A 57,671-nucleotide genomic window follows, 5' to 3' on the forward strand; every position below is an offset into this window, starting at 1 on the left:
TGACCTCGCCCGCACCGCACCACGAGAGCCCTCCGACCGTCACCGCCGAAGGGCTATCTCGCCGTACCCGTCTGACCGTTGAGTTTTCCGGTCAGGGTGTCGGGCTCGATGGCTCTCGCGTGGTGTGGGGAGGGCTTGGGGAGCAGGTCGGTTCCCGGACGGCTCCCAGAAGAGGTTCGGGAAGGTGACGGCGGCCGGGTCACCCCGTCACGGCCCAGGGAGGCACGGTGTCAGCGTGTGCCGGCCGCCAGCTCGTAGTCGCCGATGAGGTCTCCGAGCAGGGTACCGGCGAGGATGTCGCTGGGGACGTGACCGGCCATGTAGACGCGGGAGTAGACGACTTCGTCCTGCATCCACTCATAGTCCGCGGTGCGGTGCGGGGCGAAGTCGCTGAGCAGGGTGACCGCGGCGGCGGAGCGTGCGGCGTGCCGGGAGGGGTAGGAATAGGGGCCCTTGGCGCCGGCCTTGAGGTGCTTGTCGGGGCGCAGGGAGGGGTCCAGGACGAACGGCGCGGGCTGCTTGTCCTTGGTGGCCACCTGGTCGCTGACGGTCTTGGCCATCTTCAGGGCGGCCTTGAGCTGTGCCTTCTCCGCGGTGCCCTGGGCGGCGGGGATCAGTTCGCGCTGGTCGTGGAGGTAGAGCTTCCAGATGTCCTTCTTGCCGTAGATCTCCAGCCAGGCGGCGGCCTTCTTCCCGGCGGCGGTACGGGTCTTGGCGAGTTGCTGGACCTGGTGGAGTTCGGCGGTACGGGTCTGCGCGGAGGGCGGCGCGGGGATCTGCCGGGCGGCCCAGGCGGCGAACGCCTTGTCGTCGCGGGTGGTGCCGTGTTGTGCCTTCCACTGGGCGAAGAGCTTGTCCGCCTTGGTGTGCTGGGCCGCGACCTGTTTGCCGAGCGGGGCGATCTCCGCGTCCGGGAAGAGGGCCGGCGGCGGGTTCTGCTTGATGAGGGCGGTCGCTCCGGGCTTCTCGTGCTTGGCGGAGGTAGACGCGGAGGCTGATGCCCCGATCATCTGCGGTCGTAGCACGCCGACGGCGGCGGCCGCGACGGCGACGATCGCGATGAGGGCGTACGGCCACTTGATGCTGCGCAGGACGTTCATGCGGCGTGGGTCCTTTCGAGGTGCGGTGCCGTCACCGGTTGCCGGTCGGTCCGGAAGTGGGTGCGGGCGAGGTGGCGTACGTCGTTGTCGGGCAGGCCGGGGGTGAGCAGGGACTGACCGACGATGTACTTGCTGAGGGAGACGGGCCGGGCGCCGAGGCGCAGCAGCAGCCGGTCGGCAGGTGCGGGCCGTAGACCGCCCTTGGTCTCGACGAGGACGTGACCGGGGTCGAGGCCGGCGGTGCGGTCGCCGCGGTGGCAGGTGAGGATGCCGTCGAGGGTGACGCGGGTGCCGTGGTGGAGGTCGGCGAGGGCGGCGCGGACGTAGCGGATCTCGGCGGCGGGGGACAGGGCGGCGGCCTGGACGGGGATCCCGGCGTGCCGCAGTACGTCGTCGACGAACTCAGCGGCCGGTGCGTCGAGTTGGCCGTACGCGGGGGCCGGGATCGTGAGCGCGTGCTTGACCGTGGCGCCGCGGCCGTCCTTGGTCTTCACCTCCGCCCGGCACAGTCCGTCCTCCGCGTACAGGCGCGTGCGGACCTTCCAGCGGTGGCGGCGCCGCTGGATGTGGGCGCGCCAGGCGCCGAGCTGCGGGGTGTCGAAGTACGTGCTGAGGTAGTTGGTCGTACGCCGTCCGGCGAGGTCGAGGACCCGGTGGCTGTCGGCGAGCCGGTCGACGAAGAGGTGTGCAGCCTCGAGCGGGAGCAGGTACTTGCGGTCGGTGCGGTGCTGGAGAGCGGCTGCCGCGTCGACCTCGGTGAGCGTCGCGCCGCGCAACCCCGGGAGTCCGAGCGCGGTGGCGAGGGAGGCCGCGTCCGTCATGACGCTGCCGCGCTCTCGTGCGCGGTGGGAAGGCCGGTCTCCGTGGCGGCCGGTGGTTCGTCCGGCTGGGCGGGGTAGCGGGCGGAGACCCGGGTGGTCTCGCGTACGTAGTCGACCTCGTCGACCACGACGGACAGGGGGGCCTGGCCGACGCGGAACGCTACGTCCTGGGCGATGAGACCGGGGTCGGGGTAGATCCGGTCGAGGGTGAGCTTGACGACCCGGGTCGGGTTGTACGTCCTGGGGTCGTCGACGACCAGCACCGCCACGAGCACGAGGGCGTCCAGGGCGAGGACGAGCCAGCTCTGGCGCTGCGGCAGCCCGGTGACGAGAGCGATGACCAGGGCTGCGAAGGTGTAGGCGACGTCGCGTAGGGTGAACGCCGCGCTGCGCAGCCGGACCAGGGAGAGGATGCCGAACAGGCCGAAGCCGACCCCGGCCGGGAACTTGCCCCCGCCGATCGCGCCCATCGCGGCGAACAGGCCGATGTTCAGCGCGGTCAGCACGAGTGGCATCTCCGGTGCGCTGGGGCGGCGCCGGTAGAGCCATCCGACCAGGATCAGCAGGGCGACGACGTCGAGGCCGCCGCGCGTGATCAGGTCTCCGGGGGCGATGTGGTCGGTGATGGCCTTCGAGGCGAGCACCGATATCGCTGTGTGCATGGCAGTTCCTTCCCCTGCGGCGTACCAGGCGGCGGACCGGCCCCGGTCCGCGATGCGCCGCGACGTGAAGAACGCTAGGGATGATGCATGAACAGACCATGAAGCCTTCTCGGCCGACCGGGTCGGGTCCTCGCGGTCGGGGCGTCCGCGGTTCCGGTTAGCCTGGCCGTCATGCACTACCTGGTCGTCGACGACGAGACCCGCCTCACCGATCTGGTCGTCCGCTACCTCGGCGAGTCCGGGCACAGTGCGGAGGGCCGCTACGACGGGCCCTCCGGCCTGGCCGCCGCCCGCGATCCCCGCCTTGACGCGGTGGTCCTGGACGTGATGCTCCCCGGGATGGACGGGCTCAAGGTGTGCCGCACCCTGCGCGGCGAGGGCATCGACGTCCCGGTGATCCTGCTCACCGCACGCGGCGCCGTCAGTGAGCGGGTCGCCGGCCTCGACGCCGGGGCCGACGACTACGTCGTCAAACCCTTCGCCATGGAAGAGCTGCTCGCCCGGCTGCGCGCGATCTCCCGGCGCCACCCCGGCCCGTCGGGACGCCTCCAGGTCGGCGACCTCGTGCTGGATCCGGAGCAGCAGCGGGCCTGGCGGGGCGACTGCGAACTCGATCTGCCGCGCCGGGAGTTCGCCGTGCTGCACGTGCTGATGGAAAACGCGGGCCGGGTCGTCTCGCGGCTGCAGCTCCTCGACGAGGTCTGGGACGGTGAGACCGATCTGCGCAGCAACGCCATAGACGTCCACGTCTCCAAGGTGCGCGCCAAGGTCGACCGGGCCTTCGACCGCACCACGATCACGACGCTGCGCGGCCGGGGTTACCGCCTGGAGGCCGCCCCGTGACACGGCCCGGTCGGCTGTCGGCGCGTTTGCGGCGCCTGCCGGTGGTCGCACGGCTGGTGCTGGCCGTCGCCGTCACCATGTCCCTCGTTCTGGCGGGCACTGCAGGCCTGGTCTACTGGCGCGTCGAAACCGCCCTGGACCGTCAATTGGACGGGGACCTGGCCGCGTACCAGCAGAGCCTGGACCGGGCCGTGCGCGCCGGTGACGTACTGCCGCCCGGCCCCGATGGCAGTCTCCATCAGGTCCTCGACGCCGAGGGCCGGGTGCTGCGCTCCAGCGCCGCCCTGCGTGGTCAGCAGCTGCTCACGCCCGCGGAACGCGCCGCCGTCGCTGACGGTGCCACCGTCCGCCGCGATGTCGGCTCCCTGCTGCCCATCACCTCGGACACGCTGCGACTGCAGGCCAAGCGGGTCACCGCCGGCGGGCAGCCGCGCATCGTGGTCGCCGCGGTCCGGCGGGGCCATCGTGACGAGGCGCTGCGCGAGCTCCTGGCCCAGCTGGCCCTGGCATCCGGGCTCACGCTGCTGGCCGCCTCGTACGTCGGCTACCGCACCGCCCGCGCCGCGCTGCGCCCCGTCGAGCGGTACCGCAGTGGCGCCGCCGCTCTCGCCGACAGCACGGGCGGAACCCAGGACCTGCGCCTGGAGGTGCCCACGGACCGCGACGACGAGATCACCCGGCTCGGCCACACCCTCAACCGCATGCTCGACCGGCTGGACGCCTCCGCCGCTCGCGAGCACCAGTTCATCGCGGACGCCAGCCACGAGCTGCGCACGCCGCTCACCCTGATGCGGGCTGAAATCGACGTGGCGTTGCACCGGCCGCGCGACGCCGAGGAGTTGACCGACACGCTGCGTTCCGTCGACACCGAGGTCGGTCGCCTGGTCAGCCTGGCCAACGCTCTCCTCGATCTGGAACAGCTCGACAGCGGTGAAGGCGTGCAGCCCAGCGCCATCGGCCTCGGCCGCCTCCTCGACGACGCCTGCGCCCGCTACCGGACGGCTGCCGCACGCGAGGAACGCACCCTCACCGTTGAGCACGGCGATGCTACGGTGCGGGTCGACCCGCGCTGGCTCGAACCGGCCATCGGCACCCTGCTCGACAACGCTCTGCGCCACGGCGCCGGTACGATCCGGCTGCGTGCCGAGACCCACGGCGGGCGTCTGCGGCTGACGGTCACCGACGAAGGCTCCGGCTTCCCGCCCGACTTTCTCCCGCGTGCCTTCGACCGCTTCTCCCGGGCCGAGACCAGTCGCACCACCCCCGGCACCGGACTCGGTCTGGCTCTGGTCGCCGCGGTCGCCGTCTCGCACGACGGCACCGCCCATGCCGAGAACACCGCATCAGGTGCGACCGTCACCCTCGACATCGCCTGCTGAGCCCGCCGAGCCGGTGTCCCCGCCTCCGGAGCGGCGGCCTACGAGTCCGATCACCGGGCTGATCACGAGCAGGGCGGCGAGCTCATGCCTTTGGCCCGGAAGCCGTCGACCGCTGCTTCCGTGGAGCCGGTTCCGGCCCCCTCGACTGTCGGCCGATGCGCCAAAGGTTGTCCCGTATGTGCGCGGCCTCTTATGCCCTGGGGGTTATGCCCAGCCCTTGTGCGAGTCCCTGGTTCGCTGCCCCACGCTGCAGCGCCCCATTTTCCCCCGTGCCGCCTCTGCGCCGCAGTACGACCAAGCACACCCCGGCCGCGGCCGCGAGCACAACCGCCATGGAAACAGTGAAGATCATGCGTCCCCCGTTGGTCTGGTGGAACCGTCCTGTGGTTTTTTGCTGATCCGTTACTGTCAGTATCCGTGCGATGGCGGAGTTCGTGAATGCAGCTGCGATGACCGGGGCATGCGTCCTGGTGTGGAGCGGCACCTGCTCGAACGTGCTCCGGACAAGAAAGAGGCCCATTCGCAATCAAGCGAATGAGCCTCTGACCCGGTACTTCAGCTGTCGGGGTGGCGGGATTTGAACCCACGACCTCTTCGTCCCGAACGAAGCGCGCTGCCAAGCTGCGCTACACCCCGATCGCCGCCGGTCTCCCGGCGACATCGATTACTTTAGCCCACCCGCGCCCGGAGACGAAATCCGGTTTCTGCCCCGGTGGGCGGGGCGCCCCCAGGTTTCAGTCGCGGGGCGTCAGCGTCAGCAGGGTCGCCTCGGGCGGGCAGGCGAAACGGACCGGGGTGTAGCGGTTGGTACCGCAGCCTGCGGAGACGTGGAGGTAGGCGCGCCGGTCGCCGACCGTGTGGCTGGAGAGCCCCTTGACCCGGTCCGTGTCCAGGTCGCAGTTGGTGACCAGAGCCCCGTAGAAGGGGATGCAGAGCTGGCCGCCATGGGTGTGACCCGCCAGGATCAGCGGGTAGCCGTCGGCGGTGAAGGCGTCGAGGGAGCGCAGATACGGGGCATGGACCACGCCGATGGACAGGTCGGCGCCCGTCTCGGGGCCGCCCGAGACCTCCGCGTACCTGTCGCGCTTGATGTGCGGGTCGTCGAGGCCGGTGAAGGCGAGCTCCAGGCCGTCGAGCTTGAGACGGCCCCGGGTGTTGCTCAGGTTCAGCCAGCCCGCCTCGTCGAACGCATCGCGCATCGGCTCCCACGGGTTGTGGACGACGCCGACCGCGGGGGCGTTGCCGTTGAGGCCGTGCTTGCCCTGGACCTTTTCGAAGAGGTAGCGGGCCGGGTTGCGGAGCTTGGGCCCGTAGTAGTCGTTGGAGCCGAAGACGTACACACCCGGGATCTCCATCAGCGGACCGAGCGCGTCCAGCAGCTCCGGTACGGCCTCCGGGTCGGAGAGATTGTCGCCGGTGTTGACGACGAAGTCCGGGCGCAGGCCGGCCAGCGACTGCAGCCAGCCGCGCTTCTTGCGCTGGCCGCTCACCATGTGGATGTCGGAGACCTGCAGCACGCGCAACGGGCGTGCCCCGTGCGGGAGCACGGGGACGGTGACCCGTCGGAGCCGGTACGAGCGGGCTTCGAAACCTGCCGCGTAAACGAGCCCGGCGGCGCCGACCGCTGCGCCGACTGCCGTGACTTTCAGGGGTACTCCGTAGCGTGCGCGCATGTGCCCATCGTCGCAGACACGATGCGGCGAGAGGAAAACCGGCGGGCGGTGGCCACCCCGCACCTGCCACAATCAGCACATGACCACGCTCAAGTCCAAGCTCAAGGAAGACCTCACCGCGGCCATGAAGGCGCGCGACGAGCTGACCTCGTCGACGCTCCGGCTGACCCTCACCGCGATCACCAAGGAGGAGGTCAGCGGCAAGACGTCGCGTGAGCTCTCCGACGACGAGGTGCAGAAGGTCATCGCCAAGGAGGCGAAGAAGCGCCGCGAGGCGGCCGAGGCCTTCGCCCAGGGCGGCCGGACGGAGCAGGCCGAGCGCGAGAAGGCGGAGGGCGAGCTGCTCGACGCCTATCTGCCGAAGCAGCTCAGTGACGACGAGCTGGGTGCGATCGTCGCGTCGGCGGTCGACGAGGCGAAGGCCGCCGGTGCCGAGGGGCCGCGGGCGATGGGTGCCGTCATGAAGATCGTGAATCCGAAGGTCGCGGGGCGCGCGGACGGTGGCCGGGTGGCCGCCGCGGTGAAGAAGCTCCTCGCGGGCTGAGCGGACCGTACATACGAGGAGGTGGGGTGACCCGGAACATTCCGGGTCACCCCACCTCCTCGTTCATGGGCCGAGCGGCCGGTCAGGGACCCTTCGTGCCGTCGGGACCCGGGCGCTGGGGTCCGTAGTTCCCGCCGGTGTTGTCCGGCGGGACGTCGGGGAACGGGTTGTTGCCGTCGCCCCTGTCCCGTCCCTTGTCCCGTCCTCGTCCCCGTCCCCAGCCCCGGTCCTCGTTCGAGTTGTCCGGCGGGTCCGGGATGTTGACGGTGTTGAACGACGGGGCGGGCAGTCCGTTGAGGGCGTTCGTCATGGCGTCGCGCCAGATCGGTCCGGGGACCTGACCGCCGTACACCTTGTCCTGGTACACGCCACCGATGGTGATGTTCACCATCTCCACGCTCTGGGACGGGCTGCCGACCCAGACCGCGCCGGACATGTTCGGCGTGTAGCCGACGAACCAGGCGTTCTTACGGGCGTCGGTCGTACCCGTCTTGCCCGCGCTGTCGCGGTTCTGCAGGCCGGCCTGTCGACCGGTACCTGAGTCGATCACACCGCGCAGCAGAGTGTTGACGGTGTCCGCCGTCGTCTGGGACATGGCCTGCGAGCAGGTGGTCTTCGGTACCGGGAGCGACTTGCCGTTCGCCGTCGTGACCGCCTCGACGGCGATCGGCGTGCAGTACGTGCCCCGGTTGGCGAAGGCGGCGTACGCGCTGGCCATCGTGAGCGGCGAGAGGCCGTTGGAGCCGAGGGTCAGCGTGGAGGGGTTCTGCGGCAGCTTGGTGCCGTCGCCCTGCACCACGCCGAGCTGGTCGGTCATCTGGGAGACCGGGCACATGCCGATGTCCTGGAGCATCTGGACGAAGTAGGTGTTGACCGACTTCGCCATCGCTTCCGACAGGGCGTACGGCCCCTCCTCGGACTCGCTCTCGTTCTCCAGGTGATAGTTCCCGTCGTTGACCCAGGGCTTTCCGCAGGTCTGAACCGTGGCCGGGTAGTCCATCTCGTACGGCGACGAGTACATCTGCGTCGCAGGCTTGCCACCCTCTATGGCCGCCGCGGCGAGGAACGGCTTGAACGTCGACCCGGTCGGGAAGCCGTAGTTCGAGCCGCCCATCTCCTTGTTGACCGAGTAGTTGTACTGGGTCTCGTCCGGCCCGAAACCGTACGGCTTGGACTGGCCCATGCCCATGATCTTGCCGGTGCCGGGCTGGACCAGCGTCACGGCGGTGGCGACCTTGTCCGTCTTGTAGACGTGACTCCTGATCGAGTCCTGCACGCCCGCCTGCGCCTGCGGGTCGAGCGTCGTGCGGATCGTGAGTCCGCCCTGGTTCCAGACCTTGGCCCGCTCCTCCTTCGTCTTGCCGAAGACCGGGTCGGTGAGGAAGACCTTGCGGACGTAGTCACAGAAGAAGGAGGCACCGTTGACGGCCGTGATGCAGCCGTTCTTCGGCTTGCTGACCCTCAGCTTGATCGGCGTCGCCTGCGCCTTCTTCGCCTCCGTGCGAGTGATGTCCCCGACATCCGCCATCCGCTGGAGCACGGTGTTGCGACGCTTGGTCGCTTCCTCCGCGTCGTTGACCGGGTCGTAGCGGCTCGGCGACTGGACGATGCCGGCCAGCAGGGCGGCCTCCTCCAGCTTCAGGTCCTTCGCCGGCTTGGAGAAGTAGCGCTGGGAGGCCGCCTCGACGCCGTACGCCTGCTGCCCGAAGAACGTGATGTTGAGGTAGTTCTCCAGAATCTTCTTCTTGCCGAGCTCTTCCTCGACCTGGATCGCGTACTTCAGCTCCTGGATCTTGCGGCCCATCGTCTGCTGGGTGGCCTGCGCGACCTTGTCCGGGTCGTCGCCCGCCTCTTCGACGAAGACGTTCTTCACGTACTGCTGGGTGAGGGTCGACGCGCCCTGCGCGGTCCCGCCCGCCTGCACGTTGCGGTTCATCGCGCGCAGGATGCCCTTGAGGTCGATCGCCCCGTGCTGGTAGAAGCGGGCGTCCTCGATCGCGATGATCGCCTTCTGCATGTACGGGGAGATGTCCTTCAGCGGAACGACGGTGCGGTCACGCGAGTAGACCGTCGCGAGCATGTCGCCCTTGCTGTCCAGGATCTTGGTGCGCTGGCTCAGCGGCGGAGTCTTGAGGTTGGCCGGGATTTCGTCGAATCCCTCGACCGTTCCCTTCGCGGCGAGCCCCAGAGCTCCGGCGGCCGGCAGCGCGATGCCTGCGAGCACGACTCCGGAGAGTGCGGCGACACCGAGGAACTTGGCGGCCTGCTGGGTCGCGGTGAGACCCCCGCCCGAGCGGTTCTTTGGCATGGAGGCAGCCTACGTTCTCATTCGCCGGACAGGCGTATATGCGTTGGCCTAAGCTGCTCCCAACTGTCACAGCCGTCCGGTTCCGTATCAACCCCCATGCAGAATTCGGCCGTGACCCGACCACGGTTCGGCCAGCACGTCGGGCGCCCCGAATTCGCCCCATGTGTCATTGAACATCCGTTGTGACTCAGATCAATTGTCCCTATTTTGCGGGGATATTCTTTTATGTCCTTGCCTCACTCCCCTGGGTGATCTGCCGCGTACGCATAGTCCGTTCGGGCCATTCAAGATTGGGCCCGAAGGGGGTGTTGCGCTGTCGCCACCTTCCGTAACGTCCTCAACTGGCAGCGGTGAATATGCCGCTGCCGCCGTGGGGGAGCCTCGATTCGGGAGAGGACGGCGCCGGGATGGGCTGGGTAACCGACTGGAGTGCGCAGGCAGCCTGCCGCACTACCGATCCGGATGAACTGTTCGTACAAGGGGCAGCGCAGAACAGGGCCAAGGCGGTGTGCACCGGTTGCCCGGTGCGGACCGAGTGCCTGGCCGATGCGCTGGACAATCGCGTCGAGTTCGGCGTGTGGGGCGGAATGACGGAACGGGAGCGTCGCGCGCTGCTGCGCAGGCGACCCACCGTCACGTCCTGGCGCCGGCTGCTGGAGACCGCTCGCAGTGAGTACGAGCGGTCCACGGGCATCCTGCCGGTGGCCATCGGTCTGGACGACGAACTCCACGAGAGGTACGCCGCCGTGGGGTAGGCCGCCGGGGGTCCACCCGGCCGTCCGGGTGGGTTACGCAGCTCCGGCCGGAGCGGAATCGGTCGCGAGCCGGTCCCCGACGGCCCGCAGTCCTGCGAGGTCGTGCACATCTCCGGGCAGCGCCGCGACTTCGGTCACGGCGACCTCGGGGTGCAGCGCGATGAAGCGGTCGCGGGTGCGCTGTTCGCGCGCGACCACCTGCATGCGTTCAGCGTGCAGCCGCAGCAGGCCTGCGGTCAGCTCTTCGACGGAGACGGCATCAGCCTCTGGTTCGGTGTCAGCATCCTGGGTGTGCTCGGAACGGGCGGGGGAGGGCGGCGACTCGGGGTCTTCGGGAGAGGTGGCTGCCGAGTCGGCCGGGTCACGAAGTCCAGCCTTCCCGGTGGTCTGATCCACAATGCCGATGTCGTCAAGATTTTCTGCGGCTGCCAGGGCGCGCTCGGCGGAGAGCCGGGCGGCGTCACTGCCGTGGACCCGGTTGAGGACCAGACCGGCCAGGGGCATGTCCTCCGCGGCCAGCCGTTCCACGAAGTAGGCGGCCTCGCGCAGTGCGTCCCGTTCCGGTGTCGCGACGACGAGGAACGCCGTGCCGGGCGCCTGCAGCAGTCTGTACGTGGCATCCGCCCGGGTCCGGAAACCACCGAACATGGTGTCCATCGCCGCGACGAACGTCTGTACGTCGCGCAGGAACTGGCCACCCAGCAGCTTGCCGAGCGTCCCGGTCATCATCGACATGCCGACGTTGAGGAACTTCATCCCGGCCCGGCCGCCCATCTTCGCCGGAGCCATCAGCAGCTTGATGAACTTCCCGTCCAGGAAAGAGCCGAGCCGCTTGGGAGCGTCCAGGAAGTCCAGCGCGGAACGCGACGGCGGGGTGTCGACGACGATCAGGTCCCACTCGTTGCGCGCCCGCAGCTGCCCCAGCTTCTCCATCGCCATGTACTCCTGCGTGCCCGCGAAACCGGCCGACAGGGACTGGTAGAAAGGGTTCTCCAGGATCGCGCGCGCCCGTTCGCCCTCCGCGTGCGCCTCGACGATCTCGTCGAAGGTCCGCTTCATGTCGAGCATCATGGCGTGCAGTTCACCGCCGCCCTCACCGGCGCTCTCGATGCCCGGCACCCGGCGCGGGACGTTGTCCAGGGAGAGAATTCCCATGGACTGGGCGAGCCTGCGGGCCGGGTCGATGGTGAGGACGACGACCTTCCGGCCGCGCTCGGCGGCCCGTACACCCAGCGCCGCCGCGGTCGTGGTCTTGCCGACGCCGCCCGAGCCGCAGCACACGATGATCCGGATGTCCGGATCGTCGAGCAGCGCGTCGGTGTCCAGCGCGGGCGCGGTGGCCGTGGCTGTGTCTGTACCGGCGTCCGTACGCGCATCGGTGCCCGGTTCCGTACCCGCTCTCACGCACCCACCCCTTGGCCCGCCTCTTCGCCCACGCCCTGCTTGCGGAGTTCGACCGCAAGGTCGTACAGACCCGGCAGGTCCACGCCTTCGCCGATCAGCGGAAGTTCGTTGGTCGGCAGCTCCAGATCCGCGAGGGCCGCGCGCTGCTCGCGCTCCAGCTCGACCCGCTGGGCATGCTCGGAGGCCTGCTCGATCAGCGGACGTACCAGCGCCGCCGACCCGGTCACGCCCGCCCGGGTGAGCGCCTTGGCGATCTCCTTGCGGCGGCCCCCGGAGGCGGTACGCAGCGCGTCCTCGTCCAGCAGATGCGGCCGCACCATGTTCACGATGACCTTGCCCACCGGCAGTTCGGCCGCCCGCAGCTCCGCGACGCCGTCCGCGGTCTCCTGGACCGGCATCTCCTCCAGCAGCGTCACCAGGTGGACCGCCGTCTCCGGGGACTTCAGCACCCGCATCACGGCCTGCGCCTGATTGTGTATCGGACCGATCCGGGCCAGCCCCGCCACCTCGTCGTTCACATTGAGGAAGCGCGTGACGCGGCCGGTGGGCGGCGCATCCATGATCACGTAGTCGTAGCTGTACCGGCCCTGCTTGTCCTTGCGGCGTACGGCTTCGCAGGCCTTGCCCGTCAGCAGCACGTCCCGTACACCGGGTGCGATCGTCGTGGCGAAGTCGATCGCACCGAGCTTCTTGAGCGCCCGGCCCGCGCTGCCGAGCTTGTAGAACATCTGGAGGTAGTCGAGGAGTGCGCGCTCCGCATCGATCGCGAGGGCGTACACCTCGCCGCCGCCCGGCGCGACGGCGATCTTGCGCTCCTCGTACGGAAGGGAATCCGCCTCGAAGAGCTGGGCGATGCCCTGCCTGCCCTCGACCTCGACGAGAAGAGTGCGCTTGCCCTCGGTCGCGAGGGCGAGCGCGAGGGCGGCGGCGACCGTGGTCTTACCGGTACCGCCCTTGCCGCTGACGACCTGGAACCTGCTCACGTATTCGAGCCTAACCAGTACGGCCCCGGGCTACGCACGAGCCCGTACGTGCCAGGCATTACAGTCGGCCTATGACCAAGTGGGAATACGCGACCGTGCCGCTCCTCGTGCACGCGACGAAGCAAATTCTGGACACCTGGGGCGAGGACGGCTGGGAGCTGGTCCAGGTCGTTCCCGGCCCGAACAACCCCGAGCAGCTCGTGGCCTACCTGAAGCGGGAGAAGCCGTAGTGGCGGGCGCCGTCGAGGCGAAGCTCGCCGAACTCGGGCTGACGCTGCCGGACGTCGTACCGCCGCTCGCCTCGTATCAGCCGGCCGTCCAGTCCGGTGTGTACGTGTACACGTCGGGCCAGCTGCCCATGGTGGAGGGCAAGCTTCCGGTCACTGGCAAGGTCGGTGCGGAGGTCACGCCGGACGAGGCCAAGGAGCTGGCCAGGACCTGCGCGCTCAACGCGCTGGCCGCCGTGAAGTCGGTCGCGGGCGACCTGGACCGGATCAAGCGGGTCGTGAAGGTAGTGGGCTTCGTCGCCTCGGCCTCCGACTTCACCGGGCAGCCCGCCGTGATCAACGGTGCGAGCGAGCTGTTCGGCGCGGTGCTCGGCGACAAGGGCGTGCACGCGCGCAGCGCCGTGGGCGTCGCGGTGCTGCCGCTGGACGCGCCGGTCGAGGTCGAGGTGCAGGTCGAGCTGGACGGGGCCTGAGCCGCTGTTGCAGTGAGGCGGGTACCCGCGTGATCCGTGATCCCGCCCGGTCCGTGCGACCGGGCGGGATCACGCGTTTCACACCCCCGGGTCCATGCGTGACGCGTGTCTCGTCCCGTGCGCCCCTTGCCGCCTCTCGAACATCGTCGCGGTTCCGGATAGCCTCCGGCCATGTCCAATGGTCAGTGGTACCCACCGGAATGGCCCGACCGGATCCGGGCACTCGCCGCAGGCGAGCTCACGGCCGCGACCCCTCGGCGCGCCGCCACCGTGATGCTGCTCCGGGACCCCGCTGGCACCGAGGGCGGACCCACCGTCCACATGCTGCGCCGCCGCGCCTCCATGGCTTTTGCCGGCGGTGCGTACGCCTATCCGGGTGGCGGCGTAGACCCGCGCGACGACGACCGCCTCGTCGGCTGGGCCGGACCCGCGCTGGAGCTCTGGGCCGAGCGGCTCGGCGTCGGTACGGTCGCCGAGGCGCAGGCCATCGTCTGTGCGGCGGTCCGTGAGACGTACGAGGAGTCAGGCGTCCTCCTCGCCGGGCCGACCGCCGACACCGTCGTCAGCGACACCACGGGCGCCGACTGGGAGGCGGACCGCGAGGCCCTCGTCGCCCGCGAGCTGTCCTTCGCCGAGTTCCTGGACCGGCGCGGGCTCGTACTCCGCTCCGATCTGCTCGGGGCGTGGGCGCGCTGGATCACGCCCGAGTTCGAACCCCGGCGCTATGACACCTGGTTCTTCGTCGCCGCGCTCCCCGAGGGGCAGCGCACCCTCTCCCATGGCCCTCAAGGCATGGGAGGCGCGCCGTCCGCCTCCACCGAGGCCGACCTCGCGCTATGGATCTCCCCGGCGGAAGCCACCGACGGATACGACCGGGGCGAGCTGCTCATGATGCCGCCGACCGTGTCGACGCTGCGTCAGCTGCGCCCGTACGGCACCGCAGCTGAGGCGCTGAAGGCCGCGTCCTCCCAGGACCTCACTCCAGTACTCGCACAGGCCCGTCTGGAGGACGGCGAACTGGTGCTGAGCTGGCCGGGGCACGACGAATTCACCAAGCACATCCCGACCGGAGATGGTTCCGCATGAGCGACGCAGCAGCGCTGCCCGGACAGCCGCGCGGCGGGGTTCTCTCCGGCCCCGCGACCGCCCGTACGGTCAACGTCCTCGCTCCCAACGCCTCGGCGATGACGCTCGACGGCACCAACACCTGGATCGTCGCCGAGCCCGACTCCGACCTCGCGGTCGTCATCGACCCGGGCCCACTGGACGACAGCCATCTGCAGGCCGTCATCGACACCGCCGAGCGCGCCGGCCGGCGGATCGGCCTCACGCTCCTCACCCACGGTCACCCCGACCATGCGGAGGGCGCGGCGCGCTTCGCCGAGCTGACCCGTACGGCGGTGCGCGCGCTGGACCCGGCGCTGCGGCTCGGCGAGGAGGGGCTGACGACGGGCGACGTGATCACCACCGGAGGGCTCGAACTGCGGGTGGTCCCGACCCCCGGGCACACCTCCGACTCGCTCTCCTTCCATCTGCCCGCCGACCGGGCGGTGCTGACCGGCGACACGATCCTCGGGCGCGGCACCACGCTCGTCGCGCACCCGGACGGGAGGCTCGGCGACTACCTCGACTCGCTGCGGCGGCTGCGCTCGCTGGCGGTCGACGACGGGGTGCACACGGTGCTGCCGGGGCACGGTCCGGTCCTGGACGACGCACAGGGCGCGGTCGAGTTCTATCTCGCCCACCGGGCGCACCGGCTCGCCCAGGTGGAGACGGCGGTGGAGGCCGGGCACCGCTCGGCCACGGAGGTGGTGGCGTACGTGTACGCGGACGTGGACCGGTCGCTGTGGCCCGCCGCGGAGCTGTCGGTGCGGGCGCAGCTGGAGTACCTGGGCGAGCACGGGCTGATCTGAGCCGCTGTTACGCCCGTGGCGCTGATATCGGGGCTGCGCGGCGCCGACGCGTGGCCGACGCGTGGCCGAGGCGCCGTGACGCGCGAGAGGCCCCGCCGTCCGGCGGGGCCTCTCGCGTCGTGAGGGGGTGGTGTCCGGCTAGCGCGAACGCTTCGCCAGGCGCTCCACATCCAGCAGGATCACGGCGCGCGCCTCCAGGCGGAGCCAGCCGCGGCCCGCGAAGTCGGCAAGCGCCTTGTTGACCGTCTCGCGGGAGGCGCCGACCAGCTGGGCCAGCTCTTCCTGGGTCAGGTCGTGGACGACATGGATGCCTTCCTCCGACTGGACGCCGAACCGGCGCGACAGGTCGAGGAGGGCGCGGGCGACACGGCCCGGTACGTCGGAGAAGACCAGGTCGGACATCTGGTCGTTGGTCTTGCGCAGTCGCCGGGCGACGGCGCGCAACAGGGCCGTGGCCACCTCGGGGCGGGCGTTCAGCCAGGGCTGGAGGTCGCCGTGACCGAGGCCGAGGAGCTTGACCTCGGTCAGCGCGGTGGCGGTGGCGGTGCGCGGGCCCGGGTCGAAGAGCGACAGCTCACCGATCAGCTCGCCGGGGCCGAGGACGGCCAGCATGTTCTCGCGTCCGTCGGGGGACGTGCGGTGGAGCTTCACCTTGCCCTCGGTGACCACGTACAGGCGGTCACCCTGGTCGCCCTCGTGGAAGAGAGCGTCGCCGCGTGCGAGGGTCACCTCACTCATCGAGGCGCGGAGCTCCGCGGCCTGCTCATCATCGAGCGCCGCGAAAAGCGGGGCGCGCCGCAGAACGTCGTCCACGAGTTCTCTCCTTGTCGGCCTGTTCAGGGAACCGTGGTCCCCATCATGCCGGACGGTAAAACAGTGCGATCAATCACAAACCAGTTTGACGCACGGGCGCGCCCCATCGTGCCGCAGGGGGCCGATTGGGGACGGATCCACAGTGACCGGGGCGGATGTCACTGCCTGGCTCTAGGCTGGCCGAGTGTCCAACAAGCCGGTGAGAGCGCAGGCCAAGGGGGCTGATGGGGTGTCGGAAGACCGTAATTCCGCTGTGGGCGAACAGGCTGCGAGTCGACCGACAAAAGCCGCAAAACGCCCGACTGGGGAGTCAGTGAAGCCGGTGAAGTCCGGCGGTCCCGCGAAGGCGTCCAATGGCTCCGCAAAGCAGGCCGGGGCATCGACGAAGACGTCCGGGGCGCCCGGGAAGGCGGTCGGGACAGCGGTGAAGCCGGGAAAGTCCGGGAAGCCGGAGTCGCACCTCGCGATGGTCCGCCGCGCCCGCCGGATCAACCGCGAGCTCGCCGAGGTCTATCCGTACGCCCACCCGGAGCTGGACTTCCGGAACCCCTTCGAGCTCCTGGTCGCCACCGTCCTCTCCGCCCAGACCACCGATCTGAGAGTCAACCAGACCACCCCTGCGCTGTTCGCCGCCTACCCGACCCCCGAGGACATGGCGGCGGCCGTCCCCGAGGAGCTGGAGGAGATCATCCGGCCGACCGGCTTCTTCCGGGCCAAGGCCAGGTCGCTGATAGGGCTCTCCGCGTCCCTCAGGGACAACTTCGGCGGTGAGGTCCCGGGGCGACTCGCGGACCTGGTCACGCTGCCAGGCGTCGGCCGCAAGACCGCCAATGTCGTCCTCGGCAATGCCTTCGGCGTCCCCGGCATCACGGTCGACACCCACTTCGGCCGGCTGGTCCGCCGCTGGAAGTGGACGGAGCAGGAGGACCCGGAGAAAATCGAGGCTGAGATCGCCGCGATCTTCCCCAAGAGCGAGTGGACGATGCTCTCGCACCGCATCATCTTCCACGGCCGCCGCATCTGCCACGCCCGCAGGCCCGCCTGCGGTGCCTGCCCGATCGCCCCGCTCTGCCCCTCGTACGGCGAGGGCGAGACGGATCCGGAGAAGGCCAGGAAGCTCCTGAAGTACGAGATGGGCGGACAGCCCGGCCAGCGGCTGAGCCCGCCGCCCGACTACCCGGGCAAGGCCGCGCCGGCGCTGGGAGCCGGGTGACGGTGGTGCCCCTTCCGGAACGAAATGCGCGACCACAGGCGTTGTGAGACGAGGGGTGCCTATGAAGACGCACGAACAGAGCCACGTGGAGGATCACTCCGCAGGTGTGGGCCGGGACGACGCGATCTCCGTCTCGACGGACGGGCTGCCCGAGTGGCTCGAGCCCGTCGCCCGCGCCGCACGGACCATCGAGCCCCAGCAGCTCAGCCGCTTCCTGCCGCCCGAGAACGGCGCCGGGCGCCAGTCCGCCGTCCTTGTCCTGTTCGGTGAGGGCGAGCGCGGGCCCGAGCTGCTCCTGATGGAGCGCTCGGGCTCACTGCGTTCCCACCCCGGACAGCCCTCCTTCCCCGGGGGAGCCCTGGACCCCGAGGACGGCGACCAGGCGACCGCAGGGCCGCTCAGGGCGGCTCTGCGGGAGGCCGAGGAGGAGACCGGACTCGATCCGCGCGGCGTCCAGCTCTTCGGCGTGCTGCCCCGGCTCTACATCCCGGTGAGCAGTTTCGTCGTCACGCCCGTACTTGGCTGGTGGCGGGCGCCGAGCCCGGTCGGGGTCGTCGATCCGGCCGAGACTGCCCGGGTCTTCACGGTTCCCGTGGTGGATCTCACTGATCCGGCCAATCGGGTGATGACGGTGCACCCCAGCGGTCACCGGGGCCCGGCATTCCTGGTCGAATCGGCATTGGTCTGGGGTTTCACCGCCGGGGTGATCGACCGCATTCTGCACTTCGCGGGCTGGGAGCGCCCCTGGGACGGGACCAGGCAGGTGCCGCTCGACTGGCGCGCATGACAGGCTGACTTCCATGCTGGGGCCTTCGGGCCTGCCCGGTCCCAGCCGAACGAACGGGTCCGGTGACGAATCTGCGAGGCAATAGACGGTGAACGTGCTGGACATCCTGCTGCTGGCCGGCGCCGTGTGGTTCGCAGTGATCGGCTACCGCCAGGGCTTCGTCGTCGGCATCCTGTCGGTCATCGGCTTCCTGGGCGGCGGCCTGGTGGCCGTCTATCTGCTGCCGGTCCTGTGGGATCAGCTGACGGACGGCTCCGAGGTCTCCTCCACGGCCGCCGTGGTCGCGGTCATCATCGTGATCGTGTGCGCCTCCGTCGGTCAGGCGTTCACCACCCACCTCGGCAACAAACTCCGGCGGCACATCACGTGGTCGCCCGCCCGCGCCCTCGATGCCACCGGTGGCGCACTCGTCAATGTGGTCGCGATGCTGCTGGTGGCGTGGCTGATCGGTTCCGCACTGGCGGGCACGTCGCTGCCGACGCTGGGCAAGGAGGTGCGTAACTCCTCGGTGCTGCTCGGGATCTCCCGGGTGATGCCCGCCCAGGCCTCCAACTGGTTCACGGACTTCTCCTCCGTCCTCGCGCAGAACGGCTTCCCGCAGGTCTTCAGCCCCTTCGCCAACGAGCCGATCACCGAGGTCAAGGCCCCGGATCCGGCCCTGGCCGGCAGCCCGATCGCGGCCCGCGCCAAGCAGTCCATCGTCAAGGTCGTCGGTACGGCCCCGAGCTGCGGCAAGGTCCTCGAAGGCACCGGCTTCGTCTTCTCCGACCGCCGGGTGATGACCAACGCCCATGTCGTCGGCGGCGTCGACGAGCCGACCGTCCAGATCGGCGGCCAGGGGCGGCTGTACGACGCGAAGGTCGTCCTCTACGACTGGCAGCGCGACATCGCCGTACTCGACGTCCCGGACCTCGACGCGAAGCCGCTGAAGTTCACCGATACGGACCACGACGCCACGACGGGGCACGACGCCATCGTCGCGGGCTTCCCGGAGAACGGCTCGTACGACGTACGCTCCGCGCGCGTCCGCGGCCGCATCGACGCCGACGGCCCGGACATCTACCACCGGGGCACCGTCCGCCGCGATGTGTACTCGCTCTTCGCGACGGTCCGCCAGGGTAACTCCGGCGGACCGCTGCTGACCCCCGACGGCAAGGTGTACGGGGTCGTCTTCGCCAAGTCGCTGGACGACCCCGACACGGGTTACGCACTGACCGCCGACGAGGTCCGCCAGGACATCGCCGACGGCCGCACCGCCAACCAGCAGGTCGACAGCCAGGCGTGCGCGCTGTAAGGAAACGGACAGGGGTCGGCCCGGGTCCGGTCGGTGTGATCAGGTCAGGACTGCGTCATCCGCGGGGATGGCGCAGCCGCGCCGAGACCCAACGGGCCCGGCGGCGGAGAATGCGCGGAATGCCCAGCTGGGGATCATGCAGGTCATGCACACCGGGCACCCGGCCCTGAAGGCCGTCCCCCTCATGAATGCTCGGATCCGCCGTAGCGGTCGAGCGACGATTGCGTGCTGTGTCACCGAAGTCGTGCGTCCAGCCCATACCCCGACGTCTGCCCGTGCCTCATGGTCGGTAATCGTGCGGGCGCCAGCCAATTGGCCTATGCGCCAGGCAATTGGCTGTTCGTCGGACAACTGTGCTCTTCCGGCCACGGATTGGTCGCGCCCGGTTACCTGTCCGGCGGCCTCCAGGGCCCGTCCCGGGCTACCGGTCGGGCTCGGGATCCTTGAGCCAGTTGATGAGTTCGGTCGAGAATCCGGCCGGATCCTCCTCGTGCGGGAAGTGCCCCAGACCATCGAAAAGTCGCCAACGGTACGGCGCTTCGACGTACTCGCCGGACCCCGCCGCACTCCGCGTACGGGCCACCGGATCGAGCGAACCGTGCAGATGCAGCGTCGGCACCCGTACCGGGCGCTTCATCCGGCGGTTGAACTGGATGCCGTCCGGGCGCGCCATGGAGCGCACCATCCAGCGGTACGGCTCGATCGAGCAGTGAGCCGTCGACGGGATGCACATCGCACGCCGGTAGACGTCCACCGTCGCGTCGTTGGGGAACTCGGGCGTCCGCGGACCCGACCAGTCGCGGATCAGCCGGCCCACCAAGGCCCCGTCGTCCGCGACGAGCTGACGCTCCGGCACCCAGGGGCGCTGGAAGCCCCAGATGTATGAGCCCGCCCGGGACTGCGCGAAGTCGGAGAGCATCGAGGACCGCCAGCGGCGCGGATGCGGCATCGAGGAGACCACCAGCCGGCGCACCAGCTTGGGCCGCATCACCGCGGCCGTCCAGGCGAGGTATCCGCCCATGTCGTGGCCGACCAGCGCCGCGTCCGGCTCACCGAGCGACCGGATCACACCGGTGACGTCGAGGGCCAGGTTGGCGGGGTCGTACCCCCGCGGCGTACGGTCGCTGCCGCCCACCCCGCGCAGATCCATCGCGACGGCACGGAACCCGGCGCCGGCGAGCGCGGTCAGCTGGTGGCGCCAGGTCCACCAGAACTGCGGGAAGCCGTGCAGCAGCAGTACCAGAGGGCCGTCGCCCAGCTCGGCGATGTGGAAGCGTGCCCCGTTGGCCGCCACATCCCGGTGGATCCACGGACCGTCGATCCGTACGGGACTGCCGGAGCCGGAGCCAGGGCCTGCTGAGCCGGAGCCGGGGCCTGCCGAGCCGGGGCCTTTCGGGCCGAATGCGCTGGAATCGGGGACGGTCATGTGGACGAGCGTGCCACAGCGGACGCCTCGTCCTTGACCGCGGACTCCGCTCCGGCCTTCTCCGTCCGCGTGCTGCCCGAGGCTGTGACGGCCGGGAGACCGGCACGCGCGGTGACCGCCGGACGCGGGTGCGGCTTGACGCCCTGCAGCACGGCCGCCGTCTGCTTGGCCGACGCGATCGACTTCTCCGGCGGCTTGACCTTCTTGAACTTGGCGATGGCGAACAGCGCGAGCAGCACCCCCAGCACGATGAAGGCGAGACCCACGATCCCGAAGCACCAGGCGAGGCCCAGTCCCGTGGTGTGGATCCAGTAGGCGGCCCCGAAGCTCAGCACGGGGATCGCGAACAGAATCAGCACTCCCGCGATGATGAACGCCACACTGCCGGTCACGCCCCGCTTGACGTCCTGCCGCACCTCGGCCTTGGCCAGGGCGATCTCGTCGTGCACCAGCGCGGACACCTCGGCCGTCGCCGAGGCGACCAGCTGCCCGAGACTGCGGTCTGCGCTGCCCGCGTAGTTACCGGGGTCGCTCATCCCTGACTCCCTCTTCTGCTCTCCTGCTCAACACATCTGGTGTCAGATCATGCCGGACTGTCCGGCTTGCTGCTCGCCGCCACCGCCGCTTGGGCAAGGCGCCGGTGCTCTGCGGCCTTCTTCTCGTAGATCGCGGCCATCCGGAGGTGGTACGCCGGATCGTCCTGTTCGTAGACGTCGGGTACCCCGTCCTCGTCCTCGTCGCGCTCCTCCGCCTCGTACAGCGCCTGGTAGGTACGTACCCGGAGTTTGAGCAGCACACCGGAGAACGTGGCTGCTATCAGCGACCCCAGCAGCACGGCTGCCTTGATCTCGTTCTCGACGAACGCGTCGCCCGCGAACGCCAGCTCGCCGATGAGCAGCGAGACGGTGAAGCCGATCCCGGCAAGTGAGGCGACCGCGAAGACGTCCGCCCAGGCCAGGTCCTTGTTCAGCTCCGCCTTGGTGAAGCGGGCGGTCAGCCACGTACCGCCGAAGATGCCGACCGTCTTGCCGACGACGAGCCCCAGCACGACACCGAGCGTCTCGGGCCTCGTGAAGACATGCGCCACTGCGCCGCCGGAGAGCGACACGCCGGCCGAGAACAGCGCGAACAGCGGCACGGCGAGACCGGCCGACAGCGGGCGCATCACGTGTTCGATGTGCTCGCCGGGGGAGTGCTCCTCGCCCTCGCGCCGGGTGCAGCGCAGCATCAGCCCCATGGCGACACCGGCGATGGTGGCGTGGATGCCGCTGTTGTACATCAGTCCCCAGATGACCAGGGCGAGCGGGATGTAGACGTACCAGCCGCGCACGTTCTTGCGCAGCAGAAGGTAGAAGACGGCGAGGCCGATGAAGGCGCCGGCGAGCGCGGCGAGGTCGATGTGGTCGGTGAAGAAGACCGCGATGATCAGGATCGCCAAGAGGTCGTCGACGACGGCGAGTGTGAGCAGGAAGGCGCGGAGCGCGGACGGCAGCGAGGTGCCGATGACCGCGAGCACAGCGAGTGCGAAGGCGATATCGGTGGCCGTGGGGACGGCCCATCCGGCGGTCGAACCGCCGCCGATCACGTTCACCAGCGTGTAGACGACGGCCGGCACGGCCATTCCGCACACCGCGGCGATGACCGGCAGCGCGGCCGCCTTGGGATCGCGCAGCTCGCCTGCGACCAGTTCGCGCTTGAGCTCGACGCCCGCGACGAAGAAGAAGACCGCGAGCAGCCCGTCGGCCGCCCAGTGATGCACGGAGAGATTCAGTCCCAGGGAAGCCGGACCGAAGTGGAAGTCGCTGAGGGCCCGGTAACTGGAGCCGAACGTGTTCGCCCAGACCAGCGCGGCGAGCGCGGCGACCAGCAGGATGATCCCGCCGACGGTCTCGGTGCGCAAGGCGTCCGCGAGGTAGTTCCGCTCAGGGAGGGAGAGGCGCCCGAGGAAGGTCCGGCGGGACGTCGGGGGTGTGCGGGTGGGCGCGGCCACGAGTGGAGACCTCCGGGTCGGTACGGCAGCGATGGCATGGCTGATGCACTTGCCGACCAGACTTCCCGGCACACCCTGTGGAGACTTCTTGATGTGTTGTTGACGTTGCTGCCACTGTACCCGGGGGTGTGCGGGGGCGTATCCAGTGATCTTCACCTTAGACCGACCGGCACAGGGGCGGCGGCGTCGCGGGGCTCCTTCTCCCACCCCCCATGTGCCGGTCGGTCTTAATGGCCCGAGGGGCACCCGGCGCGTTGCCGGATGCCCCTCGGGTTCGTCCACGTACGTCGGCCGGTGCTCCGGCCTTCTGCCTGTGCGTCTGTCAGTCCTCGGACGACGACGTCGGCAGCTGCGTCTGGATGAGGTCCATCACCGAGGAGTCGGTGAGCGTGGTGACGTCGCCCAGCTCGCGGTTCTCCGCGACGTCACGCAGCAGACGCCGCATGATCTTGCCGGAGCGGGTCTTCGGCAGTTCGGCCACCGGCAGTATCCGCTTCGGCTTGGCGATCGGGCCGAGCGTGGCACCGACGTGGTTGCGCAGGTCCGCGACGAGCTCGTCGGAGGCGGACGCCGTGCCACGCAGTATCACGAACGCGACGATGGCCTGACCGGTTGTCTCGTCGGCCGCGCCGACCACGGCCGCCTCGGCGACCGCCGGGTGCGACACGAGTGCCGACTCGACCTCGGTCGTCGAGATGTTGTGCCCGGACACGAGCATCACGTCGTCGACGCGGCCGAGCAGCCAGATGTCGCCGTCCTCGTCCTTCTTGGCGCCGTCGCCTGCGAAGTACTTGCCCTCGAAGCGCGACCAGTACGTGTCGATGAAGCGCTGGTCGTCGCCCCAGATGGTGCGGAGCATGGACGGCCACGGCTCGGTGAGGACGAGGTAGCCGCCCCCGCCGTTCTCCACCTCCTGGGCCTCGTCGTCGACGACGGTGGCGGAGATGCCGGGCAGGGCGCGCTGCGCCGAACCGGGCTTGGTGTCCGTGACACCGGGAAGCGGCGAGATCATCATCGCGCCGGTCTCGGTCTGCCACCAGGTGTCCACGATCGGGCACCTGTCGGCGCCGATGTGCTTGCGGTACCACATCCACGCCTCGGGGTTGATCGGCTCACCGACCGAACCGAGGACCCGCAGCGAGGACAGGTCGAACTTGGCGGGGATGTCGTCTCCCCACTTCATGAACGTACGGATCGCGGTCGGCGCGGTGTAGAGGATCGTGACGCCGTACTTCTGCACGATCTCCCAGAAACGCCCCTGGTGGGGGGTATCGGGCGTGCCTTCGTACATGACCTGCGTCGCGCCGTTGGCCAGCGGTCCGTACACGATGTACGAGTGCCCGGTCACCCAGCCGATGTCGGCCGTGCACCAGTAGACATCGGTCTCCGGCTTGAGGTCGAAGACCGCGTTGTGGGTGTACGCGGCCTGCGTGAGGTAGCCGCCGGAGGTGTGCAGGATGCCCTTCGGCTTACCCGTCGTACCCGAGGTGTAGAGGATGAACAGCGGCTGCTCAGCCTCGAAGGCCTCGGGGGTGTGCTCGGCGGACTGGCGGCCGGTGATCTCGTGCCACCAGACGTCCCGGCCCTCGGTCCACGCGGTGTCCTGGCCGGTGCGCCGCACCACGAGGACGTGCTCGACGCTGTCGATACGGGATACGGCGTCGTCGACCGCAGGCTTCAGCGCCGACTGCTTGCCGCGGCGGTAGCCACCGTCGGCGGTGATGACGACCTTGGCGTCCGCGTCCTGGATGCGGGCGGCGATGGCGTCGGCGGAGAAGCCGCCGAAGACCACCGAGTGCGTGGCACCGATGCGGGCGCAGGCCAGCATCGCGACGGCGGCCTCGGGAATCATCGGCAGGTAGACGGCGACCCGGTCGCCCTTGCCGACACCGAGCTCGGTGAGGGCGTTGGCGGCGCGGGAGACCTCGTCCTTCAGCTCCGCGTAGGTGATCGCGCGGCTGTCGCCGGGCTCGCCCTCGAAGTGGATGGCGACCCTGTCGCCATGGCCCGCCTCGACGTGGCGGTCCACGCAGTTGTACGCGACGTTCAGCCTGCCGTCCGCGAACCACTTCGCGAAGGGCGGGTTGCTCCAGTCGAGCGTCTCGGTCGGCTCCGTGGCCCAGGTCAGGCGCCGGGCCTGCTCGGCCCAGAAGCCCAGCCGGTCCGTCCTGGCCTGCTCGTACGCCTCCGCTGTGACGTTGGCGTTCGCGGCCAGATCGGCAGGCGGTGCGAACCGCCGCTCCTCCTTGAGCAGATTGGCCAGGCTTTCGTTGCTCACGACATCTCCCATTCCCAGGGTGTCCGTTGTGTCCCGGGGCATAGCTCATCAGTCCAGGGGCCGGGTGACAAGTGTCTGCCGGGAATTGGTTTAGACCTGTGTTTTCGTGTATGGGGCACGATCCCGCTCCCCCACCTGCGATGCGGTGCAGCACAGTGCAATGCGGAAGCGGGACCACAAGGTCTCACGGAACCGAGGTGCGTACGGTTCAGGCGCTTGTACGTTCCAACTCGCCGGAACCGGAAGGATCGCCGGGGCCCACATGGTCGAAGACCTCGTCGAGACATGTACCGGCGCTCGCGCCCTCGGCCAGGAGGTATGCCTGCGCCTCACCGACATGGAAGTACATCCCGTGGAGCTGCAGCGTGCCCTCGGAGAGTCGCCGTGCCACCGATTCGTGGGCGCGCAGATGGTCCAGCTGCTGGACCACGTTGGTGAGGCAGAGCTGCTCCACGGCGTCGGCGGGCAGCCGGCCGGAGATCCGCGCCCAGGCGCGATGCCGGGACGTCATCCGCTCCAGGCTCGGCAGACCGTGCCGCAGCCACCGCCACAGGGGCGTCTGCGGGTTGTCCGGCTTGGCGCCCAGCAGTGCCTGCATCGCGCCGCAGCCGGAGTGGCCGCAGACAGTGATGGACTCGACCTGCAGCACCTCCACCGCGTACTCGATCGCGGCGCCCACCGAGTCGTCACCGGCTTCCGCGCCCGGTGGGGGCACCAGATTGCCGACGTTCCGCACGGTGAACAGGTCGCCCGGACCGCTGGCCGTGATCATGCTGGTGACCAGCCGGGAATCCGCGCAGGTGATGAAGAGCTGGGAGGGGCGCTGCCCCTCCCGGGCCAGCCGGGCCAGCTCCTCGCGCACCAGCGGAGCCGTATTGCGCTGGAACGAACTCAGACCACTGACCAGCCGGTGCGCGCCGGTCCGACGGGGAGCGGCGGGGGGCGTGGAGGATGACGGAGTGCCGGGAATGGGTTCGGCGGCCGGGGCCGCGGCGCTTGTGCTGGTCGTTGCGTTGCTCGTGACGTCGGTCACGGTGTCGGCCGCCGTGGTGTCGGTTGTTCCGGGACTGGGGCTGGGACTGGGGCCGGCGGTGATGGCGGTGGCGTGGTGCTCACCGTCGCCGACGTCGGCTCGCGTGCCGCGGTCGTGGTGGACGCTTGCTGGCTCGGGCCGGTCATGGCAGTGGTGATTGCGCCACGGCGTCCAGGGGCGGCAGCAGGAGTGCGCCGCCGAGGCAGGCTCGGCGATCCGGCCGCCGGATCTGCCGGTGAAGACGACCCGGCCGCCCTGGGTGGTCTGAGCGTTGCTCCAGTCCTGGATCGTTTCGTATGCCGCATGGTCCATGAAGAAGCCGTCCAACTCGACTACGGCATCACTGCCTTGGGGAATCCGGCCGAGTATCCGGCTGAGACGTGGTACCGCGAGGAACGTCAACTGCCCGCGCACGACCACGAGATGCTGTCCTCCCTGATCCGTCACCGTGATCCGTATGCGAGCCAGCCGGTGCAGAGCGATGACGACGGCCACCGCGACGCCGATCACCACGCCCCTCAGCACACCGAAGAGCACCACAGCGGTGATCGTCGCCCCGTAGACCGGGAATTCGCGGTGCTTATGAACATTGCGGATATGGGCGAAGCTCACCATCTGGATGCCGACCATCATCACCAGCGCGGCGAGCGCGGCCAGCGGGATCCACTCCAGAGCCGTGACCAGCAACCCGGCGGCGAGCAGGACCCAGACGCCGTGCAGAACGGTGGATGCGCGGCCGGTGGCCCCGGCCCGCACATTCGCCGAACTCCGTACCGCTCCCCCTGACACCGGCAGCCCGCCCAGCAGGCCGGACAGCACATTGGAGATGCCCTGGCCGCGCAATTCGCGGTCGAGGTCGGACCGCCTGACCGGCGGGGCTGCCGGGGCGGGAGGCTCGGCGCCCTGCCGTCCGGCGCGGTCGGTGGTCAGCTTGTCCACCGCGACCGCCGCGAGCAGGGATTCGAGGCTGGCCACCAGCGTCACGGTGAACACGGCGGTGGCGAGGGCCAGTACGGGACCCTGTGGCAGTTCGGGCAGGGCGTGCGACCGCCAGGAGGGCAGATCCACCCTGGCGATCCCGGGAGCCGCCACGGCGGCCACCGCTGTTGCGATCGCCACCGAGGCGAGGGCCGCCGGAATCCTCCGTACCGCCCGCCCGATCCGCCCGGGGAGTCGTGGCCAGGCCATCAGGATGGCGATGGTCAGTCCGCCGATGAGAGGGGCGGCCGGGCTGATCCGGTCCAACTGGGCAGGCAGTGCAAGGGCGTTGTTGACGGTTGAGCTCTGGGGCGAGCCGCCGAGCACGATATGCAGCTGGGCCAGTGCGATGGCCAGGCCGATACCGGCCAGGGTGCCGTGAACGATGGCGGGACTGACGGCGAGAGCGCTGCGCGCCGCACGCACCGCGCCCAGCAGCATCTGCAGCAGCCCGGCGCCAATGGTGATCGCGCAGGTGGTGCGCCAGCCATAGATCTGGATCAACTCGGCTGTGACGACGGTCAGTCCGGCGGACGGGCCACTGACCTGAAGGGGGGTGCCACCGAGCAGACCGGCGGCGATCCCGCCGACCGCCGCGGCGACGAGTCCGGCCTCCAGTGGGGCGTCCATGGCCACGGCGAGGCCGAGCGACATGGGAACGGCAATGAGAAAGACAGTGATCGATGCGGACAGGTCGGCGCCCGCGATACGGAATCGTCCGCCGCGACGCGGCGGTGGCGGGCTGTGAGGTCGCTTGATTCCCGGGCCGTTGGACTGGCGCCAACTGCGGGACGTGTGGTCATGACGTGTGGGGACGCAGGCAGACATGTTCCCGTCTCCTCCGGGGCAGCGCGGTCGCGGAACGTGGGGACGCGGCCGTGGGTCACGGCGTGCAGCGGCGGGATTTCTCAACTCTCAGTAAATAGATCGTAATGGAGAGTAAAGAACCGTGTCCATGATTGAGGGCAAATGGTCCAGTCGATCACCCATTCACGTGAATAGGCAGCTTTTCATATGGCCTGTCGTGTCGATTCGTTCAAGGGCGCGTGCGAACGTGGCTGCGCCGCGTCGGCGCATTCCACGCAAATTACCTGAAAAGGAAGAGGGTGGGCGGATGATGGCCGCCACGAAGAGGGTCGCCCTGGGTGCCATGGCCGTCGCGCTCGTTGCGGGAGTCGCCGGCTGTTCCGGCTCGGGCTCCGGTTCGGCTTCGGGTTCGGCTGTCGGGGCTGCGGGGCCGGGTGCCGAGAAGGGGGCCGCCGGGCCCAAGGGGAACGCCCCCGAGAAGGCCTTCCGGCTCATCGGCGACGGCTCCACCTCCTTCACCGGCAACCAGCCGAAGCAGCCCGTACCTATGCGCCTGACGCCTGGTCAACAGCCCCCGCAGTTCGTCGTGTTCTCCTGGGACGGCGTGGGTGGGGACAGCCAGGAACTCTTCTCCCGCTTTCGCGAGGTCGGCAAGAAGTACCACGCGAACATGACGTACTTCCTCAGCGGCGTGTACATGCTGCCGGAGGAGAAGCGGGAGCTCTACGACCCGCCCAAGCACAACGCGGGCAGCTCCGACATCGGCTTCAACGACATCAACGGGATCCGGGACACCATCGCCCAGATCCGGGGCGCCTGGCAGGACGGCGACGAGATCGGCACCCACTTCAATGGCCACTTCTGCGGCCCGGACGGCGGTGTCGGCACCTGGTCGGTCGCCGAGTGGAAGCGCGAGATCAGCCAGGCCAAGGCCTTCGTGAAGAAATGGAGGACGAACGTCCCGGACCTCGCGGACGAGAAGCCGCTGCCCTTCGACTACGACACGGAGCTGGTCGGCGGCCGCACCCCCTGCCTGGAGGGGCGGAAGAACATGGTGGCCGCGGCGCGGTCGATGGGCTTCCGCTACGACTCCAGCGGTGCCGACAAGCAGGTCTGGCCGAAGAAGAAGGACGGCGTCTGGGACCTCTCCCTGCAATTCGTGCCGGTGCCGGGGCGGGGGTTCGAGACGCTGTCGACGGACTACAGCTTCATGTCCAACCAGTCGGGGGCGACCACGCAGGGCGATCCGGACCAGTACGAGTACTGGGGCGACCAGATGCGCGACGGCCTGATCCATGCCTTCGACCGCGCGTACGAGGGAAACCGGGCCCCGCTGATCATCGGCAACCACTTCGAGTCCTGGAACGGCGGCACGTACATGCGCGCCGTCGAGCAGGCCATTGAGACGGTCTGCACCAAGGAGGGCGTGCGCTGCGTGTCCTTCAGGCAGCTTGCCGACTGGCTGGACGCCCAGGACCCGGCGACGCTGGCGAAGCTTCGCACGCTCGATGTCGGCCAGGCGCCGAAGGAGGGCTGGGCGGCCCATCTCGCCGCCCAGGCCTCCGGGCCGGCCGGGACTCCGGGAACCGTCAAGGCTCCCGGTACATCCGGCACGAAGTCGGCGGAGCGCTGACGCCGGTCGATCCGCCGCCCGCCGGATCGTTGGTGGACAAGGCTTCGGGCGACCGGCTCACGCGGGCTGTACGGCGGCTGCCTGCGCGCTCCGCTCGTCGAGCACGAAGGCGGGGTCGACCTGGGCGGCCAGGTCGGCGCCCGTCTTCTCGTTGCCCCAGCTCTCCGCGTTCTTCAAGTGGAAGTGCACCATCTGCCGCGTGTAGCGCTCCCAGTCGCGCTGCTCATACGAGTCCTCCGCGGCGTTCTGCAGAGCCTGCAGGGCCATCCGGTTGTCCGCCTCCAGAAGTTCGAAGCGGGCCGGACGTCCCTTCTCCATTGCCCGGACCCAGTCGGAGTGGCCGACCGTGACCAGCAGGTCGGCGCCGACTTCGGCCCGCAGGAAGTCCAGGTCGTCCTGGCCCTGCACCTTGTTGCCCACGACCTTCAGGGCGACCCCGAAGTCCCGTGCGTACTCCTTGTACTGGCGGTAGACCGAGACGCCCTTACGGGTCGGCTCGGCGACCAGGAACGTCATGTCGAAGCGGGTGAACATGCCGGACGCGAACGAATCCGAACCCGCGGTCATGTCGACGACCACATAGTCGTCGGGGCCGTCGACAAGGTGGTTGAGGCAGAGTTCGACCGCGCCGACCTTGGAGTGGTAGCACGCCACCCCGAGATCCGATTCGGTGAACGGTCCGGTGGCCATCAGCCGGATGTCCCCGTCGTCGAGCCCGACCGTGCGGGCGCACGCGTCGTAGACCGGGTTGTCCTCGCGGACCCGCAGCAGCCGCGAGCCCTCGCCGGGCGGAGTCGTCTTGATCATTGTCTCCGCCGAGGCGATGCGGGGGTTGCTGCCCCGCAGATATTCCTTGATCAGGGGCAGGTGTGCACCCATCGCGGGCAGCGCCGCGGCCTCCTCCTCGTCGAGGCCGAGCGCGGCCCCGAGGTGCTGGTTGATGTCGGCGTCCACCGCGACGACATGGGCTTCATTGGCGGCAAGGTGGCGGATGAAGAGCGAGGACAGCGTGGTCTTGCCGCTGCCGCCCTTCCCCACGAAAGCGATCTTCATGTTCACCTAGGGTAGCGGTGCAACTGCACTACGCAGTCACACTTCCCGAAGAAGGCCACTCCGGGGTGGTAAGGGCGTGGGGGGCGCGTAGCCTCGCTACTTATGAGTACGCCTGCCTCAGATCCGCTCGCCGCCCTGGGCGCCCTGCCGGGTGTCACCGATGCGGTGGACTCCGTACGCAAGGCCGTCGATCGGGTCTACGGCCACCGCGTCATGCGACGCCGCAGTAACGAGATCACCGCGGAGGCGGCGCTCCGCGGCGCCCGCGGCTCCGCCGCGCTCTCCGGTGCCGACTGGAGCCTGGAGGAGGTGCGCCGGCGCACCGACTTCAGCGGCGACGAGGAGTCGCAGGTGATCGGCGCCGCCCTGCGGCTGACCGCGGAGGCGGGCCAACTGCTTTCCATCTGGCGGCAGTCGCCGCTGCGGGTCCTCGCCCGGCTGCACCTCGTGGCGGCAGGCGGGGTCGCGCCTGACGAGGCGGTCGGCCGCCCGCGGCTGGTCGGTGAACCGGTCGACGAGCCGCTCATCGAAGCGCCGCTGCCGGATGCCGACGAGGTCTCCGGCCGACTGGAGGGGCTCTCCGGCTTGATCCTTTCGGGAAGCGCGGCGCCCGCGCTGGTGACGGCCGCGGTCGTGCACGGCGAACTGCTGGCGCTGCGTCCCTTCGGCTCGTACAACGGCCTCGTCGCCCGGGCCGCCGAGCGGATCGTCCTGATCGGGAGCGGGCTCGACCCGAAAGCGATCTGCCCCGCCGAGGTCGGTTATGCCGAGCAGGGCAGGGCGGCGTACGTCGCAGCGTTCGAGGGGTACCGGTCGGGAACGCCGGACGGGATGTCCGCCTGGATCGCACACTGCGGGCGCGCGGTGGAGCTGGGAGTCAGGGAATCGACGGCGGTCTGCGAAGCGCTTCAGCGCGGAGCCGCGTAGCCGTCCGGGGCTGCCGGTACGCGCCTCAACTGGCGGGTCTGTCAGGCCTCTTGTGCTTCGTCAGTTTCACTGCCCGATAAAAGGGTTGCGGCGGTACCGTCCGCGGTACCGCCGCTGGCACGTCCACCCAGTTACCATGCGTCCTCGGAAATTGCCCATCAGGTCGGGAACTCAGCCCGTTCCCTGGTGCGGCTGGCCCGTAATCGACGGGTCGACGTCGCGTGGGTGCTGGGTATTCATGCTCGGTCCGTGGGGCCTTCTCTGCGTTTTCAGGTTAATCCTTTCGGATGTCCTTGGTCTCGCGGGCCGTTGAGTCCTTTGTACTCCAGAGCCAGGGCGAACGGTAGTGCTGGCCGCACTTCTTTACTTTTGCGTTCAAATATGGACGAGCCGGGCGGGCGGTCGAGGGTGGGATTCGGACATCGACGGAGGGCGCCGGATGCGAGTGGGTGGCGCCCCGGCCCACGTCCTGGAGCGGCGGCCGAGGGCGCGTTCGGGTGCGGGCCGGGTTCGGGTGCAGGTTCGGGCCGGATGTCGGTCCTGGCCGGATGCGGCCGGATGCGGGAGGTCAGCCGGATGCTGTGGTCGTGCGCCGGCGCGAGGTGTACCAGACCAGTCCGGCTGTGACGGCTGCCGCGCCCACCGCCACCGCGGCGACGAATGCCGGGCGCGCCGGCATCGAGAAGGCAGGCAGCCGCTGCTTGAGCCGGACCGGGCGGTCGAAGACGAGAATCGGCCATTCCCGGAGCGTCGCCTCACGCCGCAGCGCGCGGTCCGGATTGACGGCGTGCGGGTGGCCCACGGACTCCAGCATCGGTACGTCGGTCGCGGAATCGCTGTAGGCGTAGCACCGCGAGAGGTCGTATCCCTCGGACGCGGCGAGCGCCTTGACCGCCTCGGCCTTCGTCGGTCCGTACGCGTAGTACTCCACCTCGCCGGTGAAGCAGCCGTCGTTGCCGACGACCATCCGGGTGGCGACGACCCGGTCGGCGCCCAGCAGCTCGCCGATCGGCTCGACGACCTCGGCGCCCGAGGTGGAGACGATGACCACGTCGCGTCCGGCGGTGTGATGTTCCTCGATGAGGGTCGCCGCCTCGTCGTAGATGATCGGGTCGATCAGATCGTGCAGGGTCTCGGCGACGATCTCCTTCACCTGCTGGACGTTCCAGCCCTTGCAGAGCGCGGAGAGATATTCGCGCATCCGCTCCATCTGGTCGTGATCGGCGCCCCCGGCGAGGAACACGAACTGTGCGTACGCGGTGCGCAGTACGGCACGGCGGTTGATCAGTCCGCCTTGGTAGAAGGACTTGCTGAAGGTCAGAGTCGATGACTTCGCAATGACCGTCTTGTCCAGGTCGAAGAAGGCTGCTGTGCGCGGCAAGGAGTGGTTTTCCACAAGGCAGAGCATAGGGGGACACCATTCGGCGTAAACTCTGGTGTGCGGGTTTGCCTGAGAAGGCTCTCGGGTACACCATGGAAGTCACGGATCGTTCGCGACCGTGCTAACCCGGTCCGACTCCTCCCCCCCCGAGTCGGCCGTGGGGACGACCCCCGCTCTCCCCCCCGGCGGGGGTCGTCGCATGTCCGGACGTGTTTCTGCCGCTCGGAATCAAGCATTCTGCCCCCTTCTCGTCTGCGACGGCCTGTCTTTTCGGGCCTTCCGCACGACTCTGTGTCGTCACAGTGTGTAACGGTAGTGCTGCTCTCCGGAAGTCGTCGGTTTGGGTGACCGAGATATTCACAACGGTGGAGTTGTCCACAGTTTTAGAGCAAGATCCACACGATTTTCCGAAGCGCTGCACGGTGATTCCACCCGCGAAGTCCGCGGGTTCCGGATATCGCCGAACTCGGAACGCTCCGAGATCGCTGCGAAACCGCGGTGAAGGTGTAGTGAGAAGGGGGCGGAGATCGTGGCTGAATCCATCGCACGGGATCGACTGCCGGTCGTCGGAGAACGCCGGGGCGGACCGTTGATCGTGACCGAGGATGTGGAACTGCTCGACGATCTGCTGCGGCTGTGCGCGGCCGCCGGCGCGGAGCCTGAGGTGCACCACACGCTGCCCAAGGGCAGGGGCGGCTGGGAGCAGGCGCCGATGGTCCTGGTGGGTGATGACGCGGCTCCGCGGTGCCGCGGAGCGCTGCGCAGACAGGGCGTGATGCTCGTCGGGCACGACCAGGACGCACCGGATGTCTGGCGGCAGGCCGTCGAGATCGGGGCCGAATATGTGCTGCGGCTGCCCGATGCGGAGAGCTGGCTCGTCGATCAGATCGCCAATGCGGCAGAGGGGGTGGGGCGGCCCGCTCTCACCGTCGGGGTGATCGGCGGGCGGGGCGGCGCCGGCGCGTCCACGCTGGCTTGTGCTCTCGCTGTGACCGCGGCCAAGGCCGGGCGGCGGACGATGCTGATCGATGGCGATCCGCTGGGTGGTGGCATCGATGTGCTGCTCGGAGGTGAGCGGGCTGAGGGAATGAGGTGGCCGGATTTCGCTCATTCCAAAGGGCGGGTGGGCGGTGGCGCCCTGGAGGAGTCGCTGCCCGCACTGCACGGGCTGCGGGTGCTCAGCTGGGGGCGTGACGACTGGGTGGTTATCCCGCCGCAGGCCATGGAAGCGGTGCTGGCGGCCGCCCGCAGGCTCGGCGGGGTGGTGGTCGTCGACCTGCCGCGCCGGGTCGACGAGTCGGTGGCGAAGGCGCTTGCGCAGCTGGACCTCGGGCTGCTTGTGGTCCCCGGTGAACTGCGGGCGGTCGCGGCGGCAAAACGCGTGGCTTCGACGGCCGGGATGGTCCTGGGCGACCTGCGAGTGGTGGCACGCGGCCCCTACGCGGCGGGGCTGGACGAGCGCTGGGTGGCGCAGGCGCTCGGCTTGCCGCTCGCCGGTGAACTCCCACTGGAATCAGGTTTGCTGGCGGCTCAGGACGATGGAGCGCCGCCCGGCTCGGGTGCCCGCGGACCGCTCGCCAGATTCTGTACGGCGTTCTGGGAGCGGGCGCTTGCCGGTGGAGCCGGCGGAGGCCTCGGCGCGGGCCCCGGTGGGGAAGGCGCGTCATGACCGACGGGCTCCTCGACGCCGTGCGGCAGCGGCTTGCGCAGAGCGGTGCCGCACCGACCCCGGCCGGGGTGGCGGCCGCGCTGCGCGCCCAGGGAAGGCTTCTCGGCGACGCCGAAGTGCTCGGCGCGGCAGAGGAATTGCGCGGCGAACTGGTCGGTACGGGAGTGCTGGAACCGCTGCTTGCGGATCCGGCGGTGACGGATGTGCTGGTCTCCGCACCGGACCGGGTGTGGGTGGACCGGGGCAGTGGGCTCGAACTCACCGGGGTGACCTTCCGCGACGCTCCGGCGGTGCGCAGGCTGGCACAGCGGCTCGCTGCGGTGGCAGGGCGGCGGCTGGACGATGCCCGGCCCTGGGTGGACGCCCGGCTTCCGGACGGGACCCGGATGCATGCGGTCCTGCCACCGGTGGCCGTGGGTTCCACCTGTCTGTCGTTGCGGGTGGTGCGCCCCCGGGCCTTCTCGCTGGCGGAGTTGGTCGCGGCGGGCACCGTACCGCCGGGTGGTGACTGCGTGCTGCGGGCGCTGGTCGAGGCCCGGGTTTCATACCTGATCAGTGGCGGGACAGGGGCGGGGAAGACCACGTTGCTGTCGAGTTTGCTGGGTGCCGTCGGGGAGCGGGAGCGGATCGTGCTCGCCGAGGACTCGGCGGAGCTGCGGCCGGACCATCCGCATGTGGTGCGGTTGGAGTCACGCCCTGCCAACCAGGAGGGTGCCGGACGGGTGACTCTGAGGGACCTGGTGCGGCAGGCGCTTCGGATGCGGCCCGACCGCCTGGTGGTCGGGGAGGTGCGGGGCGCCGAGGTCACCGAACTTCTCGCTGCGCTGAACACCGGCCATGAGGGTGGCTGCGGGACGGTTCACGCCAACGCTGCCGAGCATGTACCGGCGCGGCTGGAGGCGTTGGGGACGGCAGCCGGTCTTGACCGGGTGGCGCTGCACAGTCAGCTGGCGGCGGCGCTGTCGGTGGTGGTCCATCTCGCACGGGACCGGGCCGGGGTGCGCCGGATCGCCGAGGTGCATGTGCTGGAGCGGGATGCGGCCGGGCTGGTGGTGACCGTGCCCGCGCTGCGGTGGGGCGCCGACGGCTTCGTCCACGAGCGGGGCCGGGAGCGGCTGCGGTCGCTGATCGGGGGTCCGTTGTGACCGGTGGCACGGCGGTGGGGGTCCCGGAGTACGCGACGTATGCGTCGGCCGTGTGCGTGGGGGCCGCAGCATGGCTGGTGGTGGGGTGGGGCCAAGGAACGCGGCGGGCGCGGGTGTTGTTCGTCGGTTCGGTGCTGGAGCCGCGGATCGGCCGGGACCGGGTCCGGCTGTGGTGCGCGGGGATGTTCCAGGAGCGGCGGGAGTGGCTGTGTCTTCCGGTGGCGTTGCTTCTTGCTGTGCTGGGCGAGTCCCTGCTACCGGTGGTCGCGGGGGCGCTGGCAGTACCACTGGTGCGGCGATGGCTTCGTAAGCGGGCCGGGCGGCAGGAGCAGGAGCGCAGAGCGGATGCCGTGGTGGCGCTGTGCGGTGCGGTGGTGGGCGAGCTGCGGGCAGGGCACGAGCCGGGGCAGGCACTGCTGGTGGCGGTGCGTGGCACGGGGGCGATGGGTGCGGTGGAGGCCGCGGTGTCGGCCGCGGCGCGGTTCGGCGGCGATGTGCCGGGGGCCCTCGGGCAGGCGGCGCGTGAACCCGGGCTGGAGGGGCTCGCCGGGGTGGCGGCCTGCTGGCGGGTGGCGGTCGACGGCGGCGCGGGGCTGGCAGCCGGTCTGGACCGCCTGGAGGGCGCGCTGCGGGCCGAGCGGCGCCGGCGGGAGGAGCTGCGGGCGCAGCTGGCGGGGGCCTGGTCGACGGTGGCCGTGCTGGCGCTGCTGCCGGTGCTCGGTCTGGGACTGGGGGCGGCACTGGGGGCCGACCCGTTGGGGGTGCTCCTGCACAGTCCGGCCGGGCTGGTCTGCCTGTTGGTGGGCGGGCTGCTGGAGACGGCCGGTCTCTGCTGGGCCGGCCGGATCGTACGGGCGGGGGAGCGGTCATGAGCGAAGGGGCCGGCGTGGTGGCGCACATCGTCCGCGGGCCGGTTCCGGTGGCGGTCGCCCTGGGCGCGGTCGGATACCTGGCTGTCTGCCTGGCAGGGCGGAGGCGGCATCGGGTGGCGCGCCGCCGGGGCGCGGTGCTGCTGGCGGTCGACGCCGGGAGGCGGTGGCGCGAGCGGTCGGTGTCCGGGGCTCGGCTGAAGAACTGGGCCGCGCTGCTGGGTGTCGTGGTGACGGGCTGGTTCCTCGTCGGTAGTTCGTGGGGGTGCGTCGGACTGATGGCGGCGTACGGCACGTGGCGATGGCAGCGGACGCGGCATCGGCGCAGACCCGCCGCGTCCGCTGCGGAAGCTGCGGAGACTGAACGCCAGCTCCCTTTGGCGGCTGACCTGTTGGCGGCGTGCATCTCCGCAGGAGCCGGCCCGAGGGAAGCGGCCGAGGCGGTCGGGGAGTCGCTGGGCGGTCCGGTCGGCGAACGGCTGGCACGGACAGCGGCGGAGATCCGGCTGGGCGGCGAACCTGCCGTGTCCTGGGGGAGGTTCGGCGAGATATCGGGAGCCGGCGCGCTGGCCCGCTGTCTGGACCGGGCAGGTTCGACCGGGGCTCCGGCGGCGGAACCGGTCGCCCGGCTGGCCGAGGCGATGCGGGCGGAACGGTCGAGCGAGGCCGTGGCGCGCGCCCAGCGGGCCGGCGTGCTGATCACAGCTCCGGTGGGGCTCTGCTTTCTGCCCGCCTTTCTGGCGGTCGGTGTGGCGCCGGTGGTCATCGGCCTGGCGGACGGGCTTCTGCGAGCTCGATGAACAAAAGCATCCAATCAGTGACGAATCTGCACAAAAGAACACTTTCGGAGGTTGACATGGCATGGCAAATCAAGCGCATCAGGGGCTGGGCACGGCGTGTGGTGCGCCGAGTCCGGACAGACCGCGGGATGACGACGTCCGAGTACGCGGTGGGGACGATCGCCGCCTGTGCGCTGGCGGCGGTGCTCTACAAGGTGGTCACGAGTCCGCCGATCATGGCGGCACTGCAGTCGATTCTCACGGACGCCCTCGATGCCAAGGTCTGAAAGGCGTTCGGGGAGCGGAGTCGGTGACCGCGAAGGGGGCGGAGGCGACCGGGGTGCGGTGACGGCGGAGGCGGCCATGGTGATCCCGGTGCTGATGTTGTTCGCTCTGGCTCTCCTCTGGGCGCTGATGGCCGCTGCCGCGCAGATCCGGTGCGTGGATGCGGCAAGGGTCGGCGCGAGGGCGGCGGCCCGGTCCGAACCCGAGGCGCAGGTGCTGGCTGTCACCCGTTCGGTGGCACCCGACCGGGCGCGTGTGGAGGTGGAGCGGGCCGGGGAGCTGTGGCGGGTACGGGTGGTTGCGCCGACGCCCGGACCGGGTGCGCTGGCCCTGACGCTGAGAGCGAACGCGGTGGCGATGGCCGAGGACACGCTGGGGGCGGAGCCGTGACGGGGGCGATCGGTGCGGTGCCCCTGCGACAGAAGCTACGGGTGCGACGGATGCGGTGGGTGTGGCGGGTTCGACGGGCGTTGCGGGTGGTGGGTTCGCGCGGGTGTGGGGAGGGGCGTGATCGCGGGGTGGCGACAGTGTGGGTGGCGGTGACCACGGCAGCGCTGTGTGCGGTGTTCGCGGCCGTGCTTGCGCTCGGCCAGGTGGTGGTCGCTCGGCACCGGGCCGGCGGGGCGGCGGACCTGGCGGCCCTGGCAGCGGCCGACCGGGCCCTGCGCGGGGCCGAGGCGGCGTGCAGGGCGGCCGCGGAGGTGGCCGAGGCGCAGGGTGCGGCGGTGGTCCGGTGCGCGGTGCGGGGGGAGGTCGCCGATGTGACGGCCCGGGTGCGGTTCGGGCCGTACGCACCCGAGGTCAGGTCCCGGGCAGGCCCTCCGACGGGCGATCCCGGTCCGATTCCGGGCTCGGCGGCTCCCCCGCCTGCTCCGGGTCCGCCGGGGCGGAGCGGAGAAGTTCGGTGAGGAGGCGTACGGCCCCCCGCTTGTGCAGCGGGTCGTTTCCGTTGCCGCACTTGGGGGACTGGATGCATGACGGGCAGCCCGCTTCGCACTCGCAGGACGCGATGGCCTGGCGGGTGGCAGTGAGCCAGCTGCGGGCGGTGTGGAAGGCCCGCTCGGCGAATCCGGCGCCGCCCGGATGACCGTCGTACACGAACACCGTAGGCAGCAGGGTGTCCGGATGGAGGGGGACGGAGACGCCGCCGATGTCCCAGCGGTCGCAGGTGGCGAAGAGGGGCAGCATCCCGATCGACGCGTGTTCGGCGGCATGCAGGGCGCCACCGAGGATCTCGGGGTTGATGCGGGCGGCGTCCAGCTGGTCCTGGGTGACCGTCCACCACACCGCGCGGGTGCGCAGCGTGCGGGGCGGCAGATCGAGCTTGGTCTCACCGAGGACCTCGCCGGTGATCAGTTTGCGACGCAGGAAGGAGACGACCTGGTTGGTGACCTCCACGGAGCCGTAGCAGAGCCGTCCGTCACCCCAGGGGATCTCTGTGTCGGTCTCCAGGACGGTGATGGAGGTGGTGTCGCGGGCGGTCGTCGAGTACGGCGGACTGGCTTCCTCGACCAGCGCCACCGAGTCCTCCAGATCCAGTTTCCGGACCAGATAGGTGAGGCCCTGATGGAGATGGACGGCCCCTTCGTGGACGGCGGTGTGCGCGGCCGACTCGTCGACGGTGCCCAGCAGCCGGCCGGTGCCCTCCTCGACGATCTGGACCGGGCGGCCACCCTCGCCACGGATGTCGGTGAGATCGGCGGCCCGCTCGCGCCGGGTCCAGTGCCAGCCCGACGCCCGCTTGCGCAGCAGCTTCGCGGCCTCCAGCTGCGGCAGCAGCTCGGCCACGGCCGGTCCGAACAGCTTCAGGTCGCTCTCGGTGAGCGGAAGCTCCGCGGCGGCGGCGCACAGATGGGGGGCGAGGACGTACGGGTTGTCCGGGTCCAGAACGGTCGACTCCACGGGCTGCTGGAACAGAGCCTCGGGGTGGTGGACGAGGAAGGTGTCCAGCGGGTCGTCGCGGGCCACCAGGATGGCCAGGGCGCCCTGGCCGGAGCGCCCGGCGCGGCCCGCCTGCTGCCACAGCGACGCCCTGGTGCCAGGGTAACCGGCGATGACGACGGCATCCAGGCCCGAGACATCGATACCGAGTTCGAGGGCGGTGGTGGCGGCCAGACCGAGCAGCCGGCCGGAGTGAAGGGCGCGCTCGAGGGCGCGGCGTTCCTCGGGGAGGTAGCCCCCACGGTAGGCGGCGACCCGGGAGGGCAGCGAACGGTCCACCTCGGCGAGGCGTTCCTTGGCGATGACGGAGATGAGCTCGGCGCCGCGCCGGGAGCGCACGAAGGCGACCGAGCGGACGCCTTGGACGGTCAGGTCGGTGAGGAGGTCGGCGGTCTCGGCGGTGGCCGTGCGGCGTACGGGGGCGCCCTTCTCGCCGTGCAGCTCGGTCAGCGGTGGCTCCCACAGGGCGAAGACCATCTCGCCGCGGGGCGAGGCGTCGTCGGCGACCTCCGTGACCGGAAGGCCGGTGAGGCGGCCCGCGGCGACCGAGGGCTGCGCGGCGGTCGCCGAGGCGAGCAGGAAGACCGGATCGGCTCCGTATCGGGCGCACAGGCGGCGGAGCCGACGCACCACCTGGGCGACATGGGAGCCGAAGACTCCGCGATAGGTGTGGCACTCGTCGATGACGACATAGCGCAGGGCGCGCAGGAAGGAGGACCAGCGCGGATGGGACGGGAGGATCCCGCGGTGCAGCATGTCGGGGTTGGTCAGGACGTAGTTGGCGTACTGACGTACCCATTCGCGTTCCTCGACCGGGGTGTCGCCGTCGTAGACCGCGGGCCTGACCGCGTTGCCGAGCGGGGCCGCGAGGTCCCTGACCGAACGCCGCTGATCGGCGGCGAGCGCCTTGGTGGGGGCCAGGTACAGGGCGGTCGCGCCACGGCCGTTGGGGGCCTCCGAGCCGTCGAGCAGGGCGCTGAGGACCGGGGCCAGATAGGCGAGCGACTTGCCGGAGGCGGTTCCGGTGGCGATCACGACGGATTCGCCGTCCAGGGCGTGCTCCGCGGCGGTCGCCTGGTGTGCCCACGGGTGGTCGATACCGGCCTGCTGGACAGCGGCGATCACTTCCGGCCGGATGCGATCGGGCCAGATGGCATGGGTACCTGTTCGCGGGGGCAAGTGCTCCGTATGAGTGATGCGCGCGGACCGGCCCGGCGCTGCGGCGAGCCGGTCGAGGACCATGGCGGGAGAGGGGCGGGAGTCGCTGCTCTCGGGTGGTCGACTGGGGCGGTGATTCTTGGCCATCGGCACCGAGTGTGTCACCGCCGTGACGGACAATGGTCCCAAGGCGTCGTGCATGGCTGCTGGTAAGTGATTGAATGCCATCGCGGCTGGCGATCCGTCCCCTGGCTCCGTCGGGGAGACCGAGGGGCGACCGCTCGATAGCAAGGTGCTGGAGGATCCGTGGACCTGTCCTTGTCGACTCGCAATGTGTCCGGCCCTGGTGGCGACCGTACGGTCGTCGAGGTCGGTGGCGAGATTGATGTGTATACCGCGCCCAAGCTGCGCGAGCAGTTGGTCGAGTTGGTGAATGACGGCAGCTACCACCTGGTTGTCGACATGGAAGGTGTCGACTTCCTCGACTCCACCGGCCTCGGCGTGCTCGTGGGCGGCCTGAAGCGTGTCCGGGCCCATGAGGGCTCACTGCGCCTGGTCTGCAACCAGGAGCGCATTCTCAAGATTTTCCGGATCACTGGCCTGACCAAGGTGTTCCCGATCCACACCACGGTCGACGAGGCTGTCGCGGCCACCGACTGACGGCTGACCGGCTGCTTCCGGATCGGCCCGAAGGTCGGTCCGGCAGCCGGTCGGTCCGGCAGTCGGTCGGTCCGGTGCGCAGCCGGGTCGGACCGCGGCCCGTTCGGCGGGCGGCTGGTTCGGTGGACGTCGTGGTGCCGGGGTTTCGGCATTCCGGCGGCCGGGCCGGGCCGTCGGCTGTGACACGCCCGGCAGCGGGCTGTCGGCCATCGGTACGGACGGCTTCCGGGCGCCGACGGGGCACCCATCGGCCGATCGGTGGGCCGGCTGCCGACGGTCGCGCGTCGGCTGTCGGGGGCCGGTGGCTCTGCCGGCTTCCGGAGGAAGAGAGAGCGGGGTACCGGGCAGTGCGCCCGGGCCCCTGAGATGCACGCCCGTACGTCTGAAGGGGATCGCATGGCCACTGTTGAACTCCGCTTCAGTGCCCAGCCCGAACACGTCAGGACGGCCCGCCTCGTGGCGGCCGCCGTGGCGCGCCGTGCCGGGGTCGACGAGGCAGTGCTCGACGAGGTCCGACTCGCCGTCGGTGAGGCGTGCAGCCGCGCCGTAGGGCTGCACCGCAACCACGGCATCACCGCTCCGGTCAAGGTCGTCCTGACCGAGGAGGAGAAGTCCTTCTCCGTCGAGGTCGGCGACGAGGTGCCTGGCCCCGGTGGGGAGACCGGAGCCGCCGAGGCGTCCGGGGAGGGGCCCGGCCAACCGGGTACCGAGACCGACGCCGACAGCGAGGACGAGATGGGTCTCGCGGTCATCAGCGGCCTCGTCGACGATGTGGAAGTCAGATCGGGAGTCGATGGCGAAGTGATCCGCATGAGCTGGCCCAAGACGCCCGCAACGGCGCATTCCTGAGCGCCGGAGGCGTCACAGCGGGCCGGCCCGTCGTGGCGCCGCTCCGGCCGTAACTCCTGATCCACTCTCCCGAGGCCCTGCCGAGCAGGGCCTTTTTCATTTCTGCTTGATCAGCGATCTACGGACAATGCTTCTGTCCCATTACTGCATTCGGATCAATCCGAGGGTGCGATCATTTATCGATCGGCGGGTAAAGTCGATTTACATTTACTGCGGACTGTTTTGATCAGCTTCTGCTCCCTACAATCCGTCCACGTCTTGAGCGCTGAGCGTCAAGGAGGACGTATGGCGGGCTTCATCACCACACCACTGGCAGAACTGCCCGAAGTTTCCGCACTTTCCGACCGACCCACCTCTCTCGCGGCCGCGGTACTCACCGATGACAACCGCGTCATCGTGATCGCCATCGCGATCGTCGCCGTCGCCGCACTGATCGTCGCCCGGCTGCTGGTCCGCCAGGTGCTGGCGGCCGGTGAGGGCACCGACCGCATGAAGGAGATCGCGGCAGCCGTCCAGGAAGGCGCGAACGCCTATCTGGCCCGGCAACTGCGCACGGTCGGCGTCTTTGCCGTCGTGGTCTTCTTCCTGCTCATGCTGCTTCCGGCCGACACCTGGTCACAGCGCGCCGGCCGGTCGCTGTTCTTCCTGGTGGGTGCGCTTTTCTCGGCGACCACCGGATACATCGGCATGCGTCTGGCCGTCCGCAGCAATGTGCGGGTGGCGGCCGCCGCGCGTGAGGCGACTCCGGCGGAAGGTGAGCCGGAAAAAGATCTCACCGACGTATCGCATCGGGCTATGAAGATTGCTTTTCGCACGGGCGGCGTGGTCGGCATGATCACGGTAGGGCTCGGGCTGCTCGGCGCCTCGTGCGTGGTTCTCGTCTATGCCGCCGACGCGCCCAAGGTGCTCGAGGGCTTCGGGCTCGGTGCCGCGCTCATCGCCATGTTCATGAGGGTCGGTGGCGGCATCTTCACCAAGGCCGCCGATGTGGGCGCCGACCTCGTGGGCAAGGTCGAGCAGGGCATCCCGGAGGACGACCCGCGCAACGCCGCCACCATTGCCGACAACGTGGGCGACAACGTCGGTGACTGCGCGGGCATGGCGGCCGACCTGTTCGAGTCGTACGCCGTGACGCTCGTCGCCGCGCTCATCCTCGGCAAGGCCGCTTTCGGCGACGCCGGACTGGCCTTTCCCCTGATCGTGCCGGCGATCGGCGTGGTCACCGCGATGATCGGCATCTTCGCGGTCGCCCCGCGGCGCGCCGACCGCAGCGGGATGACCGCCATCAACCGCGGATTCTTCATCTCCGCGGTGATCTCGCTCGTCCTGGTGGGGGTGGCCGTCTTCGTCTACCTCCCGTCCTCGTTCGCCGACCTGGACGGCGTCACCGACAGTGCGATCACGGCGCACAGCGGTGACCCTCGGGTCTTCGCCCTGGTCGCCGTCGCCATCGGCATCGTGCTGGCCGCGCTGATCCAGCAGCTCACCGGCTATTTCACCGAGACCGGCCGGCGCCCCGTCCAGGACATCGGCAAGTCCTCCCTCACCGGCCCGGCCACTGTCGTACTCGCCGGGATCTCCGTCGGCCTGGAGTCCGCCGTCTACACCGCGCTGCTGATCGGCCTCGGCGTCTACGGGGCGTTTCTGCTCGGCGGTACGTCGATCATGCTGGCGCTCTTCGCGGTGGCCCTCGCCGGAACCGGGCTGCTCACCACCGTCGGGGTCATCGTCGCCATGGACACCTTCGGGCCGGTCTCCGACAACGCGCAGGGCATCGCCGAGATGTCCGGCGACGTCACCGGCGCCGGTGCCCAGGTCCTCACCGACCTGGACGCAGTCGGCAACACCACCAAGGCCATCACCAAGGGCATCGCCATCGCCACCGCCGTGCTGGCGGCGTCGGCACTCTTCGGCTCCTACCGCGACGCGATCGCCACGGCGGTCGACGGCGTGGGTGCCAAGGCCGGGGAAATGACCCTCAGCCTCGACATCTCGCAGCCCAACAACCTGGTGGGGCTGGTCCTTGGGGCCGCGGTCGTCTTCCTCTTCTCCGGCCTGGCCATCAACGCGGTGTCCCGGTCCGCCGGGTCCGTTGTCTACGAGGTGCGGCGGCAGTTCCGCGAGCGCCCCGGGATCATGGACTACACCGAGAAGCCGGAGTACGGGCGCGTCGTCGACATCTGCACCAAGGACGCGCTGCGTGAGCTCGCCACGCCCGGGCTGCTCGCGGTGATGGCGCCGATCGCGGTGGGCTTCACCCTCGGTGTCGGGGCGCTCGGTTCGTACCTCGCGGGCGCGATCGGCACCGGGACGCTGATGGCGGTCTTCCTCGCCAACTCCGGAGGCGCGTGGGACAACGCCAAGAAGCTCGTCGAGGACGGCCATCACGGAGGCAAGGGCAGCGAGGCCCACGCCGCGACCGTGATCGGCGACACGGTCGGCGATCCGTTCAAGGACACGGCGGGACCGGCGATCAACCCGCTGCTCAAGGTGATGAACCTGGTGGCGCTGCTCATCGCGCCGGCGGTGGTGCAGTTCAGCTACGGGGCGGACGCGAGCGCGGGCGTGCGGGCGGTGGTGGCGGTGCTTGCCCTCGCCGTCATCGTCGGCGCGGTCTATGCCTCCAAGCGTCGCGGGATCGCCGTGGGCGACGAGGACGACTCCGATGACGACGGCGGCGCGACTGCCAAGTCGACCGATCCGGCTGCCGTTTCATGAGGCGGGCACAGGGAAGAGAGCGACAGCTCGCGGGGGTCCGATCAACCCGGGGCAGCACCTGATCAAGCAAGGGCATGATCTGGTCAAAGAATGGGTGGGCGGCGCATTCCGATGCGTCGCCCACCCGTTTGCCATCCGGCTGCCGCGTGCGTTCACCCGTTCGCGCGTGAGTTGTATCTCCCTCATTTCCCTTGGTGCAAATGGCTGCAAAAGGACACCTATCAGACACTTGGCACCCGGATGGAGGTCATCTGGCGTGTAAGTTCCGGGGCCGAGAGCCTTGGAAGGGACCGATCCGGTGAACAAGAAGCTTGCAGCCGCACTGTCCGGCGGTGCGGTACTGGTACTGACGCTGTCGGGCTGCAGCGACAACAGTGGCAACGACAACAAGGTCAACGACTGGGCCAAGAAGGTCTGCGACCAGGTCAAGCCCCAGCTGCAGAAGATCGCGAACGCCAACGCCGCCATCCAGCAGCAGACCGCCGACAACAGCAAGCCCGCCGATGTCCAGAAGACCGACTCGGCCGCCTTCCAGCAGATCTCGCAGGCGTACAAGGCGCTGGGCACAGCTGTGGGCTCGGCGGGCGCACCACCGGTCGACGGCGGCGAGACCACGCACAAGGAGGCCGTGAAGGAGCTCAACGCCTCCTCGGCCGCTTACGCGGAGCTGCAGAAGAAGGTCGACGCGCTCGACATCAAGGACCAGGCGAAGTTCGCCGACGGTCTGAAGGGCATCGCCGACGAGCTGAACAAGATCAGCACCAACGGTGACCAGGCGTTGAAGCAGCTCCAGTCCGGCAAGGTCGGCATCGCGATGGCCAAGCAGCCGGGCTGCCAGAAGCCGACGGCTTCGGTCCCGCCGGCCGCCGCGCCGTCGAAGACCCCCGAGAAGTCGGCTTCCGCGTCGCCCAGCAAGAAGCCCTGACAACGCCGGCACGGATCGGCCCGGCAGCTTGGATGCTGCCGGGCCGCTGCCGTCGTCGGTGGGAGCGGCCACAATGGGCGGGTGAGTACGACCAGCCTCCCCGCGCCCGACCGTTCGCCCCGGCTCCGCGAAGCCCTGCTTGCCGCCGCCTTCACCGCCGACGGTCTCCTCGACCTGCTCGGCGCGCCCGCCTATGCCGCGCTCGCCCGCAGCGAGACGGTTCCGGCACTGCGGGCCACCCGTGGCGACTCCCCGCTCGACACGCTGGTGCGGCTCTTCCTGCTTCAGCGCCCCGTCCCGTACGAGCGGGCCCGCGCCGCGCTCCCGCTGGACGCGTGCGTCGAGGACGGCTGGGTGATCCGCGCGGGCGACGAGGTGCGGGCCGCCGTCGACGTGCGGCCGTACAGCGGGCCCGAGGCGCAGGACTGGTTCATCGTCTCCGACCTGGGATGCGCGGTCGGCGGCGCGGGTGGCATCGGTTCGCGCGAGGAGGGGGTGGTCCTCGGCGTCGGTGGGGCGTCGTCCACACTCGCCGGGATCACCGTCCGTACACCGGTCGCCTCCGCGCTCGATCTCGGTACGGGCTCCGGCATCCAGGCGCTGCACGCCGCGCAGCACGCCACCCGGGTCACGGCCACGGACCTCAACCCCCGCGCCCTCGCCTTCACCCGGCTGACCCTCGCCCTGTCCGGCGCCACCCCGGCCGATCTGCGCGAGGGTTCGCTCTTCGAGCCGGTCGACACCGAGACGTACGACCTCATCGTGTCGAATCCGCCGTTCGTCATCTCGCCGGGCGCCCGTCTCACGTACCGCGACGGCGGCATGGGCGGCGACGACCTGTGCCGGACGCTGGTGCAGCAGGCCGGCGACCGGCTGAACGAGGGGGGATACGCGCACTTCCTCGCCAACTGGCAGCACGTAGAGGGCGAGGAGTGGCAGGACCGGCTGCGCTCCTGGGTGCCGCGCGGCTGCGATGCCTGGGTCGTCCAGCGCGAAGTGCAGGACATCACGCAGTACGCGGAGCTGTGGCTGCGCGACAGCGGCGACCACCGTACGGATCCCGCGGAGTACGCCGCGCGGTACGACGTCTGGCTGGACGAGTTCGAGGCCCGCAAGACGAAGAGCGTCGGTTTCGGCTGGATCACGCTCCGGAAGTCCGTGGCCGCCGCCGACGGGAATCCGTCGGTCGTGATCGAGGAGTGGCCGCACCCGGTGGAACAGCCGCTCGGCGCGGCCGTGGAGGCCCACTTCGCGCGCCAGGACTATCTGCGGACGCACGATGACGCGGCGCTGCTCGCCGACCGCTTCACGCTGGCTCCGGAAGTGATGCAGGAGCAGGTCGGACTGCCGGGCGCGGAGGACCCCGAGCATGTGGTGCTGCGTCAGAACCGCGCCATGCGGCGTGCGACGAAGGTCGACGCGGTCGGCGCCGGTTTCGCGGGCGTCTGCGACGGGACGCTGCCCGCGGGCCGGATCCTGGACGCGATCGCCCAGTTGATGAACGAGGACCCGGTACTGCTGCGCGACCGTACCCCGCAGGCGATCCGGCTGCTGGTGGAGGAAGGGTTCCTGGAGCCGGTGGGGGCTGCCTGATGAGCGCGGAGCGGTGACCGCCGGGTGATCAATCGAGCTGGACGAGACGGTGCTCCGGGCGACCCGGATCGCCATCAGCCCGCTGTCCCGACGTGTTCCTGGTGTCCCATGTGGCGGCTTCCGTGCTCCTGCTGCTGACTGGCGCGAATGTGCCGCGCGAGACCCTGCCGGGGTGGATGCGGGCCGTCGGGGACGTTCGTCCGCCGCCCCATGCCGCCGAGGCCGCCCGGGATTGTCCGCAGGGGGGTGGCTTGGACCGGGGACGGCTCGGCGCCGAGCCGTCCCCGGGGGGCCGGATACGCGGTGCTCGCCGTGGTCCTGCCGGCGGTGTTCGGACGTAGTCGGCGTCGCGTGACCCTCGACCTGATGCGATCCGGCCCACGAGCGCGGCCCGGGCGGAGCGCGCCCCCGTGGACTGCGGCCCTGGAGTTCACCCGGGGTTCGCACCGGTGTCGCCCTCGAGTGACAGCCTCCCCCTGACCCGAACCGGGCATCGGCCCTGGGCCGGGCGTGTCACGGAGAGGCGTACGGGCATGGAGAGCGGACCTGCGGTATTCGCCGGAACGGCGTTCGCGCTGTTCGGGGCCGGGCTGCTGGTTTGGACGGGGGCGCGCGTCGCACACCACGCGCCGGTGGCGTACGGGGTGCGCCCCGTTGTCTCCGCCACACTCGCCACTCTGTTCGGCGTACTTTTCCTCGTCCTCGGCGTGGGGTGCTTCACGTGTATCTGATCCACGGCTGCCGCCTCGCCACCCACGTCGCGGCCGTGTGATCACCCGGCCCGGGACGTGAACACGCCCGGCTGTCCCGCCACCGACCTCCGGCGGCCGCAGCACCGCCACGGTGCCGCGAAACCCGCAGGCAGCGACCGCGCGCGCCGCGTATCGGGCACTCCGGGCGGCAGGAATGGCGGAAGTCGGGTTACCGTTCGAGTGGCCGTTGCGGGCTTTTGCCGTTTGACACGGGGGCGGGTTGTACCGTCACACTCCGCAGCGACAGCACCGTCGGCAGCGTCATCGCGTTGCCCGGATGCCCACTGAGTGTCGACCGGAGAGAAGAGCGAAGTTGTCCCCGACCAGCGAGACCGCACAGGGCGGCCGCCGACTCGTCATCGTCGAGTCGCCTGCCAAGGCGAAGACGATCAAGGGCTACCTCGGCCCCGGATACGTCGTCGAGGCGAGCGTCGGGCACATCCGCGACCTGCCGAACGGTGCCGCAGAGGTTCCCGACGAGTACACCGGCGAGGTCCGTCGGCTCGGCGTCGACGTCGAGCATGACTTCCAGCCCATCTATGTCGTCAACGCGGACAAGAAGGCACAGGTCAGGAAGCTCAAGCAGCTGCTGGCCGAGTCCGATGAACTCTTCCTCGCCACCGATGAGGACCGCGAGGGCGAAGCCATCGCGTGGCACCTGCAGGAAGTGCTGAAGCCCAAGGTTCCGGTCCACCGGATGGTCTTCCACGAGATCACCAAGGACGCGATCCAGGCCGCCGTCGCCAACCCGCGCGAGCTGAACCAGCGCATGGTCGACGCCCAGGAGACCCGCCGTATCCTCGACCGCCTCTACGGCTACGAGGTCTCGCCGGTCCTGTGGAAGAAGGTCATGCCGCGGCTCTCGGCAGGCCGGGTCCAGTCCGTCGCCACCCGACTCGTCGTCGAGCGGGAGCGCGAGCGCATCGCCTTCCGTTCCGCCGAGTACTGGGACCTGACCGGCGCCTTTGCCACCGGCCGTACCGGTGACGCCTCCGACCCGTCGACGCTGACCGCCCGCCTCAGCGCGGTCGACGGCCGCCGGATCGCCCAGGGCCGCGACTTCGGTCCGGACGGACAGCTGAAGTCCGGGTCCGGCCAGGTGCTGCACCTGGACGAGACGAACGCCCGGGCCCTGGCCGCCGCGCTCGCCGACTCCGCGTTCGCCGTGCGGTCCGTCGAGTCGAAGCCGTACCGCCGTTCCCCGTACGCCCCGTTCCGTACGACGACCCTCCAGCAGGAGGCGAGCCGGAAGCTGGGCTTCGGGGCGAAGGCCACCATGCAGGTCGCACAGAAGCTGTACGAGAACGGCTTCATCACCTACATGCGTACCGACTCCACGACGCTCTCCGACACCGCGGTCTCCGCGGCGAGGGCGCAGGTCACGCAGTTGTACGGCGCCGACTACCTGCCGGACAAGCCGCGTACCTATGCCGGGAAGGTCAAGAACGCGCAGGAGGCGCACGAGGCGATCCGCCCCTCCGGCGACCGCTTCCGCACACCCGCCGAGACCGGTCTGACCGGCGACCAGTTCCGGCTCTACGAGCTGATCTGGAAGCGGACCGTCGCCTCCCAGATGAAGGACGCGGTCGGTAACTCGGTCACCGTGAAGATCGGCGGCCGGGCGAGCGACGGACGCGACACCGAGTTCTCCGCGTCCGGCAAGACGATCACCTTCCACGGCTTCATGAAGGCGTACGTCGAAGGCGCCGACGACCCGAACGCCGAGCTCGACGACCGTGAGCGCAGGCTGCCGCAGGTCGCCGAGGGCGACGCGCTGTCCGCTGACGAGATCTCGGTCGACGGCCACGCGACCAAGCCGCCGGCCCGTTACACCGAGGCCTCGCTGGTCAAGGAGCTGGAAGAGCGCGAGATCGGCCGCCCGTCGACGTACGCCTCGATCATCGGCACCATCCTCGACCGCGGCTACGTCTTCAAGAAGGGCACGGCGCTCGTCCCGTCCTTCCTCTCCTTCGCCGTGGTCAACCTGCTGGAGAAGCACTTCGGCCGGCTCGTCGACTACGACTTCACCGCGCGGATGGAGGACGACCTCGACCGCATCGCGCGGGGCGAGGCCCAGTCCGTGCCGTGGCTGAGGCGTTTCTACTTCGGCGAGGGCGACGACGCCGTCAGTGGCGCGGCCTCCGCCGCGGGCAACGGCGACGGCGACCACCTCGGCGGTCTCAAGGAGCTCGTCACCGACCTCGGCGCGATCGACGCCCGGGAGATCTCCTCCTTCCCCGTCGGCAACGACATCAAGCTCCGCGTCGGGCGGTACGGCCCGTACATCGAGCGCGGTGAGAAGGAGGCCGAGGGCCACCAGCGCGCGGACGTGCCGGAGGACCTGGCGCCCGACGAGCTGTCGGTCGAGTACGCGGAGGAGCTGTTGGCCAAGCCGAGCGGCGACTACGAGCTCGGCGCGGACCCGGTCACCGGCAACCAGATCATCGCGAAGGACGGCCGGTACGGTCCGTACGTCACCGAGGTGCTGCCCGAGGGCACCCCGAAGACCGGCAAGAGCGCGGTGAAGCCGCGGACCGCGTCGCTCTTCAAGTCGATGTCGCTGGACACGGTGACACTGGCGGACGCGCTCAGGCTGATGTCGCTGCCGAGGGTCGTCGGCGAGGACGCCGAGGGCGTCGAGATCACCGCGCAGAACGGGCGCTACGGCCCGTACCTGAAGAAGGGCACGGACTCGCGTTCGCTGACGTCCGAGGACCAGCTCTTCGACATCACGCTCGAAGAGGCTCTCGCGATCTACGCCCAGCCCAAGCAGCGCGGGCGCGCCGCCGCCAAGCCGCCGCTGAAGGAACTGGGCACGGACCCGGTGAGCGGTGCTCCGGTCGTCGTCAAGGACGGGCGCTTCGGCGCGTACGTCACCGACGGCGAGACGAACGCGACGCTGCGGACCGGCGACAGTGTCGAGGACATCACGCCGGAGCGCGGCTACGAGCTCCTCGCGGAGAAGCGCGCCAAGGGACCCGCCAAGAAGAAGACGGCGAAGAAGGCCCCGGCGAAGAAGGCGCCCGCGAAGAAGGCGACGACGGCCAAGAAGACGGCCGCGAAGAAGACGACGGTCGCGAAGAAGACGACGGCAGCCAAGAAGACGACGGCAGCCAAGAAGACGACCGCGGCCGCGAAGAAGGCGTCCGCGTCATCCGTCGAGGACTGACCGCACCGGCGGTCAGCGCGTTCCCGAACACCCGAGGGGCTGGACATTCCAGCCCCTCCGGCGTGCGGGGGAGCACCTCCGCACCCCGCTCGGGCGCCCATATGTTCGGACGGGGCCGTCGCCGACCGCGCCGCTCCGGATAGGCTGGGCGGATGACGCGAGCCGAGCAGCCAACGGTCGTGAGCCCCACCTCCGACACACTTGCCGCAGACTCACGCGAGCGCGCCGTACGAGTTCTGTTGCGTGTTCCCCCGCTGAAGCGGTTGTGGAGCGCCCAGCTCGTCGGGAGTATCGGCGATGCACTCGCCCTTCTCGTGCTGGTGTTGCTGTCGCTGCAAGCGGCGGTCCTTGAGGGCTCATTCGGACCCGGATACCGCGGGGCGGCCTTTGCCGTCGCCGCCGTGTTCGGTGCCCGAATCCTTGCCACGCTCCTCTTCGGAGCCGTACTCCTGGGGCCGCTGACGACACTCACCGCGCCCGGCGGACCGCTGGACCGGCGGTGGCTGATGATCGGGGCGGACGGCCTGCGGCTCGCGCTGCTTGTCGTCGCACCGCTGTGGATCGACTGGATGCCCGACAGGGCGCTCATGATGATCCTCATCACCGTCTTCGTCACCGGCGCCGGCGATCGGCTGTGGACGGTCGCGAAGGAGAGCGCCGCCCCCGCGCTGCTGCCCTCCCCGCCCCCCGAGGGCGCCGCGGTACGCCCGCTGCCCGACCACCTCGACGCCCTGCGCAGGCTCTCCCTCCGTACGGACTTCGCCGCCGTCCCCGCCGCCGCGGCCGTTCTGCTGGTCGCCGCGCTGATCGGCCATCTGCTGTCCCCGGCGCTGGAGTGGTTCTCCTTCCACCAGGCGGCTCTCGGCTCGTACGTCGCGGCCGGGCTGTTCTCCGCCTCGATCTCGATCCTCTACTTCCTCGAACTCCCCGGTTCTCCCACGCCCCGCCCGCGCTCGCCCCTGGAGGGTCTGCGACGGCCGCCCACCGGCGGCGGCCCGGACAGGGGCCGCACCGGCGCCGTCCCGCTGCTCGTCGGCGCGTGCGCGGCCGTCGCCGGAGCGATCGCCGCCGCAGCCGCCGTCGCCGCACTGCACGCCTACGACCTCGGTGGCGGACCGGCCACGTTCGCTCTGCTGATCCTGGCTCTGACGGGCGCCACAGGCGCCGGTATCCGTACCGCGGAGAAGGTGCTGCCCACCTTGTCGCGACGCCGGATGCTCGCCCTCGCCACCGCCGTCACCGGGGTCGCGCTCCTTGCGATGGGTCTGGTGCCGGACACGGCGACCGTGGTGTTCCTCGCGGTCCTCGCCGGTTACGCGGCGGGTGTCGCGGGCAACACCGGCCACACGCTCGTCGATCAGGAGACCGAGGAGCCCCGCCGGACCAGGACGACCGAGCACCTCCAGGCAGTCGTCCGGGTCCTGATCGCGCTCGGCGCGGTCGCGGGACCGCTGCTGGCCGCGGCGATCGGCACCCACCGGCTGAAGGCCGGAGACTTCGTCTTCGCGCACGGCGGCGCAGCGTTCGCCCTCATGCTCATCGGCGCACTGCTGCTGCCGGTCGCCGCGATCGTCCTCGCGAAGACGGACGACCGTTCCGGAGTGCCGCTCCGCCGTGACCTGCGCGAGGCCCTGCGCGGTGGCGAGCCGGCTGTCGCCCCCGCCGCCACCGGCTTCTTCCTCGTCCTGGAGGGCGGCGACGGGGCCGGCAAGTCCACCCAGGTCGCGGCGCTCGCCGAGTGGATCCGGGCCAAGGGCCACGAGGTCGTCGTCACCCGCGAGCCCGGCGCCACGCCGGTCGGCAAGCGGCTGCGCTCGATCCTGCTCGACGTGTCGTCGGCCGGGCTCTCGAACCGGGCCGAGGCACTGCTCTACGCCGCCGACCGCGCCGAGCACATCGACTCGGTGGTCCGTCCGGCCCTGGAGCGCGGCGCGATCGTCATCTCCGACCGCTACATCGACTCGTCCGTCGCCTACCAGGGCGCGGGCCGCGATCTCTCCCCGACCGAGATCGCCCGGATCTCGCGGTGGGCGACGAGCGGACTCGTACCGCATCTGACGGTGCTGCTCGACGTCGACCCGGAGACCGCACGGGAACGGTTCACCGAGGCGCCCGACCGGCTGGAGTCCGAGCCGCCCGAGTTCCACGCCCGGGTACGGTCCGGCTTCCTCACACTGGCCGCAGCGGACCCGACCCGCTACCTGGTAGTGGACGCCGGCCAGGAACCGGAATCGATCACCACCGTCGTACGCCACCGGCTCGACCAGCTCCTGCCGCTCTCCGAGGCCGAGATCAAGGCCCAGGAGGAGGCACGCAAGGCGGCCGAGGAAGAGGCCAGGCGCAAGGCCGAGGAAGAGGCGGCGCGCAAGGCGGAGGAGGAGCGGCTGGAACGCGAGCGCCAGGAGCAGCTCGCCAAGCTCCGCGCCGAGGAGGAGGAGCGCAAGCGCCGCGAGCTGGAGGAGGCGCGGCAGCGCGAGGCCGAGCGGCAGGCGGAGGAGGCCCGCCGGCAGGCCGAGGAAGCCCGTCGGGTCGCCGAGGAGGAACGGGCCCGGCGCGAGGCCGAGGAGCAGGCGCGCGAGGCCGAGCAGGAGCGGCTGCGCAAGCAGGCCCAGGAGGAGGCCCGGCTGCGCAAGGAGGCCGAGGCGCGGCGGCTGGAGAAGCAGCGCAAGGCGGAGGAGGCGCTGCTGCGGGCCGAGGCAGCCCGGCGGCAGGCCGAGGCCGAGGCGGCCGCGGCGGCGGAGGCCGCCCGCGCGGAGGCGGCCGCATCCGCTTCCGTCCCGGACAACGAGCTGACGGTGCCGACGCCGGTCGTCAGTTCGAACGAGGTGACGCAGCAGGTGCCGTCACCGGTCGACACGCCTTCGGACCAGGCCGAGACCGCGATGATCCCGAGGATCACCGAACCGTCCGAGCGGCCTGCGGTACGGGACGCCACGGGCTCCGCGGACGAGACGGCGGTACTCCCGCCGGTCCGTGACGAGCACCCGGCGGACCGCGTTCCGCGGGGCATCTTCCGCGACGAGCGCCCGGCGGACGCCGTACCGGAGGGCGATAACGAGCGGACCCGGGAGCTGCCGCAGATCAGCGATCCGCACGCCGTCCCGGAGGCAGCCGAGGAGCGGCGTCCGGGCCGGGGCCGCCGCCGTCGCCCGGAGTGGGCCGAGGAGACCCCGCTGGACGATCTGCCGACCCTGGCCGACGAGCTGCTCGGCGACCACGACCAGGACGACGAGGGTCATGGCACCTCCGGACGGGGCCGCCGCCCGCGCCGCTGAGAGCGGCTGCGGCGGGTGGCCCGGGGGGTGAGGGGCGGACCGGATCGCCGGGAATGTCAGACCCTTCCGCCACAATGGGAAGCCGGAGCCGTAGACCACCACCGGAAGGGCGGTGACCGATGACCGTATGGGACGACCTGGTCGGCCAGGACCGGGTGCAGGAGCAGCTCGGCGCCGCCGCCCGGGACGCCGATGAGCTGGTCACCGCTATTTCCGCGGGGGGGCAGGTGCCGCCGGGGTCGAAGATGACCCACGCCTGGCTGTTCACCGGACCACCGGGTTCCGGGCGGTCCACCGCTGCCCGCGCCTTCGCCGCCGCTCTCCAGTGCACCAGCCCGGACCGCGCGCTGGGCGGCGCACCGGGGTGCGGTTTCTGCGACGGCTGCCACACCAGCCTCATCGGGACGCATGCCGACGTCGAGGTGGTCCGTACGGACCTGCTCTCCATCGGCGTGAAGGAGACCCGTGAGCTGGTCCGCCGCGCCCAGCTGTCCCCGGCCGTGGGCCGCTGGCAGGTGATCATCCTGGAGGACGCCGACCGCCTCACCGAGGGCGCGGGAAACGTGCTCCTGAAGGCGGTCGAGGAGCCCGCGCCCCGTACGGTGTGGCTGCTCTGCGCACCCTCGCTCGAAGATGTGCTGCCCACCATCCGGTCCCGCTGCCGTCACCTCACCCTGCGCACGCCCCCCGTCGACGCCGTTGCCGATGTGCTGATCCGGCGTGACGGAATCGAACCGGAGCGGGCCGCGGCAGCGGCTCGCGCCACTCAGGGGCACATCGGCCGGGCCCGCCGCCTGGCCACCGACGAGAAGGCCCGCGCGCGCCGCGCGGCCGTGCTCAAGCTTCCGCTCCGGGTGGAGGACATCGGTGGTTGTCTCAAGGCCGCCCAGGAGCTGATCGACACCGCCACGGAGGACGCGAAGCAGGTTTCCGAGGAGGTGGACGCCAAGGAGACGGAGGACATGAAGGCCGCACTCGGCGCGGCTGCCGGAGGCCGGATGCCGCGCGGCACGGCAGGGGTGATGAAAGAGCTGGAGGACAAGCAGAAGCGCCGCAAGACGCGTACCCAGCGCGACAGCCTCGACCTCGCCCTCACCGACCTGACCGGCTTCTACCGCGACGTACTGGCGCTGCAGCTGGGCTCGCAGATCGCCCTCGCCAACGTCGACGTACGGGACGCGCTCGACCGCATCGCCCGGTCCTCGACGCCCGAGCGCACCCTGCGCCGGATAGAGGCGGTGATCGCCTGCCGCCGGGCGCTGGACCGCAATGTGGCGCCACTGCTCGCCGTGGAGGCGATGACGATGGCTCTGCGCGCCGGCTGATCCGCCCGCGGTCCTCGCCGGGCACCGCCGATTCATCCGAATGGGTAACGAAACGGGCCAGTCACCGCGTGAGGGCTACGCTCCGGGCATGGATACCAGGCGTCTGCTCCGTACCTTCGCCACCGTGCTCGGCACGACCGGCCTACTCGTCACCGGCTGCAGCAAAGGCAGTTCGACGACGAGCCCGTCGAGCCCGACGCCCGCGGCACCCGCGGCGCTCCAGCCGTACTACGCGCAGCATCTGAACTGGCGGGACTGCGGCGTCTCCGGTTTCCAGTGCGCCACGATGAAGGCGCCGCGCGACTACCGGAAGCCGGGCGGCGGCGACATCAAGCTGGCCGTCTCCCGGAAGAAGGCCACCGGTCCGGGCAAGCGGATCGGCTCCTTGCTGGTGAATCCGGGCGGCCCCGGCGGCTCGGCCATCGGCTACCTCCAGAACTACGCGGCCCTCGGCTACCCTGCCGCGGTCCGCGCCCGCTACGACATGGTCGCCATCGACCCGCGCGGCGTCGCCCGCAGCGAGCCTGTCGAATGTCTCACCGGCCCGCAGATGGACGCGTACACCCAGGTCGACCAGACCCCCGACGACCGTGCCGAGGTCACGGAGCTGGGCGCCGCCTTCGACACGTTCGCAGACGGCTGTGAGCAGCGCTCCGGCACGATCCTGCCGCATGTCTCCACCGTCGAGACGGCCCGCGACATGGACATCCTGCGGGCCCTGCTCGGCGACGAGAAGCTGACGTACCTCGGGGCGTCGTACGGCACCTTCCTCGGTGCGACGTACGCCGAACTCTTCCCCGGCCGGACCGGCCGTCTCGTCCTCGACGGTGCGATGGACCCGTCGCTTTCGTCGCTGGAGATGAACCGCGACCAGACGGCGGGCTTCGACGTCGCGTTCCAGGCCTTCGCCGCGGACTGCGTGAAGAGGTCGGACTGCCCGCTCGGCACCACCTCCACCACGGACGCCGCGGCCCGGCTGAAGCAGCTCTTCACCGACCTCGACGCCAAGCCCGTCCCGGCCGGCGACTCCCGCAAGCTCGGCGAGTCCCTCGCCACCACCGGTGTCATCGCCGCCATGTACGACGAGGGGACCTGGCCCCGTCTCCGTAGCGCCCTGGCCGGCGTCCGGGCGGGCGACGGGTCCGGCCTGCTCGCCCTGTCCGACAGCTACTACGAGCGCAAGCCGAACGGCACGTACGCCAACCTGATGTTCGCCAACGCCGCGGTGAACTGCCTGGACGCGCCCCCGGCCTTTACCGGTCCGGACGCCGTCGAGAAGGCCCTCCCCGGCTTCGAGAAGGCCTCCCCGGTCTTCGGCAAGGCCTTCGCCTGGGCTGCCCTGAACTGCGCCCACTGGCCCGCCGCGCCCACTGGCACCGCGCACCGCATCACGGCGAAGGGCACGGCCCCGATCGTCGTGGTCGGCACCACCCGTGACCCGGCGACCCCGTACAAGTGGGCCCAGTCCCTCGCTGCCCAGCTCTCCTCGGGCAGGCTCCTCACGTACGAGGGCGACGGTCACACCGCGTACGGCCGTGGCAGCCACTGCATCGACGCGGCGATCAACACGTACCTCCTGGACGGCACCCCGCCGGCCGACGGCACGAAGTGTTCCTGACCTCCCGCGGCTCCCTCCGCCCCCTGACCTGCGCATTCGGCTCCGGAGGCGGGTGGTGCGGAGCACCCTCCGAAACTGTGTAAACTTAGCGACGCTGCTGCTCGCACCATAGTGCGACAGGGCGTGCCGCCTTAGCTCAGTTGGCCAGAGCAACGCACTCGTAATGCGTAGGTCTCGGGTTCGAATCCCGAAGGCGGCTCCACCGTGAACCCCAGGTCAGATATCTGACCTGGGGTTTTTTTC

47 protein-coding genes and 2 tRNA genes are annotated in these 57,671 nt (G+C 70.2%); 31 read left to right on the forward strand and 18 right to left on the reverse strand.

Features of this window, described 5'->3' with window-relative positions; all coding sequences use genetic code 11:
• Window positions 1-230: 230 nt before the first annotated feature.
• The 3 genes from AB0N06_RS05890 to AB0N06_RS05900 are packed head-to-tail and all read right to left on the reverse strand — an operon-like array spanning window position 231 to window position 2,583.
• Entirely contained in the window at window positions 231-1,100 is an 870-nt protein-coding gene (locus AB0N06_RS05890) for a phosphatase PAP2 family protein (RefSeq protein ID WP_366133465.1), read from the reverse strand.
• Window positions 1,097-1,921, reverse strand: coding sequence for a polyphosphate polymerase domain-containing protein (locus AB0N06_RS05895; RefSeq protein WP_366133466.1), 825 nt, complete (start codon window positions 1,919-1,921; stop codon window positions 1,097-1,099). Before AB0N06_RS05895 ends, AB0N06_RS05890 begins: the two co-directional genes overlap by 4 nt.
• On the reverse strand, window positions 1,918-2,583 hold the full coding sequence (locus AB0N06_RS05900) for a DUF4956 domain-containing protein (protein WP_366133467.1): 666 nt from the start codon (window positions 2,581-2,583) through the stop codon (window positions 1,918-1,920). Before AB0N06_RS05900 ends, AB0N06_RS05895 begins: the two co-directional genes overlap by 4 nt.
• 171 nt (window positions 2,584-2,754) lie before the next feature.
• Between AB0N06_RS05900 and AB0N06_RS05905 the strand changes: the two genes are divergently transcribed.
• Window positions 2,755-3,426, forward strand: a complete 672-nt coding sequence (locus tag AB0N06_RS05905; protein WP_366133468.1) for a response regulator transcription factor — start codon at window positions 2,755-2,757, stop codon at window positions 3,424-3,426.
• Window positions 3,423-4,805 (forward strand): ATP-binding protein, encoded by a 1,383-nt coding sequence (locus tag AB0N06_RS05910; RefSeq protein ID WP_366133469.1) that lies wholly within the window; start codon window positions 3,423-3,425, stop codon window positions 4,803-4,805. Before AB0N06_RS05905 ends, AB0N06_RS05910 begins: the two co-directional genes overlap by 4 nt.
• A gap of 562 nt (window positions 4,806-5,367) precedes the next feature.
• Here AB0N06_RS05910 and AB0N06_RS05915 read toward each other — a convergent pair.
• Window positions 5,368-5,441, reverse strand: a tRNA-Pro gene (locus AB0N06_RS05915).
• A gap of 98 nt (window positions 5,442-5,539) precedes the next feature.
• Window positions 5,540-6,478 carry a metallophosphoesterase gene (locus AB0N06_RS05920; RefSeq protein WP_366133470.1) on the reverse strand — a complete coding sequence of 313 codons (939 nt, stop codon included), beginning with the start codon at window positions 6,476-6,478 and terminating at the stop codon, window positions 5,540-5,542.
• A 79-nt stretch (window positions 6,479-6,557) separates the two neighbouring features.
• Here AB0N06_RS05920 and AB0N06_RS05925 point away from each other — a divergent pair, with 79 nt between their 5' ends.
• Window positions 6,558-7,022 carry a GatB/YqeY domain-containing protein gene (locus AB0N06_RS05925; RefSeq protein ID WP_358857089.1) on the forward strand — a complete coding sequence of 155 codons (465 nt, stop codon included), beginning with the start codon at window positions 6,558-6,560 and terminating at the stop codon, window positions 7,020-7,022.
• Window positions 7,023-7,104: 82 nt separating this feature from the next.
• Here the strand turns inward: AB0N06_RS05925 and AB0N06_RS05930 are convergent, their stop codons facing one another.
• Window positions 7,105-9,330, reverse strand: coding sequence for a transglycosylase domain-containing protein (locus tag AB0N06_RS05930; RefSeq protein ID WP_366133471.1), 2,226 nt, complete (start codon window positions 9,328-9,330; stop codon window positions 7,105-7,107).
• 407 nt (window positions 9,331-9,737) lie between these two features.
• On the opposite strand from AB0N06_RS05930, the gene AB0N06_RS05935 reads away from it, so the two are divergent.
• Window positions 9,738-10,085: a WhiB family transcriptional regulator gene (locus AB0N06_RS05935; protein ID WP_366133472.1), complete on the forward strand. Its 348-nt coding sequence runs from the start codon at window positions 9,738-9,740 to the stop codon at window positions 10,083-10,085.
• A gap of 33 nt (window positions 10,086-10,118) precedes the next feature.
• Here AB0N06_RS05935 and AB0N06_RS05940 read toward each other — a convergent pair whose 3' ends face one another.
• Together AB0N06_RS05940 and AB0N06_RS05945 are read right to left on the reverse strand one after the other, a co-directional pair.
• Window positions 10,119-11,411, reverse strand: coding sequence for an ArsA family ATPase (locus tag AB0N06_RS05940; RefSeq protein WP_366133577.1), 1,293 nt, complete (start codon window positions 11,409-11,411; stop codon window positions 10,119-10,121).
• Between the two features lie 74 nt (window positions 11,412-11,485).
• On the reverse strand, window positions 11,486-12,472 hold the full coding sequence (locus tag AB0N06_RS05945; protein WP_358857092.1) for an ArsA-related P-loop ATPase: 987 nt from the start codon (window positions 12,470-12,472) through the stop codon (window positions 11,486-11,488).
• Window positions 12,473-12,543: 71 nt separating this feature from the next.
• On the opposite strand from AB0N06_RS05945, the gene AB0N06_RS05950 reads away from it, so the two are divergent.
• The 4 genes from AB0N06_RS05950 (at window position 12,544) to AB0N06_RS05965 (ending at window position 15,085) form a co-directional block, all read left to right on the forward strand.
• Complete coding sequence (locus tag AB0N06_RS05950; protein ID WP_019992579.1) at window positions 12,544-12,702, forward strand: DUF4177 domain-containing protein; 159 nt, start codon at window positions 12,544-12,546, stop codon at window positions 12,700-12,702.
• Window positions 12,702-13,172, forward strand: coding sequence for a RidA family protein (locus AB0N06_RS05955; protein WP_358857093.1), 471 nt, complete (start codon window positions 12,702-12,704; stop codon window positions 13,170-13,172). Before AB0N06_RS05950 ends, AB0N06_RS05955 begins: the two co-directional genes overlap by 1 nt.
• 171 nt (window positions 13,173-13,343) lie before the next feature.
• Window positions 13,344-14,258, forward strand: coding sequence for an NUDIX hydrolase (locus AB0N06_RS05960; protein WP_366133473.1), 915 nt, complete (start codon window positions 13,344-13,346; stop codon window positions 14,256-14,258).
• Window positions 14,255-15,085, forward strand: a complete 831-nt coding sequence (locus AB0N06_RS05965; RefSeq protein ID WP_366133474.1) for an MBL fold metallo-hydrolase — start codon at window positions 14,255-14,257, stop codon at window positions 15,083-15,085. The genes AB0N06_RS05960 and AB0N06_RS05965 overlap by 4 nt, the downstream gene beginning before the upstream one ends.
• 138 nt (window positions 15,086-15,223) lie before the next feature.
• Here AB0N06_RS05965 and AB0N06_RS05970 read toward each other — a convergent pair whose 3' ends face one another.
• The gene (locus tag AB0N06_RS05970; protein ID WP_030925113.1) at window positions 15,224-15,898 is read right to left on the reverse strand and encodes a Crp/Fnr family transcriptional regulator; all 675 of its coding nucleotides are present in this window, start codon (window positions 15,896-15,898) and stop codon (window positions 15,224-15,226) included.
• Window positions 15,899-16,322: 424 nt separating this feature from the next.
• Here AB0N06_RS05970 and nth point away from each other — a divergent pair, with 424 nt between their 5' ends.
• The 3 genes from nth (at window position 16,323) to AB0N06_RS05985 (ending at window position 19,192) form a co-directional block, all read left to right on the forward strand.
• Window positions 16,323-17,111 carry an endonuclease III gene (nth, locus tag AB0N06_RS05975; RefSeq protein WP_366133578.1) on the forward strand — a complete coding sequence of 263 codons (789 nt, stop codon included), beginning with the start codon at window positions 16,323-16,325 and terminating at the stop codon, window positions 17,109-17,111.
• 61 nt (window positions 17,112-17,172) lie between these two features.
• Complete coding sequence (locus tag AB0N06_RS05980; protein WP_366133475.1) at window positions 17,173-17,898, forward strand: CoA pyrophosphatase; 726 nt, start codon at window positions 17,173-17,175, stop codon at window positions 17,896-17,898.
• An 88-nt stretch (window positions 17,899-17,986) separates the two neighbouring features.
• Window positions 17,987-19,192 (forward strand): MarP family serine protease, encoded by a 1,206-nt coding sequence (locus AB0N06_RS05985; RefSeq protein ID WP_366133476.1) that lies wholly within the window; start codon window positions 17,987-17,989, stop codon window positions 19,190-19,192.
• A gap of 55 nt (window positions 19,193-19,247) precedes the next feature.
• Here AB0N06_RS05985 and AB0N06_RS05990 read toward each other — a convergent pair whose 3' ends face one another.
• From AB0N06_RS05990 to AB0N06_RS06015, 6 genes are all read right to left on the reverse strand, one after another.
• Window positions 19,248-19,451 carry a hypothetical protein gene (locus AB0N06_RS05990; RefSeq protein WP_366133477.1) on the reverse strand — a complete coding sequence of 68 codons (204 nt, stop codon included), beginning with the start codon at window positions 19,449-19,451 and terminating at the stop codon, window positions 19,248-19,250.
• 162 nt (window positions 19,452-19,613) lie between these two features.
• Window positions 19,614-20,618 (reverse strand): alpha/beta hydrolase, encoded by a 1,005-nt coding sequence (locus AB0N06_RS05995; RefSeq protein WP_366133478.1) that lies wholly within the window; start codon window positions 20,616-20,618, stop codon window positions 19,614-19,616.
• A complete protein-coding gene (locus AB0N06_RS06000) occupies window positions 20,615-21,154 on the reverse strand; it encodes a phage holin family protein (RefSeq protein ID WP_366133479.1) in 540 nt (179 codons plus the stop codon). The genes AB0N06_RS05995 and AB0N06_RS06000 overlap by 4 nt, the downstream gene beginning before the upstream one ends.
• Before the next feature lie 47 nt (window positions 21,155-21,201).
• A complete protein-coding gene (gene nhaA / locus AB0N06_RS06005) occupies window positions 21,202-22,608 on the reverse strand; it encodes a Na+/H+ antiporter NhaA (RefSeq protein WP_366133481.1) in 1,407 nt (468 codons plus the stop codon).
• A 322-nt stretch (window positions 22,609-22,930) separates the two neighbouring features.
• Complete coding sequence (acs, locus tag AB0N06_RS06010) at window positions 22,931-24,928, reverse strand: acetate--CoA ligase (RefSeq protein WP_366133482.1); 1,998 nt, start codon at window positions 24,926-24,928, stop codon at window positions 22,931-22,933.
• 166 nt (window positions 24,929-25,094) lie between these two features.
• Entirely contained in the window at window positions 25,095-27,725 is a 2,631-nt protein-coding gene (locus AB0N06_RS06015) for a SulP family inorganic anion transporter (protein WP_366133483.1), read from the reverse strand.
• 286 nt (window positions 27,726-28,011) lie between these two features.
• Here AB0N06_RS06015 and AB0N06_RS06020 point away from each other — a divergent pair, with 286 nt between their 5' ends.
• Window positions 28,012-29,337: a hypothetical protein gene (locus AB0N06_RS06020; RefSeq protein WP_366133484.1), complete on the forward strand. Its 1,326-nt coding sequence runs from the start codon at window positions 28,012-28,014 to the stop codon at window positions 29,335-29,337.
• Between the two features lie 57 nt (window positions 29,338-29,394).
• Here the strand turns inward: AB0N06_RS06020 and AB0N06_RS06025 are convergent, their stop codons facing one another.
• Window positions 29,395-30,390, reverse strand: a complete 996-nt coding sequence (locus AB0N06_RS06025) for an ATP-binding protein (RefSeq protein WP_366133485.1) — start codon at window positions 30,388-30,390, stop codon at window positions 29,395-29,397.
• A 102-nt stretch (window positions 30,391-30,492) separates the two neighbouring features.
• Between AB0N06_RS06025 and AB0N06_RS06030 the strand changes: the two genes are divergently transcribed.
• On the forward strand, window positions 30,493-31,317 hold the full coding sequence (locus AB0N06_RS06030) for an oxidoreductase (RefSeq protein ID WP_366133486.1): 825 nt from the start codon (window positions 30,493-30,495) through the stop codon (window positions 31,315-31,317).
• A 568-nt stretch (window positions 31,318-31,885) separates the two neighbouring features.
• Here AB0N06_RS06030 and AB0N06_RS06035 read toward each other — a convergent pair.
• Window positions 31,886-32,725: an HAD-IB family hydrolase gene (locus AB0N06_RS06035; RefSeq protein ID WP_366133487.1), complete on the reverse strand. Its 840-nt coding sequence runs from the start codon at window positions 32,723-32,725 to the stop codon at window positions 31,886-31,888.
• 568 nt (window positions 32,726-33,293) lie between these two features.
• Here AB0N06_RS06035 and ssd point away from each other — a divergent pair.
• Genes ssd through AB0N06_RS06070 form a run of 7 tightly spaced genes read left to right on the forward strand, consistent with a single transcriptional unit; the run spans window position 33,294 to window position 38,353 of the window.
• Entirely contained in the window at window positions 33,294-34,367 is a 1,074-nt protein-coding gene (gene ssd / locus AB0N06_RS06040) for a septum site-determining protein Ssd (protein WP_366133579.1), read from the forward strand.
• Complete coding sequence (locus AB0N06_RS06045) at window positions 34,364-35,512, forward strand: TadA family conjugal transfer-associated ATPase (protein ID WP_366133488.1); 1,149 nt, start codon at window positions 34,364-34,366, stop codon at window positions 35,510-35,512. The genes ssd and AB0N06_RS06045 overlap by 4 nt, the downstream gene beginning before the upstream one ends.
• A complete protein-coding gene (locus AB0N06_RS06050) occupies window positions 35,509-36,384 on the forward strand; it encodes a type II secretion system F family protein (RefSeq protein ID WP_366133489.1) in 876 nt (291 codons plus the stop codon). The genes AB0N06_RS06045 and AB0N06_RS06050 overlap by 4 nt, the downstream gene beginning before the upstream one ends.
• Window positions 36,381-37,181, forward strand: a complete 801-nt coding sequence (locus AB0N06_RS06055; RefSeq protein ID WP_366133490.1) for a type II secretion system F family protein — start codon at window positions 36,381-36,383, stop codon at window positions 37,179-37,181. Before AB0N06_RS06050 ends, AB0N06_RS06055 begins: the two co-directional genes overlap by 4 nt.
• Window positions 37,182-37,237: 56 nt before the next feature.
• Window positions 37,238-37,447 carry a DUF4244 domain-containing protein gene (locus AB0N06_RS06060; RefSeq protein ID WP_366133491.1) on the forward strand — a complete coding sequence of 70 codons (210 nt, stop codon included), beginning with the start codon at window positions 37,238-37,240 and terminating at the stop codon, window positions 37,445-37,447.
• Window positions 37,434-37,835, forward strand: a complete 402-nt coding sequence (locus AB0N06_RS06065) for a TadE family type IV pilus minor pilin (RefSeq protein WP_366133492.1) — start codon at window positions 37,434-37,436, stop codon at window positions 37,833-37,835. Before AB0N06_RS06060 ends, AB0N06_RS06065 begins: the two co-directional genes overlap by 14 nt.
• Window positions 37,836-37,885: 50 nt before the next feature.
• Window positions 37,886-38,353: an Rv3654c family TadE-like protein gene (locus AB0N06_RS06070; RefSeq protein WP_366133580.1), complete on the forward strand. Its 468-nt coding sequence runs from the start codon at window positions 37,886-37,888 to the stop codon at window positions 38,351-38,353.
• Here AB0N06_RS06070 and AB0N06_RS06075 read toward each other — a convergent pair.
• Window positions 38,247-40,772, reverse strand: coding sequence for a DEAD/DEAH box helicase (locus AB0N06_RS06075; protein ID WP_366133493.1), 2,526 nt, complete (start codon window positions 40,770-40,772; stop codon window positions 38,247-38,249). The genes AB0N06_RS06070 and AB0N06_RS06075 overlap by 107 nt on opposite strands.
• A 78-nt stretch (window positions 40,773-40,850) precedes the next feature.
• On the opposite strand from AB0N06_RS06075, the gene AB0N06_RS06080 reads away from it, so the two are divergent.
• The 11 genes from AB0N06_RS06080 (at window position 40,851) to AB0N06_RS06130 (ending at window position 57,630) form a co-directional block, all read left to right on the forward strand.
• Window positions 40,851-41,204, forward strand: a complete 354-nt coding sequence (locus tag AB0N06_RS06080; RefSeq protein ID WP_003967428.1) for an STAS domain-containing protein — start codon at window positions 40,851-40,853, stop codon at window positions 41,202-41,204.
• A gap of 396 nt (window positions 41,205-41,600) precedes the next feature.
• Window positions 41,601-42,053 carry an ATP-binding protein gene (locus AB0N06_RS06085; RefSeq protein ID WP_366133494.1) on the forward strand — a complete coding sequence of 151 codons (453 nt, stop codon included), beginning with the start codon at window positions 41,601-41,603 and terminating at the stop codon, window positions 42,051-42,053.
• A gap of 285 nt (window positions 42,054-42,338) precedes the next feature.
• Window positions 42,339-44,771 carry a sodium-translocating pyrophosphatase gene (locus tag AB0N06_RS06090; RefSeq protein ID WP_366133495.1) on the forward strand — a complete coding sequence of 811 codons (2,433 nt, stop codon included), beginning with the start codon at window positions 42,339-42,341 and terminating at the stop codon, window positions 44,769-44,771.
• A gap of 298 nt (window positions 44,772-45,069) precedes the next feature.
• Window positions 45,070-45,696 carry a small secreted protein gene (locus tag AB0N06_RS06095; protein WP_366133496.1) on the forward strand — a complete coding sequence of 209 codons (627 nt, stop codon included), beginning with the start codon at window positions 45,070-45,072 and terminating at the stop codon, window positions 45,694-45,696.
• Window positions 45,697-45,777: 81 nt separating this feature from the next.
• Window positions 45,778-47,289: a class I SAM-dependent methyltransferase gene (locus AB0N06_RS06100; protein WP_366133497.1), complete on the forward strand. Its 1,512-nt coding sequence runs from the start codon at window positions 45,778-45,780 to the stop codon at window positions 47,287-47,289.
• Between the two features lie 533 nt (window positions 47,290-47,822).
• Window positions 47,823-48,020 (forward strand): hypothetical protein, encoded by a 198-nt coding sequence (locus tag AB0N06_RS06105; protein ID WP_366133498.1) that lies wholly within the window; start codon window positions 47,823-47,825, stop codon window positions 48,018-48,020.
• A gap of 334 nt (window positions 48,021-48,354) precedes the next feature.
• Window positions 48,355-51,210: a type I DNA topoisomerase gene (gene topA, locus AB0N06_RS06110; protein WP_366133499.1), complete on the forward strand. Its 2,856-nt coding sequence runs from the start codon at window positions 48,355-48,357 to the stop codon at window positions 51,208-51,210.
• Between the two features lie 152 nt (window positions 51,211-51,362).
• Entirely contained in the window at window positions 51,363-54,485 is a 3,123-nt protein-coding gene (tmk, locus tag AB0N06_RS06115; RefSeq protein ID WP_366133500.1) for a dTMP kinase, read from the forward strand.
• Between the two features lie 119 nt (window positions 54,486-54,604).
• A complete protein-coding gene (locus AB0N06_RS06120; protein WP_366133501.1) occupies window positions 54,605-55,810 on the forward strand; it encodes a DNA polymerase III subunit delta' in 1,206 nt (401 codons plus the stop codon).
• A gap of 88 nt (window positions 55,811-55,898) precedes the next feature.
• Window positions 55,899-57,428: an alpha/beta hydrolase gene (locus AB0N06_RS06125; RefSeq protein ID WP_366133502.1), complete on the forward strand. Its 1,530-nt coding sequence runs from the start codon at window positions 55,899-55,901 to the stop codon at window positions 57,426-57,428.
• A gap of 125 nt (window positions 57,429-57,553) precedes the next feature.
• Window positions 57,554-57,630: transfer RNA gene (locus AB0N06_RS06130), tRNA-Thr, on the forward strand.
• Window positions 57,631-57,671 lie beyond the last annotated feature (41 nt).

The organism is Streptomyces sp. NPDC051020 (assembly GCF_040683105.1).
Classification (GTDB): domain Bacteria; phylum Actinomycetota; class Actinomycetes; order Streptomycetales; family Streptomycetaceae; genus Streptomyces.

Bases quoted from the DNA above. Each gene is read 5' to 3' on its own strand.
- AB0N06_RS05890 (WP_366133465.1), bottom strand. From the start codon at position 1,100: ATGAACGTCCTGCGCAGCATCAAGTGGCCGTACGCCCTCATCGCGATC.
- AB0N06_RS05895 (WP_366133466.1), bottom strand. From the start codon at position 1,921: ATGACGGACGCGGCCTCCCTCGCCACCGCGCTCGGACTCCCGGGGTTG.
- AB0N06_RS05900 (WP_366133467.1), bottom strand. From the start codon at position 2,583: ATGCACACAGCGATATCGGTGCTCGCCTCGAAGGCCATCACCGACCAC.
- AB0N06_RS05905 (WP_366133468.1), top strand. From the start codon at position 2,755: ATGCACTACCTGGTCGTCGACGACGAGACCCGCCTCACCGATCTGGTC.
- AB0N06_RS05920 (WP_366133470.1), bottom strand. From the start codon at position 6,478: ATGCGCGCACGCTACGGAGTACCCCTGAAAGTCACGGCAGTCGGCGCA.
- AB0N06_RS05925 (WP_358857089.1), top strand. From the start codon at position 6,558: ATGACCACGCTCAAGTCCAAGCTCAAGGAAGACCTCACCGCGGCCATG.
- AB0N06_RS05930 (WP_366133471.1), bottom strand. From the start codon at position 9,330: ATGCCAAAGAACCGCTCGGGCGGGGGTCTCACCGCGACCCAGCAGGCC.
- AB0N06_RS05935 (WP_366133472.1), top strand. From the start codon at position 9,738: ATGGGCTGGGTAACCGACTGGAGTGCGCAGGCAGCCTGCCGCACTACC.
- AB0N06_RS05950 (WP_019992579.1), top strand. From the start codon at position 12,544: ATGACCAAGTGGGAATACGCGACCGTGCCGCTCCTCGTGCACGCGACG.
- AB0N06_RS05960 (WP_366133473.1), top strand. From the start codon at position 13,344: ATGTCCAATGGTCAGTGGTACCCACCGGAATGGCCCGACCGGATCCGG.
- AB0N06_RS05965 (WP_366133474.1), top strand. From the start codon at position 14,255: ATGAGCGACGCAGCAGCGCTGCCCGGACAGCCGCGCGGCGGGGTTCTC.
- AB0N06_RS05980 (WP_366133475.1), top strand. From the start codon at position 17,173: ATGAAGACGCACGAACAGAGCCACGTGGAGGATCACTCCGCAGGTGTG.
- AB0N06_RS05990 (WP_366133477.1), bottom strand. From the start codon at position 19,451: ATGGGCTGGACGCACGACTTCGGTGACACAGCACGCAATCGTCGCTCG.
- AB0N06_RS05995 (WP_366133478.1), bottom strand. From the start codon at position 20,618: ATGACCGTCCCCGATTCCAGCGCATTCGGCCCGAAAGGCCCCGGCTCG.
- AB0N06_RS06000 (WP_366133479.1), bottom strand. From the start codon at position 21,154: ATGAGCGACCCCGGTAACTACGCGGGCAGCGCAGACCGCAGTCTCGGG.
- acs (WP_366133482.1), bottom strand. From the start codon at position 24,928: ATGCCCCGGGACACAACGGACACCCTGGGAATGGGAGATGTCGTGAGC.
- AB0N06_RS06015 (WP_366133483.1), bottom strand. From the start codon at position 27,725: ATGTCTGCCTGCGTCCCCACACGTCATGACCACACGTCCCGCAGTTGG.
- AB0N06_RS06020 (WP_366133484.1), top strand. From the start codon at position 28,012: ATGATGGCCGCCACGAAGAGGGTCGCCCTGGGTGCCATGGCCGTCGCG.
- AB0N06_RS06025 (WP_366133485.1), bottom strand. From the start codon at position 30,390: ATGAAGATCGCTTTCGTGGGGAAGGGCGGCAGCGGCAAGACCACGCTG.
- AB0N06_RS06030 (WP_366133486.1), top strand. From the start codon at position 30,493: ATGAGTACGCCTGCCTCAGATCCGCTCGCCGCCCTGGGCGCCCTGCCG.
- AB0N06_RS06035 (WP_366133487.1), bottom strand. From the start codon at position 32,725: ATGCTCTGCCTTGTGGAAAACCACTCCTTGCCGCGCACAGCAGCCTTC.
- AB0N06_RS06045 (WP_366133488.1), top strand. From the start codon at position 34,364: ATGACCGACGGGCTCCTCGACGCCGTGCGGCAGCGGCTTGCGCAGAGC.
- AB0N06_RS06055 (WP_366133490.1), top strand. From the start codon at position 36,381: ATGAGCGAAGGGGCCGGCGTGGTGGCGCACATCGTCCGCGGGCCGGTT.
- AB0N06_RS06060 (WP_366133491.1), top strand. From the start codon at position 37,238: ATGGCATGGCAAATCAAGCGCATCAGGGGCTGGGCACGGCGTGTGGTG.
- AB0N06_RS06065 (WP_366133492.1), top strand. From the start codon at position 37,434: ATGCCAAGGTCTGAAAGGCGTTCGGGGAGCGGAGTCGGTGACCGCGAA.
- AB0N06_RS06070 (WP_366133580.1), top strand. From the start codon at position 37,886: ATGCGGTGGGTGTGGCGGGTTCGACGGGCGTTGCGGGTGGTGGGTTCG.
- AB0N06_RS06075 (WP_366133493.1), bottom strand. From the start codon at position 40,772: ATGGCATTCAATCACTTACCAGCAGCCATGCACGACGCCTTGGGACCA.
- AB0N06_RS06085 (WP_366133494.1), top strand. From the start codon at position 41,601: ATGGCCACTGTTGAACTCCGCTTCAGTGCCCAGCCCGAACACGTCAGG.
- AB0N06_RS06090 (WP_366133495.1), top strand. From the start codon at position 42,339: ATGGCGGGCTTCATCACCACACCACTGGCAGAACTGCCCGAAGTTTCC.
- AB0N06_RS06105 (WP_366133498.1), top strand. From the start codon at position 47,823: ATGGAGAGCGGACCTGCGGTATTCGCCGGAACGGCGTTCGCGCTGTTC.
- tmk (WP_366133500.1), top strand. From the start codon at position 51,363: ATGACGCGAGCCGAGCAGCCAACGGTCGTGAGCCCCACCTCCGACACA.
- AB0N06_RS06120 (WP_366133501.1), top strand. From the start codon at position 54,605: ATGACCGTATGGGACGACCTGGTCGGCCAGGACCGGGTGCAGGAGCAG.
- AB0N06_RS06125 (WP_366133502.1), top strand. From the start codon at position 55,899: ATGGATACCAGGCGTCTGCTCCGTACCTTCGCCACCGTGCTCGGCACG.